The sequence below is a fragment of the Enterococcus sp. C76 genome, assembly GCF_040886985.1.
GTDB lineage: Bacteria > Bacillota > Bacilli > Lactobacillales > Enterococcaceae > Enterococcus_B > Enterococcus_B lactis.
Genome location: NZ_JBFOEY010000001.1, coordinates 346029 through 403699 on the forward strand (window position 1 = coordinate 346029; position 57671 = coordinate 403699).

The 57671-nt window shown below is 37.9% G+C and carries 51 protein-coding genes and 2 pseudogenes (2 of these 53 cut by a window edge); 44 read left to right on the forward strand and 9 right to left on the reverse strand.

The genetic code is table 11. The features are described from left to right. From AB3I00_RS01735 to AB3I00_RS01745, 3 genes are all read left to right on the forward strand, one after another. Positions 1 to 1289, forward strand: the 3' portion of a protein-coding gene (locus tag AB3I00_RS01735; protein WP_070770066.1) for a 6-phospho-alpha-glucosidase. Its footprint begins 43 nt before the window's first position; 1289 of the gene's 1332 nt are visible here — the last part of the coding sequence; its start codon lies off the left edge, out of view; the stop codon is at positions 1287 to 1289. A gap of 84 nt (positions 1290 to 1373) precedes the next feature. After that, positions 1374 to 2132, forward strand: a complete 759-nt coding sequence (locus AB3I00_RS01740; protein ID WP_368024669.1) for a MurR/RpiR family transcriptional regulator — start codon at positions 1374 to 1376, stop codon at positions 2130 to 2132. A gap of 9 nt (positions 2133 to 2141) precedes the next feature. Then, the gene (locus tag AB3I00_RS01745; RefSeq protein ID WP_070770064.1) at positions 2142 to 2585 is read left to right on the forward strand and encodes a hypothetical protein; all 444 of its coding nucleotides are present in this window, start codon (positions 2142 to 2144) and stop codon (positions 2583 to 2585) included. A 191-nt stretch (positions 2586 to 2776) separates the two neighbouring features. Here the strand turns inward: AB3I00_RS01745 and AB3I00_RS01750 are convergent. Beyond that, positions 2777 to 3384: pseudogene (locus tag AB3I00_RS01750) on the reverse strand (type 1 glutamine amidotransferase family protein). Between the two features lie 660 nt (positions 3385 to 4044). Here AB3I00_RS01750 and AB3I00_RS01755 point away from each other — a divergent pair. From AB3I00_RS01755 to AB3I00_RS01770, 4 genes are all read left to right on the forward strand, one after another. Further along, positions 4045 to 4719 carry a zeta toxin family protein gene (locus AB3I00_RS01755; RefSeq protein WP_070770062.1) on the forward strand — a complete coding sequence of 225 codons (675 nt, stop codon included), beginning with the start codon at positions 4045 to 4047 and terminating at the stop codon, positions 4717 to 4719. Continuing rightward, complete coding sequence (locus tag AB3I00_RS01760; RefSeq protein ID WP_002294460.1) at positions 4712 to 4873, forward strand: hypothetical protein; 162 nt, start codon at positions 4712 to 4714, stop codon at positions 4871 to 4873. Before AB3I00_RS01755 ends, AB3I00_RS01760 begins: the two co-directional genes overlap by 8 nt. A 484-nt stretch (positions 4874 to 5357) precedes the next feature. Continuing rightward, the gene (locus AB3I00_RS01765; RefSeq protein WP_070770061.1) at positions 5358 to 6383 is read left to right on the forward strand and encodes an HNH endonuclease signature motif containing protein; all 1026 of its coding nucleotides are present in this window, start codon (positions 5358 to 5360) and stop codon (positions 6381 to 6383) included. A 489-nt stretch (positions 6384 to 6872) separates the two neighbouring features. Continuing rightward, entirely contained in the window at positions 6873 to 7631 is a 759-nt protein-coding gene (locus AB3I00_RS01770; RefSeq protein ID WP_070770059.1) for a restriction endonuclease, read from the forward strand. Between the two features lie 33 nt (positions 7632 to 7664). Here AB3I00_RS01770 and AB3I00_RS01775 read toward each other — a convergent pair whose 3' ends face one another. Then, positions 7665 to 8303 (reverse strand): ImmA/IrrE family metallo-endopeptidase, encoded by a 639-nt coding sequence (locus AB3I00_RS01775; RefSeq protein WP_070770058.1) that lies wholly within the window; start codon positions 8301 to 8303, stop codon positions 7665 to 7667. An 8-nt stretch (positions 8304 to 8311) separates the two neighbouring features. Further along, positions 8312 to 8569 (reverse strand): hypothetical protein, encoded by a 258-nt coding sequence (locus AB3I00_RS01780; RefSeq protein WP_002313665.1) that lies wholly within the window; start codon positions 8567 to 8569, stop codon positions 8312 to 8314. Positions 8570 to 8741: 172 nt separating this feature from the next. Between AB3I00_RS01780 and AB3I00_RS01785 the strand changes: the two genes are divergently transcribed. From AB3I00_RS01785 to AB3I00_RS01840, 12 genes and pseudogenes are all read left to right on the forward strand, one after another. Beyond that, entirely contained in the window at positions 8742 to 8942 is a 201-nt protein-coding gene (locus AB3I00_RS01785) for a hypothetical protein (protein WP_368024670.1), read from the forward strand. A 92-nt stretch (positions 8943 to 9034) separates the two neighbouring features. Beyond that, positions 9035 to 9406, forward strand: a complete 372-nt coding sequence (locus AB3I00_RS01790; RefSeq protein ID WP_368024671.1) for a hypothetical protein — start codon at positions 9035 to 9037, stop codon at positions 9404 to 9406. 490 nt (positions 9407 to 9896) lie between these two features. After that, complete coding sequence (gene relB, locus AB3I00_RS01795) at positions 9897 to 10127, forward strand: type II toxin-antitoxin system RelB family antitoxin (RefSeq protein WP_070770056.1); 231 nt, start codon at positions 9897 to 9899, stop codon at positions 10125 to 10127. Continuing rightward, positions 10124 to 10390, forward strand: coding sequence for a type II toxin-antitoxin system RelE/ParE family toxin (locus AB3I00_RS01800; RefSeq protein ID WP_002400299.1), 267 nt, complete (start codon positions 10124 to 10126; stop codon positions 10388 to 10390). The genes relB and AB3I00_RS01800 overlap by 4 nt, the downstream gene beginning before the upstream one ends. A gap of 250 nt (positions 10391 to 10640) precedes the next feature. Then, a complete protein-coding gene (locus AB3I00_RS01805) occupies positions 10641 to 10868 on the forward strand; it encodes a hypothetical protein (RefSeq protein ID WP_002329322.1) in 228 nt (75 codons plus the stop codon). Between the two features lie 15 nt (positions 10869 to 10883). Beyond that, positions 10884 to 12050 carry a radical SAM family heme chaperone HemW gene (gene hemW / locus AB3I00_RS01810; protein WP_002314829.1) on the forward strand — a complete coding sequence of 389 codons (1167 nt, stop codon included), beginning with the start codon at positions 10884 to 10886 and terminating at the stop codon, positions 12048 to 12050. A 232-nt stretch (positions 12051 to 12282) separates the two neighbouring features. Beyond that, positions 12283 to 13326 (forward strand): heat-inducible transcriptional repressor HrcA, encoded by a 1044-nt coding sequence (gene hrcA, locus AB3I00_RS01815; RefSeq protein ID WP_002294449.1) that lies wholly within the window; start codon positions 12283 to 12285, stop codon positions 13324 to 13326. Between the two features lie 93 nt (positions 13327 to 13419). Beyond that, a complete protein-coding gene (gene grpE / locus AB3I00_RS01820) occupies positions 13420 to 13983 on the forward strand; it encodes a nucleotide exchange factor GrpE (protein ID WP_002292135.1) in 564 nt (187 codons plus the stop codon). Positions 13984 to 14033: 50 nt separating this feature from the next. Next, on the forward strand, positions 14034 to 15863 hold the full coding sequence (gene dnaK / locus AB3I00_RS01825) for a molecular chaperone DnaK (RefSeq protein ID WP_002292134.1): 1830 nt from the start codon (positions 14034 to 14036) through the stop codon (positions 15861 to 15863). Between the two features lie 150 nt (positions 15864 to 16013). Then, positions 16014 to 17180, forward strand: a complete 1167-nt coding sequence (gene dnaJ, locus AB3I00_RS01830) for a molecular chaperone DnaJ (protein WP_002292130.1) — start codon at positions 16014 to 16016, stop codon at positions 17178 to 17180. Positions 17181 to 17538: 358 nt separating this feature from the next. Further along, a pseudogene (locus AB3I00_RS01835) lies at positions 17539 to 18164 on the forward strand (ATP-binding cassette domain-containing protein). A 2-nt stretch (positions 18165 to 18166) separates the two neighbouring features. Further along, positions 18167 to 19105 carry a hypothetical protein gene (locus tag AB3I00_RS01840; protein WP_368024672.1) on the forward strand — a complete coding sequence of 313 codons (939 nt, stop codon included), beginning with the start codon at positions 18167 to 18169 and terminating at the stop codon, positions 19103 to 19105. A gap of 126 nt (positions 19106 to 19231) precedes the next feature. Here the strand turns inward: AB3I00_RS01840 and AB3I00_RS01845 are convergent, their stop codons facing one another. Next, positions 19232 to 19969, reverse strand: a complete 738-nt coding sequence (locus tag AB3I00_RS01845) for an amino acid ABC transporter ATP-binding protein (RefSeq protein ID WP_002292113.1) — start codon at positions 19967 to 19969, stop codon at positions 19232 to 19234. 1 nt (position 19970) lies between these two features. Continuing rightward, the gene (locus tag AB3I00_RS01850) at positions 19971 to 21473 is read right to left on the reverse strand and encodes an amino acid ABC transporter substrate-binding protein/permease (RefSeq protein ID WP_002292110.1); all 1503 of its coding nucleotides are present in this window, start codon (positions 21471 to 21473) and stop codon (positions 19971 to 19973) included. 258 nt (positions 21474 to 21731) lie between these two features. Here AB3I00_RS01850 and uvrB point away from each other — a divergent pair, with 258 nt between their 5' ends. From uvrB to AB3I00_RS01890, 8 genes are all read left to right on the forward strand, one after another. Further along, entirely contained in the window at positions 21732 to 23726 is a 1995-nt protein-coding gene (uvrB, locus tag AB3I00_RS01855) for an excinuclease ABC subunit UvrB (RefSeq protein ID WP_123837849.1), read from the forward strand. A gap of 9 nt (positions 23727 to 23735) precedes the next feature. Next, the gene (gene uvrA, locus AB3I00_RS01860; protein WP_002314835.1) at positions 23736 to 26552 is read left to right on the forward strand and encodes an excinuclease ABC subunit UvrA; all 2817 of its coding nucleotides are present in this window, start codon (positions 23736 to 23738) and stop codon (positions 26550 to 26552) included. Between the two features lie 262 nt (positions 26553 to 26814). Further along, positions 26815 to 28080, forward strand: a complete 1266-nt coding sequence (locus AB3I00_RS01865; RefSeq protein ID WP_368024673.1) for a D-aspartate ligase — start codon at positions 26815 to 26817, stop codon at positions 28078 to 28080. A 3-nt stretch (positions 28081 to 28083) separates the two neighbouring features. Beyond that, positions 28084 to 28815, forward strand: a complete 732-nt coding sequence (locus AB3I00_RS01870; protein ID WP_002329316.1) for an aspartate racemase — start codon at positions 28084 to 28086, stop codon at positions 28813 to 28815. A 136-nt stretch (positions 28816 to 28951) separates the two neighbouring features. Continuing rightward, on the forward strand, positions 28952 to 29836 hold the full coding sequence (rapZ, locus tag AB3I00_RS01875) for an RNase adapter RapZ (protein ID WP_002292102.1): 885 nt from the start codon (positions 28952 to 28954) through the stop codon (positions 29834 to 29836). Further along, positions 29833 to 30831 carry a YvcK family protein gene (gene yvcK, locus AB3I00_RS01880; protein ID WP_002316327.1) on the forward strand — a complete coding sequence of 333 codons (999 nt, stop codon included), beginning with the start codon at positions 29833 to 29835 and terminating at the stop codon, positions 30829 to 30831. Before rapZ ends, yvcK begins: the two co-directional genes overlap by 4 nt. A 33-nt stretch (positions 30832 to 30864) precedes the next feature. Next, on the forward strand, positions 30865 to 31800 hold the full coding sequence (gene whiA, locus AB3I00_RS01885; protein ID WP_002289698.1) for a DNA-binding protein WhiA: 936 nt from the start codon (positions 30865 to 30867) through the stop codon (positions 31798 to 31800). Positions 31801 to 31969: 169 nt separating this feature from the next. Continuing rightward, positions 31970 to 34201 carry an excinuclease ABC subunit UvrA gene (locus tag AB3I00_RS01890; RefSeq protein ID WP_104764119.1) on the forward strand — a complete coding sequence of 744 codons (2232 nt, stop codon included), beginning with the start codon at positions 31970 to 31972 and terminating at the stop codon, positions 34199 to 34201. Positions 34202 to 34319: 118 nt separating this feature from the next. On the opposite strand, the gene AB3I00_RS01895 is transcribed toward AB3I00_RS01890, so the two are convergent. Continuing rightward, positions 34320 to 34841, reverse strand: a complete 522-nt coding sequence (locus tag AB3I00_RS01895) for a DsbA family protein (protein ID WP_002314839.1) — start codon at positions 34839 to 34841, stop codon at positions 34320 to 34322. A 190-nt stretch (positions 34842 to 35031) separates the two neighbouring features. On the opposite strand from AB3I00_RS01895, the gene nifJ reads away from it, so the two are divergent. The 4 genes from nifJ to glmM all read left to right on the forward strand — a co-directional run bounded on the left by nifJ (position 35032) and on the right by glmM (position 42348). Then, on the forward strand, positions 35032 to 38724 hold the full coding sequence (gene nifJ / locus AB3I00_RS01900) for a pyruvate:ferredoxin (flavodoxin) oxidoreductase (RefSeq protein WP_368024674.1): 3693 nt from the start codon (positions 35032 to 35034) through the stop codon (positions 38722 to 38724). Between the two features lie 188 nt (positions 38725 to 38912). Then, positions 38913 to 39800 (forward strand): diadenylate cyclase CdaA, encoded by an 888-nt coding sequence (gene cdaA / locus AB3I00_RS01905; protein ID WP_002287821.1) that lies wholly within the window; start codon positions 38913 to 38915, stop codon positions 39798 to 39800. Then, complete coding sequence (locus tag AB3I00_RS01910; protein ID WP_368024675.1) at positions 39797 to 40969, forward strand: YbbR-like domain-containing protein; 1173 nt, start codon at positions 39797 to 39799, stop codon at positions 40967 to 40969. Before cdaA ends, AB3I00_RS01910 begins: the two co-directional genes overlap by 4 nt. Positions 40970 to 40992: 23 nt before the next feature. Then, positions 40993 to 42348 carry a phosphoglucosamine mutase gene (gene glmM / locus AB3I00_RS01915; RefSeq protein ID WP_002292085.1) on the forward strand — a complete coding sequence of 452 codons (1356 nt, stop codon included), beginning with the start codon at positions 40993 to 40995 and terminating at the stop codon, positions 42346 to 42348. Between the two features lie 338 nt (positions 42349 to 42686). Here the strand turns inward: glmM and AB3I00_RS01920 are convergent, their stop codons facing one another. Beyond that, the gene (locus tag AB3I00_RS01920) at positions 42687 to 42911 is read right to left on the reverse strand and encodes a hypothetical protein (protein WP_002314843.1); all 225 of its coding nucleotides are present in this window, start codon (positions 42909 to 42911) and stop codon (positions 42687 to 42689) included. A gap of 149 nt (positions 42912 to 43060) precedes the next feature. On the opposite strand from AB3I00_RS01920, the gene AB3I00_RS01925 reads away from it, so the two are divergent. Further along, complete coding sequence (locus AB3I00_RS01925; RefSeq protein WP_368024724.1) at positions 43061 to 43891, forward strand: helix-turn-helix domain-containing protein; 831 nt, start codon at positions 43061 to 43063, stop codon at positions 43889 to 43891. Positions 43892 to 44044: 153 nt separating this feature from the next. Here AB3I00_RS01925 and glmS read toward each other — a convergent pair whose 3' ends face one another. Further along, positions 44045 to 45850 carry a glutamine--fructose-6-phosphate transaminase (isomerizing) gene (glmS, locus tag AB3I00_RS01930; protein WP_368024676.1) on the reverse strand — a complete coding sequence of 602 codons (1806 nt, stop codon included), beginning with the start codon at positions 45848 to 45850 and terminating at the stop codon, positions 44045 to 44047. 407 nt (positions 45851 to 46257) lie between these two features. Here glmS and AB3I00_RS01935 point away from each other — a divergent pair, with 407 nt between their 5' ends. The 7 genes from AB3I00_RS01935 (at position 46258) to yihA (ending at position 52913) form a co-directional block, all read left to right on the forward strand. Continuing rightward, the gene (locus AB3I00_RS01935; protein WP_086285952.1) at positions 46258 to 46548 is read left to right on the forward strand and encodes a hypothetical protein; all 291 of its coding nucleotides are present in this window, start codon (positions 46258 to 46260) and stop codon (positions 46546 to 46548) included. Positions 46549 to 46560: 12 nt separating this feature from the next. Next, the gene (sppA, locus tag AB3I00_RS01940; RefSeq protein ID WP_002319582.1) at positions 46561 to 47586 is read left to right on the forward strand and encodes a signal peptide peptidase SppA; all 1026 of its coding nucleotides are present in this window, start codon (positions 46561 to 46563) and stop codon (positions 47584 to 47586) included. Between the two features lie 2 nt (positions 47587 to 47588). Next, positions 47589 to 48248: an RDD family protein gene (locus AB3I00_RS01945; protein ID WP_002314848.1), complete on the forward strand. Its 660-nt coding sequence runs from the start codon at positions 47589 to 47591 to the stop codon at positions 48246 to 48248. A 153-nt stretch (positions 48249 to 48401) separates the two neighbouring features. Further along, positions 48402 to 49334, forward strand: coding sequence for a hypothetical protein (locus AB3I00_RS01950; RefSeq protein WP_368024677.1), 933 nt, complete (start codon positions 48402 to 48404; stop codon positions 49332 to 49334). 153 nt (positions 49335 to 49487) lie between these two features. Beyond that, a complete protein-coding gene (tig, locus tag AB3I00_RS01955) occupies positions 49488 to 50777 on the forward strand; it encodes a trigger factor (RefSeq protein WP_002292069.1) in 1290 nt (429 codons plus the stop codon). A 215-nt stretch (positions 50778 to 50992) separates the two neighbouring features. Then, positions 50993 to 52243, forward strand: coding sequence for an ATP-dependent Clp protease ATP-binding subunit ClpX (gene clpX, locus AB3I00_RS01960; RefSeq protein ID WP_002292068.1), 1251 nt, complete (start codon positions 50993 to 50995; stop codon positions 52241 to 52243). An 82-nt stretch (positions 52244 to 52325) separates the two neighbouring features. Further along, positions 52326 to 52913: a ribosome biogenesis GTP-binding protein YihA/YsxC gene (yihA, locus tag AB3I00_RS01965; protein ID WP_002292067.1), complete on the forward strand. Its 588-nt coding sequence runs from the start codon at positions 52326 to 52328 to the stop codon at positions 52911 to 52913. Between the two features lie 79 nt (positions 52914 to 52992). Here yihA and AB3I00_RS01970 read toward each other — a convergent pair whose 3' ends face one another. After that, entirely contained in the window at positions 52993 to 53148 is a 156-nt protein-coding gene (locus AB3I00_RS01970) for an SPJ_0845 family protein (protein ID WP_002292066.1), read from the reverse strand. A 136-nt stretch (positions 53149 to 53284) separates the two neighbouring features. Here AB3I00_RS01970 and AB3I00_RS01975 point away from each other — a divergent pair, with 136 nt between their 5' ends. The 5 genes from AB3I00_RS01975 to AB3I00_RS01995 form a co-directional block, all read left to right on the forward strand. Beyond that, positions 53285 to 54613 carry a hypothetical protein gene (locus AB3I00_RS01975; RefSeq protein ID WP_368024678.1) on the forward strand — a complete coding sequence of 443 codons (1329 nt, stop codon included), beginning with the start codon at positions 53285 to 53287 and terminating at the stop codon, positions 54611 to 54613. Between the two features lie 10 nt (positions 54614 to 54623). Next, complete coding sequence (locus tag AB3I00_RS01980) at positions 54624 to 54833, forward strand: hypothetical protein (protein WP_002297541.1); 210 nt, start codon at positions 54624 to 54626, stop codon at positions 54831 to 54833. Positions 54834 to 54991: 158 nt separating this feature from the next. Beyond that, positions 54992 to 55744 (forward strand): DeoR/GlpR family DNA-binding transcription regulator, encoded by a 753-nt coding sequence (locus AB3I00_RS01985; protein WP_016628985.1) that lies wholly within the window; start codon positions 54992 to 54994, stop codon positions 55742 to 55744. Further along, positions 55741 to 56655, forward strand: a complete 915-nt coding sequence (pfkB, locus tag AB3I00_RS01990; RefSeq protein WP_002329300.1) for a 1-phosphofructokinase — start codon at positions 55741 to 55743, stop codon at positions 56653 to 56655. Before AB3I00_RS01985 ends, pfkB begins: the two co-directional genes overlap by 4 nt. A 17-nt stretch (positions 56656 to 56672) precedes the next feature. Then, positions 56673 to 57671: the 5' portion of a fructose-specific PTS transporter subunit EIIC gene (locus AB3I00_RS01995; protein WP_002306502.1), read on the forward strand. Its footprint extends 933 nt past the window's final position; only the first 999 of its 1932 coding nucleotides appear in the window; the start codon lies at positions 56673 to 56675; the stop codon falls past the right edge of the window.

Here is a 57671-nt window from a genome sequence, read left to right on the forward strand (position 1 = left end):
TTACTCCTGGAATTGTTTTGATGCTTTTGAAACATCTGGATAGATTTCCTATCCGGCAAATCAAATTTTATGACAATCTGGAGGAAAGACAAGCACGTATTGCTTCTGCGTGTGAGATTTTATTGAAGGAAAGAGCACCAGATATTTTATTTACAGCCACTACTGATCCAGAAACAGCATTCACTGATGTTGATTTTGTTATGGCACATATTCGTGTTGGCTTATATGCGATGCGGGAAAAAGATGAAAAAATTCCGTTGAAGTATGGGGTAATTGGTCAGGAAACTTGTGGACCTGGCGGAATTGCTTATGGGATGCGTTCAATTGGCGGTGTTTTAGAGTTGATAGATTATATGGAAAAATATTCACCAAATGCGTGGATGCTCAATTACTCTAATCCAGCGGCGATCGTGGCAGAAGCGACTCGAAAATTACGTCCTAAAGCAAAAATCATCAATATATGTGATATGCCGGTGGGAATTGAAGAGCGTATGGCTCAAGCTATCGGCTTAGCTTCACGCAAAGAAATGGTCGTACGCTACTATGGCTTGAATCATTTTGGTTGGTGGACGGATATCCGAGATACAGAAGGAAATGATTTGATGCCTAAAATTCAAGAATATGTTAGTCAGTTTGGTTACGCTCTACCATCGGAATCTCAAGAATCACAACAAACCGATGCAAGTTGGAAACATACATTTATGAAAGCAAAAGAAGTATATGACATTGACCCAACTACTCTTCCTAACACTTATTTGAAATATTACTTTTATCCGCAAGATGAAGTAGCGCACACCAACCCAGAGTTTACGCGTGCAAATGAAGTGATGATTGGACGCGAAAAACAAGTATTTAATGAATGTGATCGTATCACTAATAGTGGTTCAGCAGAAAATACGATACTGGAAATCGATGAACATGCTAGCTATATCGTTGATTTAGCACGAGCAATTGCCTATAACACTCATGAAAGGATGTTGCTGATCGTACCTAATAACGGAGCTATCGAGAATTTTGATGAGTCGGCGATGGTAGAAATACCCTGTATAGTTGGCAGCAATGGACCAGAACCATTGATACAAGGAAAGATTCCACGCTTCCAAAAGGGATTGATGGAACAACAAGTAGCTGTCGAAAAATTAGTAGTCGAAGCTTGGGAAGAAAGGTCTTATCAGAAATTATGGCAAGCACTGACATTATCAAAGATTGTTCCAAACGCAAAAGTTGCAAAAGATCTATTAGATGATTTGGTGAGTGTAAACCAAGAGTACTGGCCTGAATTGAAATAGCAGTATCCCAAATACATCGTGGTCCTCCTCTATTAAAAAATAGTTTCATGTTATTGCATATACTAATAATAGAGGAGGAATCGTATGGAACTAGAAAAATTGATTCATCAACATGCAGAAAAATTAAGCGAACTAGACCGAGGAATCTTGAACTTTATTTTATCGGATCCTAGCTTGATACAAAATTTGAAAATAACTGACTTAGCGGAAAGACTTTATGTCTCAAAATCTTCCATTATGAGAACAACTAAGAAATTGGGGTTTTCTGGTTATTCTGAGTTCAAATATTTTTTACGACATGTAAAAAACAAAGAAAATGGACTTAGAACACAAGAAGACATTTTTGAAAAACAACTGGAAGATATCCAGCAGACGCTTCATTATATGAAGGCTGTCAACTTAAAGCCAATCCTTCAATGCTTAGACCGAAGTAAGATGATCTATTGCTATGCAACGGGATTTTCACAAAAGAAAGTAATTGATGAGTTTTATAAAATGATGCTAGGTATTGGAAAGAGAGTAATGGTGTTGCCAAATAAGACGGAGTTTGATATGGCCATGCCACTGATAACATTAGAAGATATGGTCATTATTGTTTCTTTGAGCGGTGAAACACATGAGGTCAAAGAAAATCTGACTGTCTTTGAATTACAGAAGATTCCAGTTTTGACCATTACTGTAGCTGGAGATAATTATTTCGCACGCCATAGTACTTATCATTTAAATTATTATTGTAATCGATTTATCCTCGGAAAAGAAAATAAACCATTTCAATCATTGATCAGCTTGAGTTGCTTAGCGGATTATTTAGTTCGTGCTTATGGTGTATATACGCTGAGATAGGAGAGCTAGATGAGAAGAGACAGGATAGAAGAACTCTGGAAACACATTTTACTTGGTTATTGGATAACTGCAGCTTTCCTTTTTTATTTCTATGCTATATTAATGACTATCAGAATGAATGGAATGATACACGAAGCTTTTTTCCATAATCCATATATCGCTCTTGGTTCTTTATTTCCTTTTTTAATGTTATTTCAAGCAAGTATTCTTTATTTTTTAGAAAAAAGAACAATTGAAACCAGCTTGTTAAGAATATACCTACAATTTACTGTTGTCCAACAAGTTATAACAGGAAATCTAATAGGAGCTCTTTTAGCTTTTCTCTATGTAAGAAATTTAAAAAAATGTGGGAAGAAGTCAACTATATACAGCAAAGTACTAGTTTTATCTAGCACAATTTTTATAGGAACCATTAGTCTACTAGCAATATTTTTGCTTTTACGAATGAGTTAAGAAGTTGGTTCTCCATTTTTAATTTAAAATAGAAAAATAAGAGAAAAAGTTTAACACGATATATAAATTTATGATTCCGTTAAATCTTGTATATGAATATAAATAGAGTGTGTCTTCTTTGATAAATATCATAAAAAAGTGTGACAAGCAATCATTGTTAGAATTGCTTGTCACAACATTGATAAGAGTATCTAATTGAAGAGAATGATTAGGAGAAAGGGTCTCCGTACTTTTTATAGTAATCATAGTATCCAAGTTTGTATAGACGAATCGTTTTTTGTCTTATTTCTTCTGTTTCAAAATGGACTGCTTGAAGAATCAAATCTGTGAATTCTATAGGAGCTGTTCCATTCGCGGTAATCAAGTTATGATCTTTTACAGCTTGTTGTTCTATAAAATCTTCTTTATTATGATAATTTTCCGATTCTAACCAAGGTAATTGCGCATTTCCGGTGTGTTTGTAACCTTGCAATAATCCGCTCTGTGCTAAATAATCAACTGCCCCACAAATAGCAGCTACTGGTACGCCTGTTTTTAAAAATTTATCGATTATTAAATATAAATGGTGGTTTTCTATGTCCCATGAATTGCCACCAATCATAATAAAGAGATCAATTTTTTCAGGTATTTGTTCGATTAAATAATCGATTTTTGTTTTTAGTCCTCCAATGGAAGTGACCTCTGATTGGATAGAAGCAGTTTTATTTTGCCATCCCTCATTCTGGTTTAGTGTGCTAGTAATGTAAGCCCCTTCCCAATCGGCATATTCCTCTAATAGAAACGTAATCGCAGTTTTCATTTTCAAGCTCTCCTTTATTATCTATGACAAGGACAACAGTTTTAATATACAGACATTCATTAAATTTGGATAGCGACAGAGGAAACAACAATTCTTAAGTTTTAGACAGAGTACATAGGCAGCCAACTTTATTTACTAGCATTATAACATTTTGCATACGTAGATGACAAAGAACCAGCTGCCTCAACGTTACTGTCTATGAAAGAATCTTAGATTGAGTCAGAAAGTCTACTATTGATTCTATTCTGCGAATCTATTCGAATTAAGAAGAATACTGTCGGAAAGTTTCTTTGATTGATGGAAAAATTGAGTACCAAAAGAGAAAAAATAACTGGTCTTCTAGGTAGCGGCTCTGACTAGCTTCTCTATTTATTAGAATACAATCTAAAAAGAAACTGGAAGGTAAAAAGTATTTATAAAAACGAAACAATAAAACGTGTCAAACACTCAGCATGATATATATAACCATGTAACCAGTTCATTAAGAAAATAGTGAAAGCCACAGAAAATAAAGTTTCTGCGTACATTCATATCCCATTTTGCGAGCATATCTGCTATTACTGTGACTTAAATGTTAATATGGTTAAAATGACCGTTATATTTTTTATATAAATATCGTATAATTAGTATGAATATAGAAGAAGGAAAGAAGGTGCAATCTTGGAATCTAAAGACAAGTATTTAGATTACGCTAGGGTCAATAAAGATAAATTTATTGAAACAATTATCAAGGGGAAAATCCCTGACGATGAAAAAGACGCGGTATTCATGGCCGGAAGCCCAGGAGCAGGTAAAACAGAGGTTGCACTAGGTTTAGCTGAAAATTATGACAACCATGTTGTGATTGATGCGGACTATTTTAGAACGCAGTTTCCAGAATACAATGGAAAGAACTCAAGTGTTTTTCAGAAAGCTTCTTCTTGGTTAGTTGAACAATCATTAAAATATGTACTGGAACATGGCTATTCTTTCATATTAGATGCTACTTTTGCTATCCTTAGTGCAGAGAAAAATATTATTCGAGCCCTTAAAAATAACTTTCGCGTTACGATTTTCTATGTTTACCAAGATCCCAAAGTTGCCTGGGATTTCACTCGAAAACGTGAACTAGCTGAGGGACGTCATGTGCCAAAAGAAACGTTTATCAATGCGTTTATTAAGTCAAGAGAGAATATTGAAAAAGTCAAAGATAGACATCCTGAAGTAGTCCTTCACATAATGATTAAGGATTATCAAAATAATATTTCTGAAGTACACTATGCAGCAGATAATATTCAATTAGTACTACCCATACAATATACTTCAAAAGAGTTGGAGGAGGAATTACATGACTGAGAAAGAACAAGTACAACAAATCGTGAAGAAGTATAATAAAAGTATCGCTGATTTATCAGAAAACGCCTCAGCGAAAGAATTTAAAACAGTAATGAAGTACGTAGCAGATGAGGCAAATCGTAAACAGCGGAAATTAGTGGGGTTGGATAAGTAAATTTTTTAAACCAAATCCTTGTAAAGTTGAGTTTTTTATTTTAATGAACTAAGACTATTAAATAGATAATTATTGTAACTTAAAAACACAGCTAAAAATTAGTTGTGTTTTTTTATTAGGTTTACTTTTCTGGTATAAAAGGAACTAGCTACTTTTTCAAAATTTCTAAACCTTTCCATATGTAACGTTTACCAAGTTATTCGCCATAAAATTTTATAATTGGATCACCTATTGTTTTACATAAGTCGTATTTAAGTAATAACCGGCGTTTTTTACATAAGAAGACTTCGGATATTTTTTAGTTTGATTGGCTCTGATATACCTATAAAGAATATGCTAAGATAGGAATAGTAAAAATTAACATAGATGAGGTATAATAATGATGTTTTTATATATTACAGATAACTTGAACATAAAATGAGATTTTTCGATTTTCAAGTTATCTAATGCCAATTATATTGATATCATTAGGAGCTGCATTGCTATGAATCCAACATTGATTACTAAGAAAGAATTACTAAAAAAATTAGATATTTCTACTGGTGTATTAGCTGATTTAATTAGAAATGGCATGCCAAAAGAGGGAGAAATGTTTAATCTTGATAAGATTATCGCATGGCGAGAAAATTGGTCTAAAAACATATTAGGTGAGTTAGAAGTTGGTAGAGTATATACTAATAAAGAAATTTCAGAGAAGTTTAAATGTTCTAAACAGGGCGGAATGAGAAGATCTCATCAAACTAATACTCTTGTATTGTTTAGTGATCAGACAGGAAGTAATGTTTATAAAGATAAGTGGTTAAATGGTATTTTACAATATACCGGTATGGGGCTAAAAGGGGATCAAGTATTGGACAAGAATCAAAATAAAGTTTTAGCCAATTCAAAAAGTAATTTTGTAAAGATTCATTTATTTGAAACATTTAAACCAAAAGAACACACGTATTTGGGAGAAGTATATTTAGCAGGACAAATATATACTGATAATGAAAAAGATAGCTCGGGTAACAGAAGAAAAGTATATAAATTTCCTTTAGCTTTAATAAATCAAGAGCAATTGATTGAAGATAAAGACATATATAATCAGGAAAAAAGCCAAACTAGGCATGTTCATAATTTATCTGATACTAAATTAGAAGAAGAAGCAAGAAAAATTAGTAGTTATAACAAAAAAATGGCTGCAAAATATGTTAACAAAGAGGAGTTTTTCTTCTCAAAAACAAAAGTATATAAACGTAATCCCTTCGTATCTGAATATGTTAAACGACTTGCAAAAGGTATTTGTCAACTTTGCCAAGAAAAAGGACCATTTATAAAAGACGGTGTACCTTATTTACATTGTCACCACATAGAATATTTGTCGCAAGGTGGAAAAGATGTGATTGAAAACTGTATCGCGTTATGCCCCAATTGTCATGCTAGAATTCATGAACTTGAGTTACCTGATGATAAAGAAAAATTGCTGAAGATCGTTGAAAAAAGAGAAAATAGCTTTTCTAAAATACCGTAATTTATTTTTATGGGACAAATAAGCTAATGGGAGCTATGCCTTCTATGTGAAACTTAGTTCTATGACAAGTAACAAAGTATTTCTAGTTCATTTCTCCAGTAAATTCCAAATACTAGAGGATTCTTTTTTGTAGTGCTGCCTTTCTCAGGAAAAAGTAGTTGGCTACTTCGTCAAAATTTCTAAATTTTTTTAACGCATAAGGAAGTGCTCGAACATTCGCCATGAGGATGCTGACACTTACATTTGCACGAAGTTCTTTTTCACAGTTTTCTAGCAAGTAAATTTTTTTAAATTTCATATCAAAAAAAGCATGAGATTCTTCAAGGGTGCATCCCTATAAAGTGGAGTGTCTCATGCATTTTTATATTGTTCGAAAGTTCAATCTTCCTTTCACAAAAAAATAATTTTTTTATGATCAAACAAATTAATACTCTTGTTATTAATTTACAATAAAAAGTGATATATAACTTTGTGAAGGGAGACAATAAATTGGTTCTAAAATTTTTACAGAAGTTAAATGGAAAATCGAGTCAGCCAGAAGATGAAACAGAGATTCAAGAAATTATCCCAGAAGAAAAAAAGGGATTGGAAGAAGTATCATTTGCACTAAATAATGATGAAAAAATTGTCGTAGATTTCGTAAGCGATATGGATAGGGATTTTGGAAGTAGTATTCGAGATCGAGTGAGACAAGGGGATCATTTTGAGAGATTTTTAGCCGCGGTGTTTCGGTTGGCTGGATATGAAGTTGAAATTACTAAAAAAAGGTATAAAAAAGACAAGCGTGTCTATACTGGCGATGGTGGTGTAGATTTGATTTTAACTAAAGAAAATGAGCGTATAGCGGTTCAAGCAAAATCAAAGCGCTTAAATAGCACGAAAGAGGAGCGATTGATCACTGATAATGACGTAAAAATTTTTGCAGGAATATCTGATAAAAACTGGACTAAAAAGATGTTTATCACTTCGTCTTTTTTTAATAGTTATGCTTATAAACAAATAGCTGAAAATGAAAAAGCACATAAAATCGAGTGGTATGGCAGATATGAACTTTTAAAACTGTTAAATCAGTTGATTCCAGAGACGATGCTGAAATATCAAGTATTGAGTTCTTTGCCTAAAAATATAAAAATTTGTCCTAAATGTAACAAAGGTGTTATGATACTACGGCAGAATGGGACAACCGGACAATACTTTAATGCTTGTGCAGCTTATTGTGGTCATACAGAAAGTATCAAGAAGTATTAAAATGAAAACACTATAACTTAAAGTACTCAAGTCCTACTCTAAATATTGAAGTATTTCTAGTTCATTCCTATAGTAATAATTTTTAAATAATTTATACGCCTCGTCGGATGTATAGCCTCCAGTAAATTCCAAGTACTGGAGGATTCTTTTTCTTAGTGCTGCCTTGCTCATGAAAAAGTAGTTGGCTACTTCGTTAAAATTTCTGAACTTTTTTAACGCATAGGGTAGTGCTCGATCATTCGCCATGAGGATGCTGGCACCTATATTTGCTCGAAGTTCTTTTTCGTAGTCCTCTGGCAGGTAAGTATCTTCTAAAATCATATCAGAAAATGCATGAGCTTCTCCAAGATAGGGGACGTCCCTATAATAATGGATGATCTCATGCATTTTTGTAAAATTTTTGCGTTCGAGCATTAAATGTTGATTGGTGGTAATAATGATTTCGCCATGAACTTTTGTAATAGAACCAAGCATTTTCTTACTTAAGTTATCTTTGAAGTCGTAATCGATGAATTCTACATCTTCTACTTCATTCAGATAATTCTCAATGTCGTAGCATTTTACATGTTCCATTTTCTTTGAACAGTAATAACTAACTTCTTCTGAGAGTTCATTTGCAAGGTCTGCAGCTTCAAAATAAAGTTCTTCAGAAATCACATTCAATCCGATAATTCTCCTGGCTATTTTTTATTTTTCTTTGCTTTTGCACGTTGAACTAAAAAGTCCATATATTCATTTAATTCTTCTTCCAGTTCTTCAATATCTTCTACTTCCATATCTGCAGTATTCAATCTGAAGTGAGAAAGGATACTGTCTCCAAGCTGATCTTCTTCGCTGCGTTTTGGAGGAGTTGGATCAGAGGTTCTATTTAGTAGAAAATCTGTAGAAACATTGAAGAAATCTGCTATTACTGTGACTAGCTGATAATTCGACAACAAGGTAATTAAATTTGAATTTTTTAAAATTTAAACTGTTTTTTTATAGAATATAAAAATAGTAACGATTATGAGTCTAAAACATCTTTTTAAGATGCTATAAAATATTAAACTTGTTATTAATTTATAGTTATGTTGTCTTTATAAGGCAAATTTAAATTTTGGAGGATTCATAATGAAAAAGAAATATTTGGACTTAAAAATGTGGATTAGTGTAATAGCAGTAACTTTTGTTTTGTCCGTAGTAGCAACAAGTGGGAGTATGATTATTTCAGCAAATGAGTTGATTCTGGATGAAACTCAGAATAGTGAAAGCAATTTTAGTTCTGAAGACTTGCCAGTTTATTACTCGGAAGAAAAAAGAATTCCGAACTAGCCCTTGAAAAAATCAAGGAAGAATATGGAGATGTTCAACCTAAATTTAACGAAAACGGAGAAATATTATTAACACCTGAAGATGAATTAAGAATGGGACAAGTAATCAATCAGTATTTAGCAATGATTGGATTCAATCCAAGAATGCGAGGCGTAGGGAAAAATTGGTGGAACTCAACTGGTTTTGTGGTTGGTGTCATTGATGCAAGATTAATCGTTTTGGGCCTAGGTTTAGCAAATTCAAGTGTGAATACGGTAAAAGCGATTATTAGAAAAAACAAGCGAAATATTGCTCGAGTAACTGAAAATGTGATTGTTGCGCAAATTGGAATTACCACTGTAAGAGGAAAAGCGCTCGCAGCTGTAGAAATCGCCTTAGCTTTAGCTGGTACTTCGGTTGGAGGTCTAACCGCAGAAGGCCTTGATCGAGTAGATGGTAGAAATGATAATTATCTTTGGGCATAGCGCTAGACAAGTTTAAAATTCAAATGGATGAGGAGCTATAAGTGACAATAGGAGAAAATTTGAATTTTTTAGGTAGAATACTGCTAGGAGTATTGAGTGTGTACTGCTTTATCAGTGGCACACGATTTCTCTTGAAAGTAAAAACAATTGTTCGTTTCAATTTAGGAAAAGAAATGTCAAAAACAGATTATATAAAGGTAGAAACATATTTAAAAAAGTACAAGCTATTTGTTTTTTGGGGCTTTGTGTTTCTTGCGATAAGTTTAATTTTGGTGTGTTTAAAAAAACTACCCTTCTTCTGAGAGTTCATTTGCAAGGTCTGCAGCTTCAAAATAAAGTTCTTCAGAAATCACATTCAATCCAATAATTCTCCTGACTTTTTTTATTGGTTAAAAAAATGGAAAAATCTCAAAATAAGCTCAGTACATCATATAAAATTGACATCTTGTCCCTTTTGTATTACAATGTGATACAAAAGGGAGGCGATAATATGGCTATGATTACGGTTCGTGTGAGTGATGCCGAAAAAGAATGGCTTTCTTATATGGCGGAATTTTATGGGATTACTTTATCTGAGCTTCTAAAAACCTATTCGATGGAACAACTAGAAGATGAATACGATCGTCAAACGGCTGAAATTGCCCATAAACATTGGGTAGAAAGTGGAAAAACAACAGTATCTATGGAAGAAATCCTTCATGAATTTGGAAGGCTGGAATGACCTACCGTTTAGAATTCACGCCTGAAATTCAGAAACAACTTCGTAAAATGGATAAGCATCAAGCGATGCTGATCGTTCGATGGCTGTATCAACATATTGATGGTATTGACGATCCGAGAAAATTCGGAAAAGGATTGACCGCTAATCGTTCAGGACAATGGCGTTATCGAATTGGCAAATATCGTGTGTTGGTAGAGATAGAAGATAAACAATTGGTTGTTATCGCTATTCAAGTAGGACACCGAAGAAATATCTATGATTAAGATACTGTTTATTTTTACAAAAAAATAATAATTGGATTCTAGTTAAACCTCTTGAAGTGAGAGATTTAACTAGATTTTTTTATGAATAAAGGAAGGACAAGATTGTTTAGGGGAATCATGAACGTAAAAAAATCATCCAAGAAGTCGATTCTTGGATTTTTTAGTGGATTTGTTCGTCAAATACGTTTAGTATGCGTATATGAGAGGTTGTAAGCAAAGCGTTGTGACCTGAGCACTTAAGGAGGAATCTGTGAAAATAGCTTTTCATATTTTTGCAGATTTTGAGTTAATGCCGAAGGTCAGCTTTGTGAACACCGTTTATCGAGAGGTTGTGAAAGCCACATGTAGCTCCGATGACAATAAGCAAGCATTTTTGGAACTAGACTTCTTAGATTATAAACATGCGGCTTATTTCAAGGAGCTGGTGCTTGAACACCGTTTAAAGAAGGTCGAAAACAGGTACGACTTTTCGACGTAAGGAGAAAGAAGTTCAATGATAGAAACAATAAATCCCGCAGAAAACAAGGTTTCTGCGTACATCCATATCCCATTTTGCGAGCATATCTGCTATTACTGTGACTTTAATAAAGTTTTTTTAGAAGGGCAACCGGTAGATGAGTATGTGGAAATGCTGCTGAATGAAATGAGATTAATGCTGGAAAGTCATCCGACAGCGAATTTGGAAACACTTTATGTAGGGGGCGGAACACCAACCTCTTTATCTGCTAAACAGCTTGATCGATTGTTATCAGGAGCTAGAGAGATCTTGCCTTTTCAGGATGGTAAAGAGTTTACTGTAGAAGCGAATCCTGGCGATTTAACCCGTGAAAAGCTTCAAGTGATGAAAAACTATGGCGTTAATCGTTTATCCATGGGAGTTCAGACATTTGACAATCGCTTATTGAAAAAAATTGGACGTAAACACACCGCAGAAGATGTGTATCAAACGATGCAATTTTTAGAAGCAGAAAATTTTACCAATGTAAGCATCGATTTGATTTATGCATTACCGGGACAAACACTAGAAGGGTATCGGGATACTTTGGAAAAAGCTTTGGCTTTGGATCTGCCTCACTATTCTTTGTACTCATTGATCCTAGAAAACAAAACAATGTTCATGAACTGGGTACGACAAGGAAGACTCGAACTGCCTGATCAGGAAACGGAAACTAAAATGTTTGAAGAGACCATTGAAGCAATGGAAAAACATGGACGTCACCAATATGAAATAAGTAACTTTGGGCTTTCCGGACACGAGTCGCAGCATAACTTGATGTATTGGAACAATGACCATTATTTTGGGTTTGGAGCAGGAGCTAGCGGTTATCTTGGAAATATTCGTTACCGCAACAAAGGACCAATCCAACACTATTTACGTCCATTACGAGTCAATGAACGCCCGGTATTGGAAGAAGAAAAATTGACACGAAAAAATCAAATAGAAGAAGAAATGTTCTTGGGTCTAAGAAAAAAAACTGGGATTGCTAAAAAACACTTCTATGATCGCTATCAACAAACGATTGAATCGGTATACGGAGATGTGTTGATGAAGTTAGAGGAAGAAGGGTTACTTGTTAATGAAGAAGACCGTATTTATTTGACACCTAGAGGAACTTTTTTGGGAAACAATGTGTTTGAGCGTTTTTTGTTTGAAAAATAGTTTAAAGAATATTTGTTTTTTATCGGAATTTAAATAAAAAAGTTCAAAAATACAATAAAGAACTATTGAAACGTTGATATAACTGGATTTATAGCGATTGCTCAGAGTTAGCACTCTGAACGATAGAGTGCTAAAAAATGAAGTCTTTCTCTTGACAGGAGAAGGGCTTCTTGCTATATTTATAAGTGGATTAGCACTTAGAATCTATGAGTGCTAATGAGAGGTGAGGAAGATGTTAACAAAGCGACAAAACGACATTTTACGTCTGATCATCCAACACTATACGAGTAGTGGCGTGCCCGTTGGTTCCAAAACATTGATGTCTGAGGGAGTCAAGGCCAGTTCAGCAACGATTCGCAATGATATGAAGGCATTAGAAGATGAAGGGTTGCTGTTGAAGACTCACTCTTCTTCTGGGCGGATTCCATCTGCTTTAGGCTATCGTTATTATGTGGATCATTTGTTAAAACCTGCTCGCGTAGCAGAAGATGATCTGCTGCTGATACGTCAGTCTTTAGGTAGAGAATTTCACGAGATCAATGAGATCATTAAGCAATCTGCTGAGATCTTATCTGAGCTGACAAGTTATACGACTTTTTCGTTGGGACCTGAAATAAAAGACCGCCGATTAACAGGCTTTCGTATCGTACCCTTGAATAATCGACAGATCATTGCGATTGTCGTGACAGATATGGGAAATGTAGAAAGCCAAGTGTTCACTCTTCCCGAATACATGGGAAGTCAGGAACTAGAAAAAATGGTGCAAATTGTAAACGACCGTCTAGTCGGGGATCCTCTGATGACGGTGTACCATAAACTACGTACAGAGATTCCGATGATTCTTCATAAATATTTCCAGACGACAGAAGGGATGTCCCAGTTGTTTGACACCGTTCTTGGTCATGTATTTGAAGAAAAAGTTTATGTTAGTGGACAAATGAATCTCTTGGATTATGAGCCCCGTCAAGATCTTGATCAGTTTAAATCGATGTTTTCTTTTATGAAAGACTCCGATGGACTTACACAAATGATCACTCCGATGGATAGTAATATTCATATCAAGATCGGTGCTGAATTAGGTAATGATTTATTGCAGAATATGAGCATGATTCAAGCAAGTTACGAGATAGATGGTCATGGAAGAGGTACAATAGCCTTGTTGGGGCCGACTAGTATGCCTTATTCTCGGATGTTTGGTCTAGTGGATGTTTATCGAAGAGAACTAGCAGCTAAGCTTGCTGATTACTATCGATCACTTGACTTGTCAAACTCGTAATGTGAATAACGAAGCTATTTGCAGCTGATCGTTCTCTCTTTCTTAGTAAGAGCAATCAAACAGCTGACTGAATAATGAAAGGAAGACTGTATCGTGAAAGAAAATCAAGAAGAACTAGATAAAGAAATGACAGATGCTCAGCCAGAACCGGAAATCGATGTCGAAGCTGCAGAAGATTCAGGCATTTCAGAAGTTGAAGCGGAAGAATTCGAATCAGCAAAATTAAAAGCTGAATTAGAAGAAATGGAAGATAAATATTTGCGGGCTCGTGCGGAAATCGCAAATATGGCAAATCGAGGAAAAAATGAACGTGAGCAATTACAAAAATACCGTTCACAAGATTTAGCCAAAAAATTGCTTCCATCAATTGACAATCTGGAACGTGCATTAGCCACAGAAGTGTCAGATGATCAAGGAGCAAGCTTGAAAAAAGGCGTGGAAATGGTCTTGGAAAGTTTACGTAACGCACTGGAAGAAGAAGGAATCGAGAAAATCCCTGCTAAAGGAGAATCCTTTGATCCTAATCTTCATCAAGCAGTACAAACTGTTCCAGCGACTGAAGATACACCAGCCGATACGATTGTAGAAGTACTACAAGAAGGCTATAAATTACATGATCGCGTGTTAAGACCAACTATGGTCATTGTTGCACAATAATTGTGCGGATATAAAACTTACACTTTCAATTAAAGAAGGAGACGTTAATTATGAGTAAAATTATCGGTATTGACTTAGGTACGACTAACTCTGCAGTAGCAGTACTAGAAGGAAACGAAGCAAAAATCATCGCTAACCCAGAAGGAAACCGTACAACACCTTCTGTTGTATCATTCAAAAATGGAGAAATCCAAGTAGGGGAAGTGGCAAAACGTCAAGCTGTGACAAACCCAAATACGATTTCATCAATCAAACGCCATATCGGTGAAGCTGGTTACAAAGTAGATGTAGAAGGCAAATCATACACACCTCAAGAAATCTCAGCAATGATTCTTCAATATATCAAAGGATTTGCAGAAGATTACTTGGGTGAAAAAGTCGAAAAAGCAGTTATTACTGTACCAGCTTACTTTAACGATGCACAACGTCAAGCAACAAAAGATGCTGGTAAAATCGCTGGTTTAGAAGTAGAACGTATCGTCAATGAACCAACTGCAGCTGCTCTTGCTTATGGTTTGGATAAAACAGATCGTGACGAAAAAATCTTAGTATTCGACCTTGGTGGTGGTACTTTTGACGTATCAATCCTTGAATTAGGAGACGGTGTCTTTGATGTATTGTCAACAGCTGGTGACAACCATCTAGGTGGGGATGACTTTGATAACAAAATCATCGACTACATGGTAGCAGAATTCAAAAAAGAAAACAGCATTGACTTATCTCAAGATAAAATGGCGTTACAACGCTTGAAAGATGCTGCTGAAAAAGCGAAAAAAGATTTATCTGGCGTATCAAGCACACAAATCAGCTTACCATTTATCACAGCTGGTGAATCTGGACCATTGCACTTGGAAATGACATTGACACGTGCAAAATTTGATGAATTAACAGCTGACTTAGTAGAACGTACGAAAGTACCAGTACGTCAAGCACTAAAAGATGCAGGTCTATCACAATCAGAAATCGACGAAGTTATTTTGGTCGGTGGATCTACTCGTATCCCTGCAGTTGTAGAAGCAGTACGTAAAGAAACAGGAAAAGAACCAAACAAATCAGTTAACCCTGATGAAGTAGTTGCGATGGGTGCTGCTATCCAAGGTGGCGTAATCACTGGTGATGTAAAAGATGTTGTTTTACTTGACGTTACGCCATTGTCATTAGGTATCGAAACAATGGGCGGTGTATTCACTAAATTGATTGACCGCAATACAACGATCCCAACAAGTAAATCACAAGTGTTCTCAACTGCGGCAGATAATCAACCAGCAGTAGATATCCATGTATTACAAGGTGAACGCCCAATGGCTGCTGACAACAAAACACTAGGAAGATTCCAATTGACAGATATTCCAGCAGCTCCTCGTGGTATCCCACAAATCGAAGTAACATTCGATATTGATAAAAACGGGATTGTAAATGTATCTGCGAAAGATCTAGGTACACAAAAAGAACAAAAAATCACGATTAAATCTTCTTCAGGTCTAACAGACGAAGAAATCGAACGTATGGTAAAAGATGCAGAAGCAAACGCTGAAGCAGATAAAGCTCGTAAAGAGGAAGTTGACCTACGTAATGATGTAGACGCATTGCTATTCTCTGTGGACAAAACATTGAAAGAATTAGAAGGCAAAGTGGACGAAGAAGAAGTGAAAAAAGCAGAAACAGCTCGCGATGAATTGAAAGCCGCTGTTGAAGCAAACAACATCGAAGAAATGAAAACTAAACGCGATGCATTGAACGAAATCGTTCAAAACTTGACTGTTAAACTATACGAACAAGCGGCACAACAACAAGCTCAAGAAAACCCAGAAGCAGCTCAAGGCGGAGCAGATGATGTCGTTGATGCTGATTTTGAAGAAGTCGATGGCGACGATAAATAATCAGTTCACTGAATTTCGAGAGAAGGCCAAAGTTGCTACTTTGGCTTTTTCTTTTGAAAAATAGTTTGAAGTATCGGTTTTTGTTTCAAACAAAATATGATATGATAACAAGCGACGTGAAAATGATGATAACCAATAGGAGGAAAGCCTATGGCAACAAAACGTGATTATTATGAAGTCTTAGGGCTCTCAAAAGGAGCATCAGAAGATGAAATAAAGAAAGCTTATCGTAAGCTTTCAAAAAAATACCATCCTGATATCAATAAAGAACCTGATGCGGAAGAAAAATTCAAAGAAGTATCAGAAGCTTATGAAATTTTAAGTGATCCGCAAAAACGCGCTGCATATGACCAATACGGGCATGCAGGTACAGATCCAAATTACGGTGCTGGTGGAGCTGGTGGCGGATTTGGTGGATTCGGCGGCTTCTCTGGCGGCGGATTCGGTGGTTTTGAAGATATCTTCGATTCTTTCTTTGGAGGAGGCGGTCGTTCAGTCGATCCCAATGCGCCTCGTCAAGGTGCTGATTTGCAATATACGATCGACTTATCTTTTGAAGAAGCAATTTTTGGCGTAGAGAAAGAAATCAAGTACAATCGGGAAGAGATCTGTCATACTTGTGGCGGAAATGGGGCAAAACCAGGTACGCAACCAACTACTTGTCATAAATGCCATGGTGCAGGTACGATCAATGTAGAACGCCAAACACCGCTTGGACGAGTGATGAGCCGTCAAACTTGTGATGTTTGTCATGGGACAGGAAAAGAAATCAAAGAACCTTGTCCAACCTGTCATGGCTCAGGTCATGAGAAGAAAGCTCACTCAGTCAAAGTGAATGTACCAGCTGGGGTAGAAGAAGGACAACAAATGCGTCTAGCTGGTCAAGGAGAAGCCGGAGAAAACGGCGGACCATTTGGTGATTTGTATGTGGTCTTCCGTGTAGAAGAAAGTGATATCTTTGACCGTGAAGGCTCTGAAATTTACTATGAATTGCCTTTAAGTTTTGTACAAGCAGCTTTGGGCGATGAAGTCCAAGTACCAACTGTCCATGGAGATGTGAAACTGAAGATTCCTGCTGGTACACAGACAGGTACGAACTTCCGTTTACGTGGAAAAGGCGCTCCGAAGTTACGTGGTGGTGCAACGGGCGACCAACATGTCAAAGTAAAACTGATCACGCCGAAAAATCTAAATGAACAACAAAGAGAAGCGTTACGTGCATTCGCTGAAGCTGGCGGCATCAAAGTAGAAGAACAACAAGAAGATGGTTTCTTCGATAAATTCAAAGATGCTTTTGGCGGGAAAAAGCGGAAGTAGCTTTTCTAGTAAAAAACACAAGTGTCAAAAAGACTTACCAAAAATTTCTATTTCTAGAAAAAATTGGTAAGTCTTTTATTTTTTTATGTATTAACACTTAGTAATGCTAGTTTTCAATAGCGTTTATTAGGGCGGGGAAAAAGGGATCTAGGAAATGAAATAAGGGGATGGCTATCACTTTCTATATTGATAAAAAGTTGATAATGAGCCATTACTATATTTTGGTAAAATATAAATAAATAAAAAAAGTCGATTGATTGAATTAGTTCATTTTGATTGAAAAAGTTAAAAAAGTATATGGTAGGAGTACATGGTAATGGTGGTTCTACATAGTACTAATCTATTCAGGAGTTTGTCTATGAAACTTATTGATTTTTCTAAACGATTTGGGCAAAAAATCTTATTTGATCATCTGTCATTCACATTTGATCAAAATAAAATCTATTATCTTTATGGGGATAATGGCATTGGCAAAACCACTTTATTTCGCTGCATTGTCGGTATTGATAGCTACTCTGGAACGATTGAAAAAACAGGTAGTTGTTTTTGTGTTTTTGACTCCACCCCGTTTTACTTGAATCTAACTGGATTAGATAATCTGATTTTACTGACAAGAAATCGGCAAATAAAAGAACTAATCTCTAAACAAAAAATCGATTTTTTACCCCTTTCATTTTTATCGTATGTGAAAGTTAAGAACTATTCTCTGGGAGAAAAAAGATACTTTCGCTGCTATTGCTATTGTTGCTTGCGCCCCGAGTTGTTTTATTAGATGAAGTGTTGAATGGATTAGATCAAAAGAATCGAAAAGTGCTACTTTATTGCTTAGTTCAGCTGAAAAAAGAAGCTACAGTCATCTTAAGTGGTCATGAAGAATATTACTTGGAAATGGCTGATGAGTTATTAAATGTAAAAAACGGAAAAATAGAACCTATCACGTCCGAGGATCTACGCAGCTTTTTTATTTCAACAAAAAGGAGGTAAAAATGCTTTTTGAATTTTATTATCAAAGACGTTCGAAAATATTTTACCTTTTTCTTTCAATAATATTGTTGCTTTCTACTTTGATGTTCGTTTCTCAAGTAATGCTCATTCAAAGTCATCTTCGTCATTTCCAATATTATGTAGAGGAAGCCTTGGCAAGGGGTGAAACGATCCAAGAAATACTTGAACAACCTTTTTCTATCAGTATGAACCAAAATACTGAAATAGTTGACAATCCGTTGAAATATCATTACGTTGCTTATCATTCCAGTTTTGCTGCTTTAAATGTCCAAAACGGGGTCAATCAATTATTGTCTTCTTCGTTTTTTGTTCTCTTTCCTTTTTTTTCGGGGGTATACGGGATAATAATAGCAAATGCAGATATCAAATACCATACAACGAAAATCAGGCGCTGTTTGGATTCTCAATGGCAAATCAATCGTCATAAGATAGGAGCGGGGTTTCTTAGTTTGACTATTTTTATACTCGCTTCTCTCAGTTTATTTTTGACGTTGCAGTCTTTTTCAAGATTTTTTGTTCAGGCTGACAAATCGACACAAATCGATGAAGCGTTAATTAGGCAAATATCTTATCTTGAGAAAGCGCCGCTTCAATTGAGTGTCCTATTGGGGTTCGCATTTCTTTCCTTTTTAGTTTGTTATTATTTTACAACAGTCGTAAAGAATTCTTTCATCACCCTATGTCTTTTAGGAAGCTATTTTCTTTTTTTGCCACCACTAGGAAAATATGATCTCAAGAATATTTTGTTATATCTATATCCTAAAATATTTAATACAAATGCTTCAACTTTTAGGATCAATTCGGGTACGAGGGCTGAGTTTGGTATGTTCCATGTGTGCATTCTATGTGGAATGATTGTTCTATATGTATACTTGATGGAATTCGTGCAACAAAAATATAGTGTTATCACGGAAAAATAAAAAGGCTGAAACATAAGTCAAGTAAATAGGTCTCCAAGAGATAGGTGTATTTCTTTGTAACTTCATACATCAATCTTTTGGAGGTACCTGTTTTCAGTGACTTTGTCTCAGTCTATAGAAGTAAATTTAAATATTTAATACTTTGTTCAAGAAATCTTTTGTCCGTTCATTTTGCGGATTTTCAAAGATTTGTTGAGGCGTTCCATCTTCTAAAAAGTTTCCGTCGTCAATGAACATGACGCGATTGGCTACTTCTTTAGCGAACCCCATTTCGTGCGTAACGATAACCATCGTCATACCTTGTTCTGCCAATTTTTTCATGACGTTCAAGACATCACCGACCATTTCAGGGTCGAGTGCAGAAGTAGGCTCATCAAAAAGCATGATGTCAGGATTCATCGCTAGAGCACGAGCGATAGCTACACGCTGTTTTTGTCCACCGGAAAGCATTTCAGGATACATATCTTTTTTATCTTCTAGACCAACTGTCTGTAGCAATTTGATTGCTTTTTTCTCTGCTTCTTCTCTGGATTCTTTCTTCAGATCCATCGGTGCTAAAATGATGTTTTCCAAAATAGAAAGATGAGGGAATAGGTTAAAGTGCTGGAATACCATTCCAATATGTTGTCTCACCAAGTTGATATCTGTGCTTTTATCCATCAAGTGGGCGCCGTCAATAATGATCTCACCGTCAGAAGGTTCTTCTAAACGATTCAAGCAACGTAAGAATGTACTTTTTCCTGAACCTGAAGGGCCGATGATACAGACGACATCTCCTTCGTTGATGGATACGTTGATGTCGTTTAATACTGTGTTATCGCCGTATTTTTTGACTAGATGCTCAACTAAGATTTTTTCTGCCATCTTACTTCACCTTCTTTTCTAAAACTTTCGCTAATTTTGTCAATGCTGTGATCAAGATCAAGTACATGATCGCGATGATCAAATAAACATACGTACTTTGTGTCGTACGTGCAACGATGATCTTACCAGTTTGTAGCAATTCGACTACACCGATTGCGGAAATGATTGTTGTATCTTTCAATGAGATAACGAACTGATTCACGAATGATGGAATCATGATGCGTATCGCTTGTGGTAAAATGATTTTTTGCATCGTCCGATTATAAGAAAGACCCAGACTTCTAGAAGCTTCCATTTGTCCGACAGGAACGGCATTGATTCCGCCTCGAACAATCTCTGCGATATAAGCACTTGCGTTAAGAGTCAAGGTGATAACACCAGCGATGAAGTCGGGGATCGTAAATCCAACGATACCAGGCAATCCAAAGAAAATAAAGAATGCAAGAACCATCATCGGAATCCCACGGATGATATCGACATAAATGCTAGCAACCGTGCGAAGCGCGCGTATTGGTGCTACACTGAATAATCCAAAAATCACACCGATCACTATAGCTAAAGCAAAGGAGATCAAAGTCAAGAGAATCGTTCGCCAAAGTCCTTTTAACAATGCTTGATAGTTGTTTTGGATAAGTCCAAGAAATGTCGATTCATCAGCTGCGGAAGAATCACTAGAAGATTCTGAACCATCTGCTACATATTCTTTGATGATCTTATCGTACTCGCCTGTTCTTTTTAATTCTTTCAATCCTTCATTGAACATATTAAGAAGTTCAGGGTTTTGTCCTTTTTTGACGGCAAATGCATACTTTCCGCCAGATTCTTTTTCAATCGGTGTTTCCAATTCTTGTCCTTGTTTGATCGCATAACCAATTACTGGATAATCATCCATCATGGCATCGATTGCGCCAACTTTCAACCCGTCATACAATTGATCGGCAGCATCAAAATATTTGATAGAATAGCCGTATTCAGATTCATGATCGCTTAAAAATTCTGCACTTTCGGTTCCAACTTTTGCTCCGACTGTTTTTCCTTTCAAATCTTCATAAGACTTGATCGAAGTGTCGCCTTTTTTGACAGCTAATTGAATTCCGCTGTCAAAGTAAGAATCAGAAAAATCGTAGCTTTTCTTTCTTTCGTCCGTTACCGTCATTCCGGCAATCATCCCGTCTGCTTGTCCTGATTCTAAAGCTTGCAAAGCAGCGGAGAATCCACGATAGTCCATTCGGATGTTGAATCCTTGCAGCTTGGCGATGCTTTCCATCAATTTTACATCGATGCCCTCGTACTCACCGTTTGCGTTTTGAAATTCAAATGGAGCAAAAGCAGAGTCGCTGGCAATTACGTATACGTCTTTTTTGGGCTCTATTTTTTGCATTGTCTCGCTTGTGCTTGACTCTGCCGTTGTAGTGTTGTCAGCTTGTGCAACATGACCAAACGCAAGTGTCACAAGTCCTGTCATTAAGAAAACAAATGAGTGAAATAAATGCTTTCTTTTCATAATCAACCTCCTAAATTTCCAATATTTTATTATTATAGGCGAAAAGTGCTGAATCAGACAAGACTGTAGGCTCGAAAAAATGAAAAAAATGCGAGTTTCTAACATTCTATGTTATAAAATGTAACATGGGCGATGAGAGAAAAAAGTGGCGAAAGTATGTTCGGTGTGGTATAATTTTTTAGTAAGGAATGCCTTTGCTTTCCTTTTCTTTTTATTGGTCGTAAAATGAAAAGGAATGAATGAAAAGGAGGACAAAGAATGATTGAAAGAGATACCTCCCGACGCTTTGAGCTTGTCTCGAAATACCAACCGGCTGGTGATCAGCCTGAAGCGATTAACCAATTAGTGGATGGCGTAGTCGGCGGGAAAAAAGCACAAATTTTATTAGGTGCGACTGGAACAGGGAAAACATATACGATTTCCAATCTTATTGAGAAAGTGAATAAACCAACACTGATTATTGCCCATAACAAAACATTGGCTGGTCAGCTGTACGGGGAATTCAAGGAATTTTTCCCTAACAATGCTGTTGAATATTTTGTTTCTTATTATGATTATTATCAGCCTGAAGCTTATGTGCCTTCAAGCGATACGTATATCGAAAAAGATTCAAGTGTAAATGATGAGATCGATAAATTACGACATTCGGCTACTAGTTCATTATTAGAAAGAAATGATGTGATCGTCATTTCATCCGTTTCATGTATTTTTGGATTAGGTTCGCCTTTTGAGTATCAAAAACAAGTCGTTTCGATTCGACAAGGAGCAGAATTAGATCGCAACCAGTTGATTCGTGACTTAGTCAGTATCCAGTTCGAAAGAAATGATATAGATTTTCAGCGCGGTCGTTTTCGAGTGCGTGGTGATGTCGTGGAGATTTTCCCGGCTTCAAGAGATGAACGTGCCTTACGAGTGGAGTTTTTTGGAGATGAAGTCGAACGTATCCGAGAAGTCAATGCGCTGACAGGTGAAGTTTTAGGAGAAACGGAACATGTAGCAATCTTTCCGGCAACTCACTTTGTGACGAATGACGAACATATGGAGCATGCCGTAGCGAATATCAAAGCAGAATTAGAGCAGCGTTTAGCTGTTTTACGAAATGAAAACAAACTTCTAGAAGCTCAACGTTTAGAACAGCGAACCAATTACGATATTGAAATGATGTTAGAAATGGGCTACACTTCAGGAATCGAAAATTATTCCCGGCATATGGACGGACGTAAAGAAGGCGAACCGCCTTATACGCTATTGGATTTCTTTCCTGAAGATTTTTTGATCGTGGCTGACGAATCGCACGTGACCATGCCTCAAATCAGAGGAATGTATAATGGCGACCGAGCGAGAAAACAGATGCTAGTAGATTACGGTTTCCGTTTGCCATCTGCTTTAGATAATCGGCCGCTTCGTCTAGAAGAATTTGAAAAACATGTCAATCAGATCATTTATGTCTCTGCGACACCAGGACCATATGAATATGAACAAACAGATACCGTTATCCAACAAATCATCCGTCCGACAGGGCTGCTTGATCCAGTAATCGAAGTCCGCCCAATCATGGGACAAATCGATGATCTAGTAGGCGAAATAAATGAACGGGTCGAAAAAGATCAACGGGTGTTTGTAACGACATTGACGAAAAAAATGGCAGAAGACCTCACAGATTATTTCAAAGAATTAGGAATCAAAGTCAAATATCTGCATAGCGACATCAAAACGTTGGAACGAACAGAGATCATTCGAGATCTACGATTAGGCGAATTTGATGTGTTAGTCGGAATCAATTTGCTTCGTGAGGGATTAGATGTACCTGAAGTTTCCCTTGTTGCTATCTTGGATGCAGATAAAGAAGGCTTTTTACGTAGCGAACGTTCCTTAGTCCAAACGATTGGGCGAGCTGCTCGTAATGAAGAAGGTAAAGTAATCATGTACGCAGACAAGGTGACGGATTCTATGCGTTTAGCGATGGATGAAACGTCAAGACGTCGTACAATTCAGCAGAAGTACAATGAAGAACATGGGATCGTTCCAAAAACGATCATTAAAGAAATCCGAGATTTGATTTCTATTACGAAAGAATCGGAAGATGATACAAAAGAAGCGGTACAAGTCTCGTACGAAGAAATGACGAAGGAAGAAAAAGACACGTTATTGATGAAATTAGAAAAAGAAATGAAAGATGCGGCAAAAGCTTTGGATTTTGAAACAGCCGCTAATGTGCGAGATATGATTTTAGAATTAAAAGCTTCGAAGTAGGAGGACAACATGGCTAACGATAAAATTACGATTCATGGTGCACGTGCCCATAACTTGAAAAATATAGATGTCACGATTCCACGAGACAAATTCGTGGTCGTTACAGGTTTGTCCGGTTCTGGAAAAAGTTCCTTAGCATTTGATACACTGTATGCCGAAGGACAGCGGAGATACGTAGAAAGTCTTTCTGCGTATGCCCGCCAGTTTTTAGGTCAAATGGATAAACCAGATGTAGACAGCATCGACGGATTGAGTCCGGCGATTTCTATTGATCAGAAAACAACAAGTAAAAACCCTCGATCGACAGTAGGTACTGTGACGGAAATCAATGACTATTTACGCTTGTTGTTTGCTCGTGTAGGACATCCGATTTGTCCCAACGATCATATCGAGATTACCAGTCAATCAGTAGATCAAATGGCAGATCAAGTAATGGATTTGCCTGAGCGCACAAAGATCCAAGTATTGGCACCGATCGTGGTAAAGAAAAAAGGACAACATAAAAAAATATTCGAAAGAATCCAAAAAGAGGGATACGTCCGCGTTCGAGTCGATGGTGAAATCTATGATTTAAGTGAAGTGCCTGAACTGGAGAAAAATAAAAAACATGATATCGCGATCGTCATCGACCGGATCATTGTGAAAGAAGGGATTCGTTCTCGTCTATTTGATTCTTTAGAGGCAGCCTTGCGACTGGCAGATGGCTATGCTTTGGTTGATGTGATTGGCGAAGAAGAAATGTTGTTTAGTGAACACTATGCTTGTCCTTATTGCGGATTTACTGTTGGTGAACTAGAACCAAGACTATTCTCCTTCAATGCGCCTTTTGGAGCTTGTCCAGACTGTGATGGTTTAGGCGTCAAATTAGAAGTCGATCAAGATTTAGTCATTCCAGATAGAACGAAGACGCTTAGTCAAGGTGCAATCGTTCCATGGAACCCAATCAGCTCTCAATATTATCCTCAAATGTTAGCGCAGGCTTGCGAAAGTTTCGGTATCGATTTGGATACACCATTCGAAGAATTACCGGAAGAACATCAGGAGATCATCTTAAATGGGACAGATGAACTTTTCCATTTCCATTATGAAAATGATTTTGGTGGCGTTCGCGATGTAGAAACAACTTTCGAAGGAGTATTGAAAAATATCGAACGTCGTTATCATGATACGAACAGTGATTTCACGCGTGAGCAAATGCGTCTTTATATGACCGAATTGACTTGTCAGACGTGTAAAGGTTATCGTTTGAATCCTCAAGCATTATCTGTTCAAATCAATGGAACGAATATTGGGCAAACAAATGAATTGTCTATCCAAAAAGCAGTAGACTTCTTCTCAAACCTTACATTATCTGAACAAGAAAAAGTGATTGCCAAACCGATTTTAAAAGAAGTAAATGACAGACTTTCATTCTTAGAAAATGTCGGATTAGACTATCTAACCTTGAGTCGTGCTTCGGGAACGTTATCTGGAGGAGAAGCACAGCGAATCAGATTGGCTACGCAAATTGGATCGAATCTTTCTGGAGTTCTGTATATTTTAGATGAACCATCGATCGGATTGCATCAACGCGATAATGATCGACTGATTGGCTCATTGAAGAAAATGCGTGATCTTGGCAATACACTCGTTGTGGTCGAACATGATGAAGATACGATGTGGGCAGCAGATTATCTGATTGACGTCGGACCTGGAGCAGGGGAACAAGGCGGACAAATCGTTGCTGCAGGTACTCCTGAAGAAGTAGCTAATGATGAAAATTCTTTGACAGGGAAATATCTTTCAGGGAAAAAATCGATCCCGGTGCCAAAAGAACGCCGTAAAGGTAATGGGAAAGCAATCAAGATTACTGGTGCTTCAGAAAACAATCTGAAAAATATCAGTGTCGAATTTCCTTTAGGAGAATTTGTAGCAGTAACAGGTGTGTCTGGTTCTGGAAAGAGTACATTGGTCAATAGTATCTTAAAGAAATCATTAGCGCAGAAATTAAATAAGAATTCTGCCAAGCCAGGTAAATTCAAGACAATTTCCGGCTACGAAAGTATCGAAAAGATCATCGACATCGATCAAAGCCCAATCGGACGGACGCCGAGAAGTAATCCAGCGACTTATACGAGTGTCTTTGATGATATCCGTGGGTTATTTGCTCAAACAAACGAGGCAAAAATGCGGGGATATAAGAAAGGTCGTTTTAGTTTCAACGTAAAAGGCGGTCGTTGTGAAGCGTGTCGCGGGGATGGGATTATTAAGATCGAAATGCACTTTTTGCCTGATGTCTATGTTCCTTGTGAAGTATGTCATGGCAAACGATATAACTCTGAAACATTAGAAGTACATTACAAAGGAAAAAGCATTGCAGATGTTTTGGAAATGACGGTAGAAGATGCTGTAGAATTCTTCAAGCATATTCCAAAGATCCATCGCAAACTGCAAACGATCGTTGATGTTGGCTTAGGGTATGTGACGATGGGGCAACCAGCAACGACATTGTCCGGTGGCGAGGCGCAACGGATGAAACTTGCCAGTGAATTACACAAAATCTCTAATGGAAAGAATTTCTATATATTAGATGAACCAACGACTGGTCTTCATAGCGACGATATCGCCCGTTTGCTGCAAGTGTTACAAAGATTAGTAGACGCTGGTAACACAGTTTTAGTGATCGAACACAATCTAGATGTAATCAAAACAGCCGATCATATCATTGATTTAGGACCAGAAGGCGGAGAAGGCGGAGGAACGATCCTTGCGACTGGAACTCCAGAAGAAATCATTGATGTAAAAGAAAGCTATACAGGTCACTATTTGAAAAAAATAATGGTATAAAGAAGAAAGATTGCTGAGATAGTTAAAAAAACATAAAAAAATGAATTTTTGCTTGTTTTCTTAATACCAGTGTTCTAGAATCATTACATGGTAGTTCTTTCTACACTGATTGGTATAGATAAAAACTTCCTATAAGTTCAATCCGTTCAAAAAAGAATTGAGCAATCGGAGGAGTTTCCTTTGATTGCTTTTTTCTTTATGGTATGATATTCCTTGTGTAGTTAGAAAAGAAAAACAAGAGATTATGAGTAAGTGAGAGATAATGATGAACAGTATTGAAAATGAAGAATTTATCCCTATATTATTAGGAAGCGACATGAACGTTTATGGTATGGCACGTTCTTTTAATGAAGCATACGGCAAAGTCTGCCAAGCATATGCTTCTGATCAATTAGCCCCTACCCGCTACAGTAAAATCGTCAATGTAGAAGTCATTCCAGGATTTGATAAAGACCCTGTATTTATCGAGACGATGCTTCGTTTGGCAAAAGAAAGATATTCTGATAAGAGTAAAAAATATCTTTTGATCGCTTGTGGTGATGGGTATGCAGAATTGATCTCTCAACATAAGCAAGAGCTGTCAGAATATTTTATCTGTCCGTATATTGATTATTCTTTATTTGAAAGACTGATCAATAAAGTAAGCTTTTATGAAGTTTGTGAAGAATATGATCTTCCGTATCCTAAAACATTGATTGTCAGAGAAGAAATGTTAGTAAATGGACGCTTAGAACAGGAATTGCCTTTTGAATTCCCGGTTGCTTTGAAACCCGCAAACAGTGTGGAGTACCTTTCTGTTCAATTTGAAGGAAGAAAAAAAGCGTTTATTCTAGAAACGAGAGAAGAGTTTGATTTGATCTTAGGTCGGATCTATGAAGCCGGTTATACTAGTGAAATGATCGTACAAGATTTTATCCCGGGTGATGATAGTAATATGCGTGTGCTAAATGCGTATGTAGATGAAGATCATCAAGTTCGGATGATGTGTCTTGGTCATCCACTGTTAGAAGATCCTACACCAGCATCGATTGGAAATTACGTTGTGATCATGCCAGATTATAACGAAAAAATCTATCAAACCATTAAAGCATTTTTGGAAAAAATCGAATATACCGGCTTTGCCAATTTCGATATGAAGTATGATCCTAGAGATGGAGAATATAAATTATTTGAAATCAATTTGAGACAAGGACGTAGCAGTTTCTTTGTGACATTGAACGGCTTGAATCTGGCTCGTTTCGTCACAGAAGATCGAGTGTTCAACAAACCCTTTGTTGAAACGACCTATGGAACGAATCAATCAGATAAAGCAAGATTATGGATGGGTGTGCCCAAAAAAATCTTTTTAGAATATGCTCGGGAAAATGAAGACAAAAAACTAGCTGAGCGAATGATCAAAGAAAATCGTTACGGCACTACTGTATTTTATGAAAAAGATCGGTCAATCAAGCGCTGGATGTTGATGAAATATATGTTCCATAACTATATTCCAAGATTCAAAAAGTATTTTCATGTGAAAGAAGGCTAGTTCATGGAGAATTTTTTCAGTATTTTAGGCGGAATGGGCACGATGGCGACAGAAAGTTTTGTTCGCTTGATCAACCACCGAACGAAAGCTACAAAAGATCAAGAATATTTGAATTATGTCTTATTCAATCATGCAACAGTTCCTGATCGTACAGCTTATATTTTAGATCGATCAGAAGAAAATCCAATGCCGTTTCTGCTGGACGATATTGAGAAACAAAATTTATTGCGACCAAACTTCATTGTGTTGACTTGTAACACAGCACATTACTTTTTTGAAGAATTACAAGCGGCAACGGATATTCCTATCCTGCATATGCCAAGAGAAGCAGCAAATGAACTTGTCCGTCAGCATACGACAGGGAGAGTAGCGATTCTAGGAACAGAAGGAAGTATGAAAGCTGGAATCTATGAACGCGAAGTCAAAAATCTTGGATTCGAAACAGTGATTCCTGATACTGCGCTTCAAGAAAAAATCAATTATTTGATCTATCATGAAATCAAAGAGTCAGATCACTTGAATCAAGAACTCTACTATGAGATTTTGGAGGAAGCGGTAGAGCGATTAAACTGTGAAAAAGTTATCCTAGGTTGCACGGAATTATCTTTGATGCATGAATTTGCCGAAGATAACCATTACCCAGTGATCGATGCTCAATCTATTTTAGCGGATCGGACGATCGAACGTGCATTAGCTGAAAGAAATGAAGCATTAAATACAGTATCTGAAAAGTAGAAAAATCTTGGATTTGGGGCAAATATCCTAAAAGATATTTGGTCCAAATCTTTTTGTAAAAGAGAAAGAAAGCTGGTAATGATACGCCCGGAATGATATAATTTTATTATGTACAATGTGAGAGGGGTTCGTAAATATGACAGATAATTTGCAATTAGTCATCATAACAGGTATGAGCGGTGCAGGAAAAACAGTAGCTATCCAAAGTTTTGAGGATATGGGCTATTTTTGTATCGATAATATGCCACCTCGATTGATTCCAAAATTCTGGGAATTGATCAAAGAATCAGGTAAAGTCACAAAAATGGCTTTAGGAGTAGATTTACGTTCTCGTTCCTTCTTTGAAGAAATTCAAAACATGCTGATTGAAATCGAAAATACGAACTTCATCGACACTTCTATCTTGTTTTTAGATGCTTCGGACGAAGAACTAGTTGCTCGTTACAAAGAAACAAGACGAGCGCATCCGATGGCAATGGACGGTTTGATCACTGAAGGAATCCGTAAAGAGCGGGCAATATTAGACGACTTGAAAGCACAAGCTTCCGTGATCATTGACACCACGACATTGACACCACGACAATTACGCGAAAAAATCAACGAGTCTTTCAAGTCAAAGGGAGACCAAGGATTTCGAATTGAATTTGTATCATTTGGCTTTAAATATGGGTTGCCGATTGACTCTGATATCGTGATGGATGTACGTTTTTTGCCAAATCCTCATTATATTCCAGAACTAAGACCACTAACCGGTAAAGACCAGCCAGTCTATGATTATGTGATGTCCTTTGATGAAACACAATCTTTCTACCATAAATTCTTGGATCTTCTGGAAACCGTATTGCCTGGATATATCAAAGAAGGAAAAAGCAGCTTGACGGTTGCAATCGGCTGTACAGGCGGCCAACACCGTTCTGTGGCGTTGACTGAACGTTTGGCAAATGCTTTAGGAAAAACATATAAAGTCAATGTGACACATCGGGACAAGGATAAAAGGAAAGAGACGGTGAACCGGTCGTGAAAATGAAAACCTACCGGATAAGGAAACCAAAGATCGTAGTGGTTGGCGGTGGCACGGGTCTGCCGGTTATTCTAAAAAGTTTACGAAATCAGGGAGCAGATATCACGGCAGTAGTGACTGTTGCGGATGATGGTGGAAGCAGCGGCGCAATCAGAGAATCGATCGCTATGGCTCCTCCTGGTGACTTGAGAAATGTCTTAGTAGCGTTATCGGATATGCCGCAATTCTATGAAGATATTTTCCAATATCGTTTTAAAAAAGAAGATCAGTTCTTAGCGAATCATACGATCGGTAACCTGATCATTGCTGCAGTTTCCGAAATGCGAGGAAGCACATACGAGGCGATTCAATTATTAGCGAAAATGATGCATGTAGATGGACACGTCTACCCTTCTTCAGAAACGCCTTTGACCTTGCATGCGGTCTTTAAAGACGGAACGACTGCAGTAGGAGAATCTAAAATTGCGATTGATCGCAAAACGATCGATCATGTCTATGTTTGCAACACGAATGATAAAAGTGAAGCTAAAGCGGCACGAAAAGTCGTTTCAGCAATTATGGATGCCGACATGGTCGTTTTAGGTCCCGGCAGTTTATTCACTAGCATCCTTCCCAATTTAGTGATACCAGAAATTGGCGAAGCTATGATTAATACAACTGCTGAAACCGTGTATATCTGTAATATCATGACCCAAAAAGGGGAAACTGAACACTTCACCGATGCCGATCATATACGTGTCTTACACAAGCATTTGAAGCAGCCCTTTATCGACACGGTACTAGTTAATACGGAAAAAGTACCAGAAGATTATATGGACCCGGAAATCTATGATGAGTACTTAGTACAAGTTGCACATGATTTCCATGGATTGAGAAATGAAGGCTGTCGAGTGATTTCTACCGATTTCTTAGAATTGAAAGACGGTGGTGTCTTCCATGATGGAGACAAAGTGGTAGAAGAATTGTTCCGATTAGTTTTCGGTTCAAAATATTAAGCAATTTATTGTTGGAGAAAGGAGGAGAATAGGATGTCATTTGCTGCAGATGTGAAGAAAGAACTAACTGGTTTGGAAGTTCATCGAGAACATGCGAAAGCAGAATTAGCTGCTTTGTTGCGAATGAACGGCTCTTTAGGTATTGTGAACCAGCAGTTTATTTTGAACGTCCAAACAGAAAATGCTGCAATTGCCAGACGTATCTATTCTCTTTTGAAAGATCATTATCAGGTACGAAGTGAGCTACTCGTTCGTAAAAAAATGAAATTAAAAAAGAACAATGTCTATATCGTCCGCTTGAAGCAAGGCACAAAAGATGTGTTGATGGATCTTGATATTATGGATGGTATGATGTTCAATGGACATGTTTCGGACGAGATCATGGGGAATTCGCAAAAAATGCGTTCGTATTTACGTGGGGCTTTTATGGCCTCGGGTTCAGTCAATAATCCAGAAACAAGCCGTTATCATTTAGAGATATTTTCCATTTATGAACAGCATAACCAAGACATTTGCGATATGTTGAATTATTACGGACTGCATGCTCGAACGCTTGAACGACGCAATGGCTATATTTCCTATTTAAAAGGTGCAGAAAAGATTGCTGATTTCTTGACACTGATTGGTGCAACCAATTCGATGCTACGATTTGAAGACGTACGGATCGTACGGGATATGAGAAATTCGGTCAATCGCCTAGTTAATTGTGAGACAGCAAATTTGAATAAGACGATCGATGCGGCTTCTAAACAAATTGAAAACATCGAATTGATCGAAGCAAAGGTCGGTCTGCATGCCCTTCCTGAAAAACTTCAGGAAATTGCTGAACTCCGGCTTCAGCATCCAGAAGTCAGTTTGAAAGAGTTAGGGGAAATGATCCCCTCAGGTGCGATATCCAAATCGGGAATCAATCACCGCATACGCAAAATCAATGAATTTGCGGAAAAACTACGTGAAGAAGCAGTGTAATCCAATGTAAAAACTGATACATGAAGCAGAGATGCGGATGTATCAGTTTTTTTATTTGACAAAATATTACTTGCTTTTCTTTTCTTCTTCTGTCAAACTATAAATCCCTATCACTGCCCGTTGTTCGCCATAGATTTGTTTAAAAATCGATTTTAAAGGAGAAACAAGGATGACAGAGTATATTGAATTGATTCATGCACGAGAAAACAACTTGAAAAACATTGATTTGCGTATCCCAAAAAATAAAATTACTATCTTTACTGGCGTATCAGGATCTGGCAAATCTTCTATCGTTTTTGATACGATTGCACAGGAGGCAGGCAGACAGCTGAATGAGACTTTTAGTAGTTTTGCACGTAATTTTTTGCCTAAATATAGCAGACCTGATATTGATGAGATCAAGCATTTATCGACAGCTGTATTGATCAACCAGAAGAAACTGGGAGGAAATGCTCGATCCACTTTAGGTACTGCAACGGATATCCAGGCACTTTTTCGAATTTTATTTTCACGCTTTGCTGAACCGTCATTGGGTTATGCCAATGCGTATTCATTTAATGATCCTCAAGGTATGTGCCCTGTCTGCCAAGGAATTGGAAAAACGATAACATTGAATATCGATGCCGCGGTAGATGCGACACGCTCACTAAATGAAGGAGCAATTTTGCTTCCGAATTTCACGGTAGGGACTTGGTATTGGAAAATGTATGCAGAGACTGGTTTATTCGATCCAAACAAACCAATCTCCGAATACACATCAGAAGAATACGATCGATTATTGTATGGAAAAGCAGAGAGAATCAATATACCAGGTGCGGGAGATATGAATGTGACTTATGAAGGGATTGTCACTCGATTCATGCGAACCAATGTCCATACTGAAAAAGAAACAACGAAAAAAACAGCAAAGGTTCTTGAGACATATACCAAGATGGATACTTGTCCAGAATGCCAAGGAAAACGTTTCTCACCCGAAGTCCTAAACTCTAAAATAAACGGTTATAATATATACGATTTGACAGCAAAAGAATTATCTTCACTATTACAAATACTAGAAACGTTAGATAACAAAGAGCGTCATCCGTTGATTGCCAGTATCAAAAAACGTATCCAAGATTTGATTGATATTGGATTAGGCTATATGACATTGACACGCGAGACCTCGAGTTTATCTGGAGGGGAATCACAGCGAGTAAAAATGGTGAAGCAATTAGCTAGCAGTTTGACTAATATGATGTATATTTTTGATGAGCCAAGTACAGGATTGCATCCTAGAGATGTCCACCTACTTAATGATTTATTGAAAAAAATCCGGGATGAGGGGAATACAGTTCTGGTAGTCGAACATGATCCTGATGTCATCAAGGTGGCCGATCATATCGTGGATGTAGGACCTTATGCTGGAAGTCACGGCGGTGAGATCATGTATACTGGGGATTATGATGGATTACTGGAATCTGGTACGTTAACGGGAAACTATTTGCGACATCAATTACCAATCAAAAAAGAAGTACGGACATTTTCAGAAACCTTCATTAGCCGCCAGAGCTCTTTGCATAATTTAAAAAATATTCGTTTAGAAATCCCTAAAGGTGTATTTACCGTTGTTTCAGGGGTAGCTGGTTCTGGCAAGAGTACATTGGTCAATCAAGTATTTGTAAAAGACTTTCCAGAAAGCCTACTTATTGATCAAAATCCAATCCATACGAACAAACGGTCAAATCCAGCCACATTCAGTGGGATCATGAATAACATTCGGAAAGCTTTTGGTAAAGAAAATCAAGTTGATGCTGGATATTTCAGCTACAATTCTAAAGGGGCTTGTCCAGAATGCAAAGGAACGGGTGTAATCGAGCTTAATCTATCCTTTATGGACAAATCAGAGGTAGTTTGTTCAAATTGCCATGGGAAACGTTATGATCCAGCTGTTTTGGATTATCGTTATCGTGGAAAAAATATCGTAGAAGTTATGGATATGACCATAGAAGAAGCACTTGAATTTTTTGATGAGAAAGAGATCCAGCGAAAGCTTGAGAATCTAAAAGAAGGTGGTATTGGTTATCTGACTCTTGGACAGCCGATGGATACCTTGTCTGGCGGAGAAGCACAAAGGCTGAAATTAGCTAATGAATTGAAAACAAATGGACAAATATACATTCTAGATGAGCCAACAACAGGACTGCATATGTCAGATGTCGAAAATGTGATTCGAATTATCAATAACTTAGTGGATAAAGGGAACACGGTCATTGTTATTGAACACAATCTAGATGTGATCCGAAGTGCTGATTGGATCATTGATCTTGGACCAGAAGGTGGATCTGGTGGTGGAAATATTCTTTATGAAGGGATTCCAGGAGGATTAAAGAACGCACAAACGATCACTGGAAACTATATCTGATTGAATACTGTTTAGTGGAGAGGTTGTGACAGAAGCTACTTCTGGAACACCGTTTATTCGGAAAAAACATACTAGGAAAGGGCTGTGACAAGACTTTTGTCACAGCCCCCTTGTTGTTTTATTTTGCTTGGATCAATTCTTTTAGTTTTTCTTTTGAAATAGATTCATCAAAGATTTCTTTACCCAAGATGACAGTTGGAACAAATCGAATATGTGCTTGCTCAGCTTCGTTTATGATAGCTTGGCTCAGCTGTTCGTCTTTTTGTTCTGCCAGCCCTAATTTATCTGCTGCAAAATCCGCTACTCCTTGGAGCGAAAGATGTTTCCACTCGTCTTGAGTATCGAATATTTGTTTAATCTCTTTGATTGCTTGTTGTCCATCGCTGATCGTGATATACCGGTGCATCACGTTTCCTCGCTGCAAGCTTTCTTTTTCTTTATCGAATAATTTGATCACTCTCTGTAATTGACCGCTTTGGACGGCTTCTTCCAATAGCTCATGAGATTCTTCAAACCATTGTCGGCAATATGGGCAAGCTAAGTTGATGAATTCGATCATTTTTTTAGGAGCATCTGATGAACCATAAGTAATACCTTTTTCTGTAGTTGTTTTTGTTGCATCAATCACTGATATATCCATGTAAAAACACCTCTTTCGGTTATAGTTTACACATGTCTGACAAAAAAAGGCAACGATTTAGATTGTTTTTCTAAAAAAATGATTGAAATAGACGTATGTGAAATATTTTTCTAAATAAAAGAAAAAATGGAATATTTTACGTTATAATGGAACAGATAATAAGAGAGAATATGAACAAGGATGATGAATCATGCGAAAAATGAAAACAATGGACGGCAATACGGCAGCCGCGTATATTTCTTATGCTTTTACCGAGATTGCTGCAATATATCCGATAACGCCAAGTTCGACCATGGCTGAATTAGTCGATCAATGGTCAGCAGCAGGAAAAGAAAATGTATTTGGTCAACCAGTAAAAGTAGTGGAAATGCAGTCCGAAGCAGGAGCAGCTGGCGTGGTTCACGGTTCACTGAAAACTGGTGCGCTGACAACTACATATACCGCCTCACAAGGGTTGCTTTTGATGATACCGAATATGTATAAAATTGCTGGGGAACTGCTGCCAAGTGTTTTTCACGTTGCTAGTCGGGCAGTGACGACGAATGCTTTAAATATATTTGGAGATCATGGAGACGTGATGGCTGCAAGACAAACAGGGTTTGCGATGCTAGCTGAAAGCAGTGTGCAAGAAGTGATGGATTTAGCACCTGTTGCCCATCTTGCTTCCATTGAAGGCGAATTGCCTTTTTTGAATTTCTTTGATGGGTTCCGTACGAGTCACGAAATTCAAAAAATCGAAGTTTTGGAATATGAAGAATTAGCTCCTTTGGTCAATCAGGAGAAATTAGCTTCTTTTCGTAAACGAGGGATGAATCCCAATCATCCGACAGTTAGTGGCACGAACCAGAATCCAGATATTCATTTTCAACAACGGGAAACAATCAATCCGTATTATGATAAGTTACCTGCAATCGTACAAAAATATATGAAAGAGATCAATCGATTACGAGGTACTTCTTATGATTTGGTGACTTATTACGGAGCAGCTGATGCAGAAGAGGTCATTGTTTCGATGGGATCAGTTGCACAGACGATTGAGCAAACAGTTGATTATTTGAATGCAAACGGACGGAAAACAGGTTTTTTGAATATCCATCTTTATCGACCTTTTCCAGTGGAAACATTTGTGCAAAAGTTACCTCATACAGTAAAAGCAATCGCTGTTCTTGATCGAAGTAAAGAGCCAGGAGCAGGGGGAGAACCCCTTTTATTAGACGTTCAAAGTGCGTTATATGATTCTGAATTTCGCCCGGCTATTATTGGTGGTCGCTACGGATTAGGTTCGAAAGATGTGACGCCCGATCAAATCTCGGCAGTTTTTGATGAATTGCAAAAAGATCCAAGTATACGCAAAAAACGGTTCACCGTAGGGATCGTGGATGATGTGACTTATCAGTCTTTGGAAACAAAAGAAAGTCTAGATTTAACAGAACCGCAAACATTCCAAGCAAAGTTTTGGGGATTTGGATCTGACGGAACAGTTGGTGCAAATAAATCAGCCATCAAGATTATCGGGGATCACACAGACAAATATGCTCAAGGCTATTTTTATTATGACTCGAAAAAATCTGGCGGTCTAACTGTCTCTCATCTTCGTTTTGGAGATACGCCGATACGTTCAGCGTATCTTGTCGAGCATGCGGACCTTGTTGCTTGTCACACACCAGCTTACCTGCATAGCTATGACTTGGTCAAAGGATTGAAGCCAGGTGGAATCTTTTTACTGAATACTCTTTGGAGTGACGAACAATTAGAAACGCATCTGCCGATAAAATTAAAACGTTACTTGGCTGAAAATAACATTCGGTTCTATACGATCAATGCCATGAGATTGGCCCAAGAAGTTGGTTTGGGACGCCGAATCAATACGGCAATGGAAACAGCATTTTTTAAATTAGCTGACATCATTCCATTTGATGAAGTGATCCCGTTGCTAAAAGAAGAAGCGCTAAAAAGCTACGGGCATAAATCAATGGCTATCGTAGAAAAAAACATACAGGCAATCGATCGGACAATCGAACTGCTTCATGAAGTTGTGATTCCAGAAAATTGGAAAACATTGGAGATGCCTGAAAAAATCAATAAAAGAAACAGGGGGTATGTACAAGAAATCCTTGAGCCGGTGAATGCACAGGAAGGGAATCATCTCTCTGTTGGTACGCTTGTAGCAAATGGAATGACAACTGGCGAAATGCCTTTAGGAACGGCTTCTGTTGAAAAGCGAGGTGTCGCTTTAGAAGTACCTGAGTGGATTAGTGATCGCTGTACGATGTGTAATGAATGTGCCTTTGTTTGTCCTCATGCTGCCATCCGTCCATTTTTAGCAGATGAAGAGGAAATGGAAGAAGCGCCAGAAGGATTTATCGTGAGAGAAATGCGAGGCGCAGACGGCGTAAAATACCGTATCCAAGTTTCAGTGGAAGACTGTACAGGTTGTGGTCTGTGTGTAGAGGCTTGTCCCGCAAAAGGCAAAGCTTTAGTAATGAAACCTTATGAAGAACAGAAAGAACAAGCTATGAATTGGGCTTTTGCAATGACGCTAAGACAAAAAGAAAATCCAGTGAAAGGGAAAAACACGGTTTTATCGACACAATTCAACCAACCGCTTCTTGAATTCTCAGGCGCTTGCTCAGGCTGTGGCGAAACACCTTATGTAAAATTATTGACACAAATGTTCGGCGATCGAATGATGATCGCGAATGCGACAGGCTGTTCTTCTATTTGGGGCGGTGCCTCTCCAGCTTCGCCTTATACGACAAACGAATGTGGTCAAGGGCCTGCATGGTCAAATTCTTTATTGGAAGATAATGCTGAATTTGGTTATGGTATGCTTCTGGCGGCACAGACTCGTCGTGAGGCTTTGGCAAATTCAATCAAAGAAGTATTGCCAAAAGTATCAGAAGAACTGCGAGAATTGATGGAAGACTGGTTGGAACATCTCTTTGAGAGTGAAGGAACGCAGCAAAGAGCAGCAAAACTGCAAGCAGCGATCGAAAACGAACGATCAATTGTCCCTGAATTGGAAGGTATATACAAGAGAAGAGATCTATTCGTAAAAAACAGCCAATGGATGATTGGCGGAGACGGATGGGCTTATGACATTGGTTTTGGCGGGATCGATCATGTACTTGCTAGCGGAGCAGATGTAAATATCCTTGTTTTGGATAACGAAGTCTATTCCAATACTGGCGGTCAAACATCAAAAGCAACACCAGCTTCAGCAATCGCTAAATTTTCAGCTAGTGGAAAATATGCTTCAAAGAAAGACTTAGGGATGATGGCGATGACATATGGGAATGTCTATGTAGCACAAATCGCTTCAGGTGCCAATCAAATGCAGACAATCAAAGCATTTGAAGAAGCAGAAAAGTATCCTGGTCCTTCTCTGATTATTGCCTATACACCTTGTATCACACATGGTTTGCTTGGTGGAATGAAAGAATCGCTTAAAGAAGCAAAAGAAGCTGTTTCTTCTGGTTATTGGTCATTATATCGATATAACCCTACAATGGTCGAAAAAAACAAAAAACCAATGACTTTGGACTACAAAAAACCTGATTTCTCTGCTATGCCTGATTTCATGAGGAAACAAGTTCGCTTTTCCTCGCTAGAGAACGCAAATCCAAATCTTGCAAAAGCTTTATTTGAAAAGACTGTCCAAGATGCTAAAACACGTTTTTACAACTATGCTGCACTGTCAGGAGAATTAGAAAAAATCAAGAAAAGACTTGAACCAGAAGAGTCTATTGATGTAGTCGTTAAGACGAGAAAAGAAAAAACGACGGATCTTGAAGCGGAAGAAAGAAGAGCAGCCCGAAGAGCCGCCAGAGCAGAACGACGTAAAAAAATGGAACACGTTGCAGAAGAAAAAAGTGAAAAATAACAGAAAAAATGTAATGAATAATTCTCTGAGGTTTTAAAAATTTTATTCTAGAGAAAAATAAAACGCATACTTGTAATTTTCTTGAAAATTATGTGTTTTTCTCAAGAAAAAAACGAGCAGATCAGCCTCTAAAATTAAAACATATGATATACTAGAGAGGAAATCTCAAAAGAGAAGAGAGGCTTTTTATGTCATTTCAAATCGGGGAACTTTTTAATTTGGACTATTGGCAGCAAATGTTTTCCGGTGACTTGTTCTCTCTGAATTTTTTGGTGAACATACTTGATATTCTGGTTGTCTGGTATCTTGTATACAAACTGATCCAACTGCTGCGAGGCACAAAAGCGATTCAGCTTCTGAAAGGTGTAGCTATTTTTATTGTTATCCGAATCGTAGCGGAAATCATTGGTCTGCACACCTTGTCTTGGTTGATGAACCAAGTCATCACGTACGGGGTGATAGCTGCTATCGTGATTTTTCAGCCGGAAATCCGGAGAGGACTGGAACATCTTGGACGCAGTTCGCTTTTCAAACAATCAAAAAGCGAACAGCAGGAAGATGAGAAGATGATCTTGTCTTTTGACAAAGCCATCCAATATATGTCCAAGCGAAAAATCGGTGCGCTGATCACTATCGAACGTCATACTGGATTAGATGAGTATATTGAGACAGGGATTGCTTTAGATGCAGATATCACTGGGGAGTTGCTGATCAATATCTTTATTCCTAATACACCGCTGCATGATGGTGCAGTTATTGTAAAAGAAGGAAAGATCGCAGTAGCAAGCGCCTATCTTCCACTATCAGAAAGTATGTTGATTCCTAAAGAATTCGGGACTCGACACCGGGCAGCTGTCGGTATAAGCGAAGTCAGCGACGCGATCACCATCGTTGTCTCTGAAGAAACCGGGGACGTCAGCATCACGTTAGACAATGAACTGATGGCTGGCTTATCCCAGCAAGAATATTTGGCAATCTTGCGTAGAGAACTAATTGCTGAAGAGAAAACAAAAAATAAGAAAAACGTGATTCAATCTTTCCTAGACGGTATGACTAAGGGAGGGGATCGCAAATGATCTCAAAAGAGAAACGGACAAGTATTCTTTACAGTTTTATTGCATTGCTGTTCAGTATTGCACTGTACTTCAATGCAAATGGACAGTCCGTTCAAAACACGCTTTCTGGAAATGAAGCGTATAATCAAACAGTCACTGGTGTACCAATCAAAATTTCTTATGATTCGCAACGCTATTATATCCATGGATATGAAAACACAGTGACGGTCAAACTTTCCAGTGCCAACCGAGTCCAGTTGAATGCAGAAGCAAACGAAGATACACGGATGTTTCGCATCACTGCAGATATCACTAAGCTTGGCGAAGGAACACATGAAGTTCCGCTGAAAATTCAGAACTTGAGCAGTGCTGTCACAGCAAAGATGGAACCATCGACTATTACAGTAACGGTTGAGAAAAAGGTGACAAAAGATTTCGATGTGGAAACATTGATCCCTTCAACGATCACACCATCTGGATATGAACTAGATGATACTTCCGTTAGTCCTAAAAAAGTCTCTATCACTACAGGTGACAAAACGTTGGCCGAAATCAAACGAGTAGTAGCTGATGTGGATGCTTCGATGGTCACGGATGATGGCATCAATAGTAAAGTGCCGATACAAGCGCTGAATGCTGCAGGAGAAATATTAAGTATCATTTCCGATCCAGTGCAAGTAACTGTGAAAGCTGATGCAATCAAACCAAGCAAAACGGTACGACTTTATGGGACGCAACAAGGAACACCGGCTGCTGGGGTTGAAAGCTATGATTTCAGTTTTTCAGACTTGGAAGCAGAAGTAAGCGGATCTAGCGATTTGCTTGCATCAATCAGCGACAGTATCGCTGTACCGATCAATGTCTCAGGAATCAGTCATCGAACAACTCGTAAAATCGAAATACCAGTAGAAGAAGGACTAAGTATCAAACCTAAATCAGTCAGTGTGGAGATTACACCCGTAATGCAAACGTCAAGCAGCAGTTCCGCTTCGACAAGCAGTCGGACACAAGAAGATACAAATACAAGTACAAGCACTTCATCTGCTGATTCAGTAACGGTACCTTCAACAACAACGTCCATTTCTTCTAGTTCGGGATCTGCAACAAGCAGTTCATCCACGAGTACAGAAGAAACATCGCAAACAAGCGAATCAACACAAATGAGCAGAACAAATTCCTCGGAAAATTAAGTTAAAGGAGTAATTTTACAACTATGGGTAAATATTTTGGAACAGACGGCGTCCGCGGTGAAGCCAACAAGGAACTTACGCCAGAACTTGCATTTAAGCTGGGACGATGCGGAGGTTATGTCCTAAGCCAGCATGAAGAAGAAGGAAAACGCCCACGCGTACTAGTGGGGCGGGATACAAGAATCTCAGGTCAAATGTTAGAAGAAGCGCTGATTTCAGGACTTTTATCGGTGGGTATCGAAGTGTTCCAACTAGGTGTGATTTCTACGCCAGGTGTTGCTTATCTGACACGATTACAAAAAGCAAGTGCAGGAGTCATGATCTCTGCTTCTCACAATCCAGCGCAGGATAATGGAATCAAATTTTTTGGTGCAGACGGTTTTAAATTAGTAGATGATCAAGAACTAGAAATCGAAGCGTTATTGGATGCAGAAGTAGATGAATTGCCTCGTCCATCAGCTGATGGTTTGGGAACTGTAGAAGAATTTCCAGAAGGTTTATTAAAATATTCTCAATTCCTTGTACAAACGATCAATGGCGATCTTTCCGGTTTGACGATTTGTGTCGATGCAGCAAACGGAGCAACTTCAACAAGTGTCAATCGTTTGTTCGCTGATCTTGAAACAGACTTCTATACAATGGGCACAAATCCAGATGGTTTAAACATCAATGATGGGGTAGGTTCTACACATCCAGAACGTTTAGCTGAGATGGTCGTTGAAAAAGGAGCAGACGCTGGTCTAGCTTTCGATGGCGATGGCGATCGCATCATCGCGGTAGATGAACTTGGGAATATCGTCGATGGTGATAAAATCATGTTTATCTGTGCTAAATACTTAGCTGAAAAAAATCGCTTGAAAAAAGACACTATCGTTACAACTGTGATGAGCAACTTAGGCTTTCACAAAGCGGTAGAAGGAATCGGTCTGAAAGATGTCGTTACACAAGTCGGTGATCGTTATGTTGTAGAAGAAATGCGCAAAAACGATTATAATTTTGGTGGCGAGCAGTCTGGACACATGATTTTCTTAGATTTCAACACAACTGGTGATGGGATGCTTTCAGGAATTCAGTTGTTGAATATTATGAAACAGACGGGTAAAAAATTATCTGAGCTTGCAGCAGAGGTAACGATTTATCCGCAAAAATTAGTGAATATCCGCGTAAGTGATAAAAATGGTGCGATGGATGTTCCAGCAATTAAAAAAGTGATCGAAGAAGCAGAAGCTGAAATGGGATCAGAAGGTAGAATCCTAGTTCGTCCTTCCGGCACAGAACCATTACTTCGTGTGATGGCAGAAGCGCCTACCGATGAGAAAGTCAATTACTATGTCGATAAAATCGCGGCAGTAGTCAAAGAAGAAATTGGTCTAGATTAAGAACCTAAAATATAAGACAAAAAACAAAGACCAGTGACGGTTATTCGTTGCTGGTCTTTGCTTTTTCTTTTATTTAAAAACATATTGTGTAAGAAATATTATACCAATGTAAGAGATGAAAAAAATCAACATCACTAGTAAAATAGCACGTTTGGGCGCTCTATCTGCTTTTAATCCTATTTTTTTGTGGATATGATCAAGAATAATATAACTAGGAATTTGAGCCAATAGATAGACGTAATAATAGTTTTGCCCGTCCGCAATAAGGAAGTATAAAACAAGAGAAGCAACTATACTATCAAAAAAGAGAATAGACCAGCGTAAGAGCGTTAATTTTGTTACCATCGAAAATCATAGGTAGAACTCCAGCGTGCTTCAGTCAAGGTTATTCTACCAGTCCCTCTATTGCCGTTAGCATCTATATAACTATCATTTTTGTAAACATCAGGCTTGATAGTGGTAGTATCTAATTCAGAAGCAAGGGAGACGATTGCAGTAGAAGTCAGGACGAGTGAGGAAACAACAATTGTAGTGACAAAAATAATAAGCATTTTTCTTATCATAGGACAACCTCCATTTTGTTTTTGTTATAATATGAGTATAATAGTTTCTTTGTTACCCTTATATTTTATAATCATCGAATTGTTTTTGGTAGATTTGTTGCATAAGCTCACAAAAATTTTGGAGGGAGAAAAAATTGAGGTTTGGCGAAATGTATCGATATATAAGGAAAGGGAAAGGAATGACTCAAAAAGAAGTTTGTAATGATTTTTTAGATAGGACAACTCTTTCGCGGATTGAAAAAAATGAGACGGAGCCAAGGTTTGAAAATGCTTGTTATTTATTAGAGAGGATAGATGTATCTTTAGATGAATTTAGATATTTGGCAAATATAGAGAATAGAGATAATCGTACAAGGCTTATTGAGGATTTTTATTCTATTATTTCAAATACAGAAAGTGCACAGATAAGAAAGTTGTATAGACGATGTTCAGAATTTACATCTACTTGTTCAGATAAAAAAATAGAAGAAATCCTGTTGATTTTACGCTTGTATTTATCTGCTGATCCTATAGACTTTGATAAAACAGAATGCAAAGGGTTGGTGACTCCGATTTGGCAGCGGCTTTCAAAAATAGAGGTGTGGACATTAAGAGATATTCAAATATTTGCGATCATTTCATTCCATCTAGAAATCAGCACGTTAGAAATAATGTATCCGATTCTATTAGCTACGCTTGATAGATATAATCGATTGGATGTTGTCGATACAGTAAGACTGACACTTTTGATGAATATCTCTCAAATATATATACAAAAAAATCTTGTAGAAGATGGCCGATACATGTTGAATCTAGCAAAAGATATTGCGAAACGAGCAAAACGAGCTGATTTTCTAGGCGCGATCTTCGTAAGATTAGGGTACTGCCAAAACGATACAAAATTAATGCAAAAAGGGTTTGATTTACTTGAAGTAGTTGAAGAAACGGAATTAAAAGCCAAATTATTAAAGGAACTCCAATATTATAGACAGAGAAAGTGAACGATTTATTGAAACGAGGTTTTAAAAAGTAAACGGGAAATAAAGTAAAAATACCGAACACTAAAAATCAAATTTTTTGGTGTTCGGTACATACTATGCTTTTATTTTTTTACAAAAGACTGCAAAAATCAAATGATTTCCCGTACAGAAACGTTACTCAACTGTCACTGATTTCGCCAGATTACGTGGCTTGTCAACGTCAAACCCTCGTAACAGTGTAGCGTAATAGGCAAGTAATTGAGTCGGTACGACTGTGGCAAGAGTAGACAGATAAGGGTGGACTGCTGGCAGTACTAATTGGTCATTTTCCTTTTCTAATCCTTCTGAGACGATAACTAATGTTTTAGCACCACGGCTTTCGACTTCTTTCAGATTACCTCGAGTATGCGCGCCAGTCACTTCTTCACTGATGATTCCGATCACGGGTGTTCCTTCTTCAATCAAAGCAATTGTTCCGTGTTTCAATTCACCAGCAGCAAAACCTTCTGCCTGGATATAACTGATTTCTTTCAATTTCAAAGCGGCTTCAAGAGAAACGTTGTAGTCTGCCCCGCGTCCGATATAAAAAGCATTTCTTGTGTCACTGAGGTATTCTGCAGCCAGCTCCTCTAAATAATCTTTCTGGGCAATGACCGATTCCATCGCATTTGCGACTAAACTCAATTCATGAGTGATATCGAACGAAAGAGAAGTTTCTACTTCTTTTTTGTCACCGATAGCTTTGGCTAATAAAGTCAGTACTGCTATTTGTGCAGTATAAGCTTTCGTTGATGCTACTGCAATCTCAGGTCCGGCATGCAACAATAGGGTGAAGGACGCTTCTCGCGAAAGAGTAGAGCCAGCAACATTTGTAATCGTAAGTGAAGGATAGCCAAGACGGTTGATTTTTACCAGCACTTGCCGACTGTCCGCTGTTTCGCCACTTTGACTCAAGAAAATAAAGAATGGTTTTTTTGAAAGAAGAGGTGTGTTATAGCCGAATTCACTAGCTAAATGAACCTCGACAGGAATCTGTGTCAATTCTTCCAAAGTCTGTTTACCAGCTAATCCCGCATGGTAACTAGTTCCGCAAGCAACGATGTAGATTCGATCGCTGTCAGATAATGTATCGATCAGTTTTGGATCAAGAGGGACCCGATTGTCTTCTGTTACGTATTTTTGAGCAATACGGCGCATGATAATAGGCTGTTCGTCGATTTCTTTCAGCATATAAAAAGGATAGGTGCCTTTTTCAATATCTGAAGCATCTACTTGCGCTTCAAATGAAGAACGTTCCATAATGTCGCCCGCAAAATTTTGGATAATAATTTTGTCTGATGTAACGGTAACCATCTCTTCATCTTCGACCTCGACGAATTTCTTCGTATGAGCAAGCATAGCCATTGCATCGCTGGCAATCACATTGAATCCATCACCAAGTCCGACTAACAATGGGCTTTTGTTTTTTGCTACATAAATCACATCAGGTGTTGTACGATCAATCAAAGCGAAAGCATAAGAACCTTTGATGATGCGCAAAGCTTTTAAAAATGCCTCTTTTGCCGTCATATCCTTCGCAAAAGTTTCAATCAGATGAGCGATAATCTCAGTATCTGTCTCACCGATAAAGTGATCATCTGTTAAATAAGCATTTTTAAGTTCTTCGAAGTTTTCGATCACGCCATTATGGACGAGCACGAAACGTCCGCTTTGTGAAGTATGTGGATGGGCATTTTCCTCAGATGGTTGTCCGTGGGTTGCCCAACGTGTATGGCCGATGCCTATATTTCCTGTAGTATCAGAAGTTATTCTCTCTTTTAAATTTTGGATTCTGCCTTGTGCCTTGACTAAATGATCTGTCGTGCCATCTGAGACAAAGATGCCAGCTGAATCATAACCGCGGTATTCCAATTTTTCTAGCCCGCCAATCAATCCTGGTGTTACATTTTTTAATCCAATCATTCCAACAATTCCGCACATAAAAAACATCCTACTTTCTATAATGAATTCGTATGAATGCTTCCAGCTGCAGGAAAATCCTTTTGTTTTATCTTTGCAGATACTTTTTGTGGATCTTCTGTAGAGTGCAGTCCCTAGGGTCATCCGCCGAATCTTTCGATAAACCCTCTCCTCGTCATCTGTTTACACAGACCAGGCGCTATCCTAAAAGGTATAACTATCCTCCTTTTTTATTTTTTATCTGGAAACATTTAAAATCATACCCTTTTGCGAATGTTTTTGTCAACAAAAAAAGAATAAAAATAAATTGGTATATATCGAATTTCCTTTTGGGGGTGCGTTTTGTGTCAAAAAATAATCGGTTTTTATCTATCATCTTTTTCAGGAGTTCGGTACAATAGAAAGTAATAGGATGAAGGAGGAGAAAAATGGATTCAAAAATCGAAATCATGACACTTGGAAGGTTAAAAAAACAATTGTCCGAATTTGAAGCATCAGCTGGTGTATCAGATGATACAAAAATATTTTTAGATACTGGTTGGGATAGCATCCAGGAAATCGCACCTGATGCCTTGGAAGTTGTCCAAGCGCGAGAGTTTACGGTAGAAGATGAATGGACAAAAGAATCATTTTCCGGGTATGCGCGTGAAGAAAAAGCAGAGCGGTTCGACGCTTCCGAGCAGTCAGAAACTGTAATCGTCATAAAAAACTTGTATTAGAAAGGAGAAAGAATGAATAAAAAACGTTGGGCAGCAGTTCTGATTGCTGCGGGATTATTTGTGGTTTCGTTAGTTTCGGCGAGTTTGACTAAGCCTCAGGAAAACAATCAAGTCGAAGGGTTGAACAGTTGGTTATACGGGGATGAAGAGTTAGTACCAAATGTGTTGGAAGAGGGAGACAGTACGCAAAAAATCGTAAAACTAACAGTAGATGGTACGATTGCTGCAGGAGGATCTTCTGGTTTATTTGCTTCTGAAGGCTATAACCATGAAAATTTCATGGAACAACTGAAAGCTGTGGAAGAAGATCCAACAGTCAAAGGAATCTTTTTAGAAGTAAACTCTCCTGGCGGCGGTGTCTATGAAAGTGCGGAAATCGCTAAGAAATTAGATACGATCCGTAAAGAACATGATATCCCGATGTATGTCAGTATGAAAAACATGGCAGCTAGCGGTGGTTACTATATTTCTGCTCAAGCAGATAAAATCTTTGCAACCGAAGAAACAGTGACCGGTTCAATTGGTGTGATCATGTCAGGATTGAATTATTCAGGCCTTTTAGAAAAACTGGGTGTGGAAGACACAACAGTGAAAAGTGGCGCATTGAAAGACATGGGTTCAGGAACACGCCCAGAGACAAAAGAAGAGGAAGCAGTGCTTCAAGCGTATATTGATAGTGCGTATCAACGATTTGTAAGAATCGTTAGCGAGGGACGAAATAAATCTGAAGAAGCAGTCAAAAAAATAGCAGATGGAAGGATTTATGATGGTGTCCAAGCAAAAGAAGTAGGTTTAGTCGATGAATTGGGATTCCCTGAAGACGCCTTACAAGCTATGCGAAAGGAACAAAAACTTGAAGATGCTGAATTAGTAGAATATTCCTCCACATCATCTGGATTTGCCAGCACATGGTTAGGGAGCAAACTGGCAGAGTTCCAAGGATTGAAATCTTCTGAAACTAGTCAGATCTTATCAATACTTGAGAATCTCGGAACTGCAGAATCACCAAAAGCAATGTATTATTACGGAGGTGAGTAAGCATGACGGAACTTCCAAACGAAAATAAGGAACAAGGAAGAGAGAGGCAGCAGCAGCCTGCTGTGGGACCTGATCCAAGCTTTTCCCAAAAGGTGCTGAGCTCTTTTGAAAGAGAACCGATGACGTCAGAAGAAATCAAAAAGAAACAACGGAAATGGAAAAAGTATACTGACACAAAAAATGAACCACCAAAAGCAAATGATTTTCCTCATTATTTCTATGCAGGTTTTTTGATCCGAATGTTTGCCTTCTTGATCGATCTTTTGTGTATCGGAGCTATTACACGTTTAACACTTGGTATTGCCAAAAATCTAGGTTGGCTGAATTTTTCAGATTCGTATTTGAGTCTCTATGGATTCACAGCATTACTCATTTATTTAGCGTATTTTGTTTTATTGACGAAACTCAATCATGGCCAAACGATTGGGAAAATGATCTTCGGTATTCGAGTCATCAGTTTTGATGAAGAAGAACTTAGCTGGTCAACTGTTTTAGTTAGAGAAGGTGCTTGCCGGTTCATTCTAAAGTTTCCTTTGCTGATGTTAGGGTATCTTCCAGCAATCTTTAATCAGAAAAAGCAGCATCTGGGAGATCTTTTCACTAATACAAGTGTCGTTACGATTAATCTGATCAAAGCATTCAACCAAGAAGTTAACAGCTGATGATCCATAAAAAACAGTAGTTTGAAGCATCTTCTAAAAGTCAGATCAAAAATCTAGCTTTTAGAGGATGCTTCGATTATTTTTAATTGTCATGCTTTTTTTGTTTTGCTACTATTGAACATGAGCTGAACATAAGCAAGAGGAGGACACTGCGTGAAGCCGATTGATTTTCCAGAAAAATATGAGAATTTAATGCGAGTGGCCCAACAAGCACTAGCAAACCAGCAATATCAGCAGGCAAAAGAACTATTTCAACGTGCTTACGAGTTGAAAGAAAGCTTTGAGGCTAATAGCCTGCTTGTTTTTTGTCTTTATGAGTTAGACGAGAAAAAAGAAGCGTTGAAACAAGCACTCTTACATGAAAAACAGTATCTTCAAAACGAGGAGTTTGCTGAATTTTATTTTGACTTGTTAATCAGCGCACAAGATTTTTTATATGCTAGAAAATTGATAGCAAGTACAGATTTTTATGAATCTTTTGAGCAGCGTATCATTGAAAAAATCCAATTTGCAGAAGAATTGTCCGGACAAATGGAGAGGCAAAAAGTCAAGGCACTCCATAAAAAATCGGAGGAACTTCCTTCATTGGAACCAGCACGTCAGCTGTCGTCTATCGAGGAGATCGAACAGCTTCCTTACCATGAGTTTATCCAAACAGCGAGTAAACTGATTGTATTACCAGAGGTCCATATTTTAGCGAGGGCAAAATTGCTGGAGACACTCAGGCAATTGAATGAATGCAACCCTGTTTTCTATTTGACGATTGAAGAAAAACTAGTCAAAGTCATACCCAAAGATTTGCCTAAGCCACAGCAACAGTCAAGTTATCGACAATTGTGTGTGTTATCAGACCACTATGGGAATGAAGATGCGCTACTTAGTTCGGTGCTGAAAGAAGAATTTACGTTGCAATCTGCAATCGTTTATCCTGTCTATGATACATACATTGAAGACCCGAGGCGTTGGTTTCAACTGACTGTAGAGGCATGTACAGGAAAAACGATGTATGATGATACGGAAGATGAAAAACAAGATTTTTTTAAAAAACGAGAGAAAATTTTGCAGCAAATGATCTTCTTCCATTAGATTTTATCAGTGAAAAAGATAAAAATGTTATGAAAAACAAGGATTCTACCCATTCAATATGTTTACAATTTGAAAGGGTTAGTGTACTATTTAAAGGTATGCATGAAACGTTTTTGATGTATAAAATGAATTTCTAAACTCGGAGGGAATTAAATGACTGCAACATTTGAAAAAAAAGGCACGAATGATGGTGTTTTAAAATTTACGATTGCGCAAGACGAAATCCAAAAAGGATTAACAACTGCGTTTAATAAAGTGAAAAAAAGCTTGAACGTACCTGGATTCCGTAAAGGGAAAGTTTCTCGTCAAGTATTCAACCGTATGTACGGTGAAGAAGCTTTATATGAAGATGCATTGAATGCTGTATTACCAGAAGCTTATGAAGCTGCTGTCAAAGAAGCTGGCATCGATCCTGTTTCTCAACCAAAAATCGATGTTGAAAGCATGGAAAAAGGTCAAGATTGGGTAATCACTGCTGAAGTAACAGTGAAACCAGAAGTAAAATTAGGACAATATAAAGATCTAGTTGTTGAAAAACAAGACCGTGAAGTAACAGATGCTGACGTGGATGCACGTATCAAACGTGAACAAGAAGCACAAGCTGAATTAGTTATCAAAGAAGATGCTGCAGCTGAAAATGGCGATACAGTAGTAATCGACTTCGAAGGCTTTGTAGATGGCGAAGCGTTTGATGGCGGAAAAGGCGAAAATTACTCACTTGAATTAGGTTCAGGTTCATTCATTCCAGGATTTGAAGATCAATTAGTTGGTCATAAATCAGGTGAAAGTCTAGATGTAAATGTAACTTTCCCAGAAGATTATCAAGCAGAAGATCTTGCTGGAAAAGAAGCAGTTTTCAAAGTGACAATCCATGAAGTAAAAGCAAAAGAAGTGCCTGAATTAGATGACGAATTCGCAAAAGATGTGGATGACGAAGTATCAACATTAGACGAATTGAAAGAAAAATATCGCAAAGAATTAGTAGAAACAAAAGAAAAAGCAGCGGACGATGCAAAAGATGAAGCAGCAATCCGTATGGCTGTTGAAAACGCAGAAATCGTTGAATTGCCACACGTGATGGTTCATGATGAAGTACATCGTTCAATGGACGAATTCTTGAACAACATGCAACGTCAAGGTATCTCTCCTGAAATGTACTATCAATTAACTGGTTCTACAGAAGAAGACTTGCATAAACAATTCGAAGGTGAAGCAGAAATGCGCACAAGAACAAATCTTGTGATCGAAGCAATTGCAGCTGCTGAAAATCTTCAAGCAACAGAAGAAGAAATCAATGCAGAAATCCAAGAATTATCAGAAACATACAACATGCCAATCGAACAAATCAAACGCGTGTTGACAGAAGATATGCTGGAACATGATGTGACAATGAAAAAAGCAATCGAATTGATCACAGGTACAGCGACAGAAGCAAAAGAATAGAAAGTAAGTAATAGAGGTCATGAAATAAGGGACTGTGACATGTTTGTTGTCACAGTCCCTTATTTTTTGTTAAGCGTGAAAATATACAAAGATATAGGTCAATCGATCCTTTGTTAAACACTTTTTCTTTTTACTAAACTATGTTATGATAGTAAAAGACTGTAAAGTCTCTGATAGTTTCTTGCATACTTTTTGCAAGTTAAGGGGTGAAGACCATGTATGACAATCCAAGTAGCAATGAGACCGTACGCTGTTCTTTTTGTGGGAAAACCCAAGAAGAAGTGAAAAAAATCGTAGCTGGTCCAGGGGTCTACATCTGTAATGAATGTATCGACCTATGTAAAGAAATCATTGATGAAGAATTTTATGAAGAAGCTGTACGCGAATTCACTGAAGTCCCTAAACCACTAGAAATTCTTGAAGTATTGAATAACTACGTGATTGGACAAGATCGCGCAAAACGCTCGTTAGCTGTCGCTGTATACAATCACTACAAACGTGTCAATCAGCAAGCACAAGAGAACACAGATGATGTTGAACTACAGAAAAGCAATATCTGCTTGATCGGACCTACAGGGTCAGGGAAAACATTTTTGGCACAAACATTAGCAAAAACGTTGAATGTACCTTTTGCAATCGCAGATGCGACAAGTTTGACAGAAGCTGGTTATGTGGGTGAAGATGTAGAAAACATTTTACTTAAATTGCTCCAGTCTGCTGATTACAATGTGGAACGTGCAGAAAAAGGGATCATCTATATTGATGAGATCGATAAAATCGCGCGTAAAAGCGAAAATGTATCCATCACTCGTGATGTTTCCGGTGAAGGCGTCCAACAAGCCTTGCTGAAGATTCTAGAAGGAACTGTTGCAAGTGTTCCGCCTCAGGGAGGACGTAAACATCCACATCAAGAATTTATCCAGATCGATACGACGAATATCTTGTTCATCGTAGGTGGGGCGTTTGATGGTATCGAAACAATCGTGAAAAACCGTATGGGCGAAAAAACGATTGGATTTGGTACACAAAACCAAAAACTTTCTGAAGACGAAAGCGTCATGCAGCATATCATTCCTGAAGATTTGCTGAAATTCGGATTGATTCCTGAGTTTATCGGACGATTACCTGTTATGGCAGCTTTAGAGAAATTGACAACAGATGATCTGGTGCGGATCTTGACTGAGCCAAAAAATGCGTTAGTCAAACAATATCAAAAACTTCTTTCTCTAGATGATACTGAACTTGAATTCGAACCTGAAGCGTTGAGAGCTATTGCGAAAAAAGCAATCGAACGCAACACTGGTGCTCGAGGTCTTCGTTCTATCATCGAAGAAATCATGATGGATGTGATGTTTGATATTCCTTCAAATGAAAACATCGAAAAAGTGATTATTACCAAAGAAGCAGCTGAATTGTCTGGTGAGCCAACAGTGATCTATAAAGATTCAGAGAAAAAAGCGGGTTGATGAGAAGAGGCTGCCGTAAAAGTCATTTTGGCTTTTACGACAGCCGCTTGCTTTATTCATCACCTTTTTAAGGAGAGAGACCATGAAAGTCCATCAAGCTGAAATCATCATAAGTGCAGTGGCACCAAAACAATATCCAGAGACACAATTGCCGGAAATAGCTCTGGCAGGGCGATCAAATGTAGGGAAATCTTCTTTTATCAACACGTTGATTGATCGAAAGAATTTAGCGCGTACTTCCGGTAAGCCTGGAAAGACCCAGACCTTGAACTTTTATTTGATCGAGAATGCATTGCATTTTGTCGATGTTCCAGGATACGGGTATGCAAAAGTATCCAAAACTGAACGAGCAAAATGGGGAAAGATGATCGAGACATATTTAACGACCAGAGAACAACTACGTGCGGTCGTTTCTTTAGTAGATTTACGCCATAAGCCTTCTCAAGAAGATATCCAGATGTATCAATTTTTGAAGTATTATGATATCCCTGTGATCGTTGTTGCTACTAAGGCAGATAAGATTCCTCGCGGTAAATGGAACAAGCATGAAAGCGAGATCAAAAAAGCATTGGATTTTGATCATAATGACACATTTATTCTTTTTTCTTCCGTTACAAAACAAGGAAAAGAAGAAGCATGGGCAGCAATCGAACAAGCAATCGAATCATAAAAAGAATAAAAAAGACTTACCAGTCAAACTCTTCCATAAAAGTTTGGCTGGTAAGTCTTTTTTTTTTGCAGAACTTATCTTACTTTTGTTTCTTGTCTTTTTTCTTTTCTTTTTGTGGTTGCGGTTTTAGAAACCGATCGATTTCTTCTTTTGGCGCAACTGTTTTTTCCGGATCGACAGCAAATGATTCGAAAAGTTTATCTAAATTGTCTGTACGTTCAAATTTCAATCCCATCGCGAACACCTCTTTGTTCCTTTTTTACTTAGTTTACCATGTAATACCTAAAATTGGTTTCCAAGACAAAAAGTTTTAGTTTTTCTTTATCATTCGTTATAATTAAATTATAAAAAGATTTGAAAGAGGTGAGAAAATGATTGGTGAAGATAAATTATTAATGACTATCCAGCTCACAGACTTAGATGATGAAGAAAAAAAACAGGAAATAAGCGATTGGGCTGTTTTGACACGTCTGTTGATCCAACCAACATTTATCCGCTCTTTCACTAAACAAGCGGACCCGTATAATCTTAGGAAACTGCAAGAAAAAATAATGCTCGCATCGGTAAGAGACGAAAGCTGGGTAGTTGTAGGGAATGACGAGAACGAGTGTAGTTTTCGTTTGGAAGGCAATCAATTGTTGATAAAAAATGTATTGGCTATCTCTGTTTTCAAAGAAAACCAGTTTTTGATTCGAGATTTCATTCAGAAAAAAATGATTGCCCATGGTGTGTTTGCTTATATGAGAGCGTATAGCGAGTTTATCTATCACAATACAAAAGAGATCTCCCAGCGGCTGCTGTTTGAGACGATGGATGAAATCGAGCGTTTACCTAAAATGAAACAGAAAAATGGCGACGTAGTAGTGGATTGCAATCAATTTCCAGGCTACGATCTTTTTTATCAAGGCTTATGTTTTACCTCATGCTGGGAAATGTATTACAGTCACTATTACCATCAAATCATCCCCAAACCGATTTTTCTCGATACACAACAAGTAGAAAAAGTAAAAGAATTAGATAACGAAGTCATATATATCCAGCTTTATCGAGACCCATTCAATTGGCAAAAAACAAACAATCAGCTCTTCCAATCCTATTTTAGAGACCAGCTTGGGTTTGACCACCTTGCTTGGGATAACGGCGTGGGATTGTTGAAACCACCATTTGTTGAATACATTTATACTGATCATACGATTCAATCTGTCCAGTATCAAAATGCGCAGATGCAACCTGTTCCCAAAAAAAATGCCTCGTTCTTTGTAACGAAAAGTTATGATATTCAAGGAGGAAATTATAAAGAAAGACGTGTCCGCGGAACACTGAATGCTCAGGCGTATTTTCCTTGGGTTGACGAGAATCGCGCGCGCATGATGTGCTATAAGATCATCGATCCGACTGTTGCTTTGGACAATGGAATCGAAGCGTATTGTTATTACATCAGGGAATATCTAGAAGTAGAGGTAACAGATGAGAAATATCAAGATTATCTTTTATCATTAAGAATCTATGTTCCTTCTGAAGCACTGCCGGATTTACCGTTAAAGGAAATCAAACACAGGCTCTCTGATATTGCCTTCAAACGAATAAAGAAAAAACGGCGTAGTGTCCAATTTGATGTCAAGAAAGGCGAGAAGCATCTGCGTGTGCAGTTTTTAGATTATCGCGAATTAGAACAATTGATTACTTTACAAAAAATATGAGGTGAAGAAAATGGATAAACAACTTTATTATCGAATAATGGTTCCAGCATCATTATTATCCGTCTGTCTCTTTTTTGTTCCTAATTTTCCTATTCGATCAGTCATCGGTTTCTTGGTCATGTTTGGTGGGATGGGACTTTATTATTACCTTCTTCATAAGGAAAGAAAACCTGCTACTGTTTATATGAAAAAAACAAGAAGCGAAAATAACAAACGATAAAACAGTTTGATAATAGTCAAATAAAGTAGGAAACCAGTCAAAAAAAGACTGGTTTTTTATTTTTTGACTGATTTATAATTTTTGTGAACGTTTTTGACTGATTTGTATTGCGAGTCTAAAAAAAATATGCTATTATTTGTATTGAGGTGATCGTGAAAATGCTTACAGAGGAACGCAGACAAAAAATCCTAGACTTGCTTGAACAGCAGAAAATCGTGAAATCACAAGATCTTGTAAACCTTTTGAATGCTTCAGAATCAACGATAAGGCGTGATTTGCAAGAGTTGGAGAATGGTGGTTTTCTAGAAAGAGTCCATGGCGGCGCTAAGAAAGAGCAATTATTGAATTTTGAGCAGAATATGAGCGAAAAATCACTCAAAAACATTCATGAAAAACAGCAGATCGCCAAATTGGCAGCTGAAACCATTAATGACGAAGATGTCATCTATTTAGACGCGGGCTCGACTACTTTAGAAATGATCCCTTTTTTACAAGGAAAACAAATCACAGTGGTGACAAATTCCGTTCAACATGCGGCAAATTTAGTTGATTTGGAGCTTGGTACGATCATTTTAGGTGGAACGATCAAGCTGTCAACCAATGCTGTTTTAGGATCTAATGCGATAGAACAACTAAAACATTTTCATTTCAATAAAGCGTTTATGGGAATGAACGGTGCGCATATCGAGCAAGGATTCACGACTCCGGATCCAGAAGAAGCAGCTGTTAAACGTTTAGCCATGAAAAATTCTGAAGAGACATTTGTATTGATTGATCATACTAAATTCAACCAGTTGTCTTTCACCTCTGTTGCACCTTTGGAATCAGCCACGATCATAACCGAGCGTTGTCCATTAGAATTCATCAATGAATTCCGTGAAAAGACAACAATTAAGGAGGCAATACAATGATTTACACAGTAACACTTAATCCATCAATTGATTATATTGTACGCGTAGATGGGTTAAAACTAGGTGATTTGAACCGGATGAAAGAAGACTTCAAATTGCCTGGAGGAAAAGGGATCAATGTTTCCCGTATTTTGAAACGGATCGATTCTCAATCTACAGCACTAGGGTTTTTAGGAGGATTCACTGGCAAATTTATTTCGAAGTGGCTTGAAAAAGAACAAATCAACTCTTTGTTCACACACGTGCAAGAAGATACAAGAATCAATATCAAACTAAAATCAGATACTGAAACTGAAATTAACGGTTTAGGTCCAGCTATTTCAGACGAAGAAATCAATGAATTGAAGCAAGCGCTAGGGACAGTAGAACAAGGAGACATCGTCGTATTGTCAGGAAGCGCGCCAGCCAGCCTACGAAAAGGATTTTATCAAGAACTGATTGATATCATTCGAGAAAAAGGTGCAGATTTCGTAATCGATACAACAGGTGATGATCTAAAAAACGCACTTGTTAAGAAACCGTTGTTGATCAAACCAAACAATCACGAATTAGCTGAGCTTTACAATACAACCTTCCAATCTGTAGAAGAAATCATTCCGTATGGAAAAAAATTACTAGCTGAAGGGGCACAGAATGTGCTGATCTCAATGGCTGGAGACGGCGCTTTGCTCTTTACAGAACAAGGAACTTATAAAACGAATGTATTGGTTCGCCCATTGAAAAATTCAGTAGGTGCAGGGGATTCAATGATCGCCGGTTTTATTGGTGCTTACAGCCGGACAAAAGATCCGATCGAAGCCTTTAAATGGGGAGTTGCTTGTGGAAGCGCAACGGCTTTTTCTGATGACTTGGCAGCTCGCGAACTGATTGATGAGTTATTGCCAGAAGTTGAAATCACAAAAATTGATTAGTTTCAAGGAGGATAATCATGAATATCAAGGATTTAATGGTCAAAGAAGCAATGATCATGGATTTGCAAGCGACTGATAAAAAAGGCGCGATCGATGAAATGGTCCAAAAAATGTTTGATGCCGGCCGGATTTCCGATATCGACACATATAAAGAAGGAATTCTAGCTCGTGAAGCACAAACCTCTACAGGTCTTGGTGACGGAATCGCCATGCCTCACGCGAAAAATAGTGCAGTCAAAGAAGCAACAGTTTTATTTGCAAAAAGCCAAAAAGGTGTAGATTATGAAGCATTAGACGGACAGCCAACTTATCTGTTTTTCATGATCGCAGCTCCAGAGGGCGCGAACGACACACACTTGCAAGCATTAGCAGCGCTATCTCGATTGCTGATTGATGCAGATTTTGTAGCGAAATTAAAAGAAGCAAGTACACCAGAAGAAGTCCAAGACTTGTTCCAAACAGCTGAAGAGCAAAAAGAAGCAGAAGAAAAAGCAGAACAAGAAACACAAGCTGCAGAAGCTTCTGCTCATCCAGAAAGAAAATTCGTTGTTGCCGTTACAGCTTGCCCAACAGGAATCGCTCATACTTACATGGCAGAAGATGCTTTGAAGAAAAAAGCGAAAGAAATGGGAGTGGAGATCAAAGTCGAAACGAACGGTTCAGAAGGAATCAAAAACCGATTGACTGCTGAAGACATCGCTCGTGCAGAAGGCGTGATCGTTGCAGCAGACAAAAAAGTAGAGATGAACCGTTTTGACGGAAAAGAATTGATCAATCGTCCAGTCAGTGATGGTATCCGTAAACCAGAAGAGTTGATCAATCTAGCCCTTAGTGGTACTGCACCAGTATTCCATGGTGACGGAAAAGAAAATAGTTCAGAAGAAGGAAACGCGGATGGTACTGTCGGACAAAGAATCTATAAAGATTTGATGAATGGCGTATCACACATGTTACCATTCGTTATTGGTGGAGGAATCGCTATTGCTCTTTCTTTCATGATTGACCAATTTATTGGC

Bases quoted from the DNA above. Each gene is read 5' to 3' on its own strand.
- AB3I00_RS01975 (WP_368024678.1), top strand. From the start codon at position 53,285: ATGATTGGTGAAGATAAATTATTAATGACTATCCAGCTCACAGACTTA.
- AB3I00_RS01890 (WP_104764119.1), top strand. From the start codon at position 31,970: ATGACAGAGTATATTGAATTGATTCATGCACGAGAAAACAACTTGAAA.
- AB3I00_RS01740 (WP_368024669.1), top strand. From the start codon at position 1,374: ATGGAACTAGAAAAATTGATTCATCAACATGCAGAAAAATTAAGCGAA.
- rapZ (WP_002292102.1), top strand. From the start codon at position 28,952: ATGACAGATAATTTGCAATTAGTCATCATAACAGGTATGAGCGGTGCA.
- AB3I00_RS01910 (WP_368024675.1), top strand. From the start codon at position 39,797: ATGATCTCAAAAGAGAAACGGACAAGTATTCTTTACAGTTTTATTGCA.
- AB3I00_RS01895 (WP_002314839.1), bottom strand. From the start codon at position 34,841: ATGGATATATCAGTGATTGATGCAACAAAAACAACTACAGAAAAAGGT.
- tig (WP_002292069.1), top strand. From the start codon at position 49,488: ATGACTGCAACATTTGAAAAAAAAGGCACGAATGATGGTGTTTTAAAA.
- AB3I00_RS01865 (WP_368024673.1), top strand. From the start codon at position 26,815: ATGATGAACAGTATTGAAAATGAAGAATTTATCCCTATATTATTAGGA.
- hrcA (WP_002294449.1), top strand. From the start codon at position 12,283: ATGTTAACAAAGCGACAAAACGACATTTTACGTCTGATCATCCAACAC.
- AB3I00_RS01840 (WP_368024672.1), top strand. From the start codon at position 18,167: ATGCTTTTTGAATTTTATTATCAAAGACGTTCGAAAATATTTTACCTT.
- glmM (WP_002292085.1), top strand. From the start codon at position 40,993: ATGGGTAAATATTTTGGAACAGACGGCGTCCGCGGTGAAGCCAACAAG.
- nifJ (WP_368024674.1), top strand. From the start codon at position 35,032: ATGCGAAAAATGAAAACAATGGACGGCAATACGGCAGCCGCGTATATT.
- AB3I00_RS01870 (WP_002329316.1), top strand. From the start codon at position 28,084: ATGGAGAATTTTTTCAGTATTTTAGGCGGAATGGGCACGATGGCGACA.
- AB3I00_RS01850 (WP_002292110.1), bottom strand. From the start codon at position 21,473: ATGAAAAGAAAGCATTTATTTCACTCATTTGTTTTCTTAATGACAGGA.
- sppA (WP_002319582.1), top strand. From the start codon at position 46,561: ATGAATAAAAAACGTTGGGCAGCAGTTCTGATTGCTGCGGGATTATTT.
- whiA (WP_002289698.1), top strand. From the start codon at position 30,865: ATGTCATTTGCTGCAGATGTGAAGAAAGAACTAACTGGTTTGGAAGTT.
- uvrB (WP_123837849.1), top strand. From the start codon at position 21,732: ATGATTGAAAGAGATACCTCCCGACGCTTTGAGCTTGTCTCGAAATAC.
- AB3I00_RS01920 (WP_002314843.1), bottom strand. From the start codon at position 42,911: ATGATAAGAAAAATGCTTATTATTTTTGTCACTACAATTGTTGTTTCC.
- AB3I00_RS01980 (WP_002297541.1), top strand. From the start codon at position 54,624: ATGGATAAACAACTTTATTATCGAATAATGGTTCCAGCATCATTATTA.
- clpX (WP_002292068.1), top strand. From the start codon at position 50,993: ATGTATGACAATCCAAGTAGCAATGAGACCGTACGCTGTTCTTTTTGT.
- AB3I00_RS01935 (WP_086285952.1), top strand. From the start codon at position 46,258: ATGGATTCAAAAATCGAAATCATGACACTTGGAAGGTTAAAAAAACAA.
- AB3I00_RS01790 (WP_368024671.1), top strand. From the start codon at position 9,035: ATGGGACAAGTAATCAATCAGTATTTAGCAATGATTGGATTCAATCCA.
- relB (WP_070770056.1), top strand. From the start codon at position 9,897: ATGGCTATGATTACGGTTCGTGTGAGTGATGCCGAAAAAGAATGGCTT.
- glmS (WP_368024676.1), bottom strand. From the start codon at position 45,850: ATGTGCGGAATTGTTGGAATGATTGGATTAAAAAATGTAACACCAGGA.
- AB3I00_RS01970 (WP_002292066.1), bottom strand. From the start codon at position 53,148: ATGGGATTGAAATTTGAACGTACAGACAATTTAGATAAACTTTTCGAA.
- AB3I00_RS01760 (WP_002294460.1), top strand. From the start codon at position 4,712: ATGACTGAGAAAGAACAAGTACAACAAATCGTGAAGAAGTATAATAAA.
- AB3I00_RS01985 (WP_016628985.1), top strand. From the start codon at position 54,992: ATGCTTACAGAGGAACGCAGACAAAAAATCCTAGACTTGCTTGAACAG.
- AB3I00_RS01745 (WP_070770064.1), top strand. From the start codon at position 2,142: ATGAGAAGAGACAGGATAGAAGAACTCTGGAAACACATTTTACTTGGT.
- dnaK (WP_002292134.1), top strand. From the start codon at position 14,034: ATGAGTAAAATTATCGGTATTGACTTAGGTACGACTAACTCTGCAGTA.
- AB3I00_RS01925 (WP_368024724.1), top strand. From the start codon at position 43,061: ATGTATCGATATATAAGGAAAGGGAAAGGAATGACTCAAAAAGAAGTT.
- AB3I00_RS01845 (WP_002292113.1), bottom strand. From the start codon at position 19,969: ATGGCAGAAAAAATCTTAGTTGAGCATCTAGTCAAAAAATACGGCGAT.
- pfkB (WP_002329300.1), top strand. From the start codon at position 55,741: ATGATTTACACAGTAACACTTAATCCATCAATTGATTATATTGTACGC.
- AB3I00_RS01945 (WP_002314848.1), top strand. From the start codon at position 47,589: ATGACGGAACTTCCAAACGAAAATAAGGAACAAGGAAGAGAGAGGCAG.
- AB3I00_RS01800 (WP_002400299.1), top strand. From the start codon at position 10,124: ATGACCTACCGTTTAGAATTCACGCCTGAAATTCAGAAACAACTTCGT.
- AB3I00_RS01785 (WP_368024670.1), top strand. From the start codon at position 8,742: ATGAAAAAGAAATATTTGGACTTAAAAATGTGGATTAGTGTAATAGCA.
- AB3I00_RS01765 (WP_070770061.1), top strand. From the start codon at position 5,358: ATGAATCCAACATTGATTACTAAGAAAGAATTACTAAAAAAATTAGAT.
- hemW (WP_002314829.1), top strand. From the start codon at position 10,884: ATGATAGAAACAATAAATCCCGCAGAAAACAAGGTTTCTGCGTACATC.
- uvrA (WP_002314835.1), top strand. From the start codon at position 23,736: ATGGCTAACGATAAAATTACGATTCATGGTGCACGTGCCCATAACTTG.
- cdaA (WP_002287821.1), top strand. From the start codon at position 38,913: ATGTCATTTCAAATCGGGGAACTTTTTAATTTGGACTATTGGCAGCAA.
- yihA (WP_002292067.1), top strand. From the start codon at position 52,326: ATGAAAGTCCATCAAGCTGAAATCATCATAAGTGCAGTGGCACCAAAA.
- dnaJ (WP_002292130.1), top strand. From the start codon at position 16,014: ATGGCAACAAAACGTGATTATTATGAAGTCTTAGGGCTCTCAAAAGGA.